We start from the raw sequence: 55,948 nt of genomic DNA on the forward strand, positions 1-55,948 counted from the left end.
GAACGCAACAGCGTCCTTCCTTTGGGCGACTCGCTCGCCCTCGCCGAGCGGATGCTGGCAGACGCGTCCGTATTCGCCGGTGAGGAGTATCGCCCCGTGAGTTGGACGTTGCCGACACCCGAGCACTTCCAGGACGGCTACGCGACGTGATCGCGCGGATGGCCACCGACGTCCCCAGCGGCGACTTGAAATTCGAAGAGGAGCTGTGGGATGCAGCGCGAATCGTGCGCCGGGATCAGCACTTCGCAGATGGCCGGCAGCTCGTGTCCGTCGCGGCCGTTGAGCACGTGCCGTCTGGCCGCATGGTCGCGTTCAACGAGCTGGTCATCGGCGCAGACCGCACGGGCGTGACACATCAGTTCGGCACACTCGTAGTGAAGGAGCATCGAGGCAAGCGGCTCGGCACGATCGTGAAGTGCGCGAACCTGCTGCGCTGGCGGGAACTTGCCCCCGATTCGCCGAAGATCTCGACTTTCAACGCCGAAGAAAACCGGCCGATGCTCGACATCAACGAGGCCATCGGCTTCGTTCCGGCATCCTACGCGGCAGGTTGGCAGAAGAAACTGAGGTGAGCATCATCCGCTGGGATGACAGCATGGCACGGATCTGCACCTGCAGAGGGATGATCCGTGCCATGCCAGCGGGGACGCTGGATACATGAACATTCCCGTCATCGAAGCTCAGGCCCTGACCAAAACATACGGCGCCGCCACGGCGCTCGCCGGCGTCTCTCTGACCGTGCAGCGCGGTGAGTCCGTTGCCATCATGGGCGCCTCCGGATCGGGCAAAACGACGCTGCTGCACGCCCTGGCCGGAATCATCGCGCCGGACAGCGGGCGAGTAGTCTTCACTCCGGCAACGGGAGCCGCAGTCGAGGTCACGGCGACGGGCGAGCGCGAGCGTTCCCGCCTGCGTCGCGAGTCGTTTGGATTTGTCTTTCAGCAGGGACTGCTGATTCCCGAGCTCACTGCCCTCGAGAACATCGCACTCGCCATGATGATCAACGGATCGCCACGCAGCTCTGCCCTCCAGCATTCGGCCGGCTGGATGGCGTCGCTCGGGCTGGCTGGCCTCGAAGAGCGCCGCATCGGCGAGCTCTCCGGTGGCCAAGCCCAGCGTGTCGCGATTGCACGCGCACAGGTTACCGGCGCAGAGCTTGTGTTCGCCGATGAGCCGACCGGAGCGCTCGATTCGCACACCTCCGGTGAAGTGATGGATGCGCTGTTGTGGTCGAGCACGGGCCAGGGGCGCACGCTGCTCGTCGTCACGCACGAGGCTGACGTCGCCGCACGCTGCTCTCGCACCGTGCACGTCCGTGACGGTCGCATCCTCGGCGCAGAGGTGTCAGCATGAACGCCCACGTACTCGCACTGCTGATGCGGCCAGCACCCGGCCAGAGCAGCGTGCTGGCACTGCCTGCCATCGCATTCGCACTGGTGACGACACTCGTGCTCACTGTCGTCGGCGGTGCGCAGGCGTTCTGGAGCTGGAGCGACCCCGATGCGGGGATTTATCAGGCGCTTGCCGCAATCGCGCTCGTACTTCTGATCGTGCCGCTGGCCACTCTCGGAGGCGCGGCGGCACGGCTCTCCGCACGCCGGCGTGACGAACGACTATCGACCCTGCGGCTGCTGGGCGTCTCCCCGGCCGGCGTGATCACTGCCACGGTGCTGGAATCGACCGCGGTCGCAGCGACGGGTGCGATTGTAGGGGTCCTCGGCTATCTCGCTATTACCCCCCTGGTCGGACTCATCCCGTTCCGCGGCGAGGCGCTCGGCATCGCATCGGTCGTTCTCGCACCGCTGGGTATCGTCGCCGCGGTAACTGTCGTCGTTCTCCTCGCGGGTATCAGTGCGGCCGTCGGCCTTCGCCGGGTAATTATCTCACCGCTCGGTGTTCGCACACGCGCAGATGTGCCGAAGGTGCATTGGATCCGCGCTGTCGTCGCCGTGCTCGTCGTCGCGTCCGCCTTCGTTATCGTCCAGGTTTTCCCTGGCACCGCCGGGCTCGTTGTGACGATCGTTGTTCTCGCCGGCATCTTCGCGGCGTCGCTCGCGGTGCTGAATCTGATCGGTCCCTGGGCGCTCAAAGTGCACGCGAAGGCTGCGCTCCGCCGCGCTGAGACGCCAAAGCGTCTGCTCGCCGCGCGCTTCGTCCTCGATTCTCCGAAGGCTGCCTGGCGTCAGGTGAGCGGAATTGCGATGGCAAGTTTCATGGCCGTCTTCGCTGGCACCGGGGTGGCGTTGATCGATACGGCGAGCGGCCCAGAGGCGAGTGCGAACGCCGCACTCGCGAGCGACATCCGCACCGGGTTGATCATCACCCTGGTCGCATCATTCCTGATGGTCGCGGTATCGGTTGGAGTGAATCAGTCTTCCGGCGTCCTGGATCATCGGGAGCTACACCGCAGTTTGCACTTCCTCGGGGTTCCCCTCGAAGTCGTCGATGCGGCGCGCACTCGATCGGTGATGGCACCGTTGCTGTTCACCGCAATCACGTCGGCACTGTGCGCTGGCGTTCTCGTGTTCCCTTTGGTCGGCATCGCCATGGTGATCGCGCCGCTGTCGCTCGTCACGATCGTGGCGGTGGTAGCCGTCGGAATTGGGTTGGTGTGGCTGGGCGTGCGCGTCACACGGCCACTGCTGGCCAGCTCCTTCGCCGCGGCGTAGTCGTCACGACATGACGATGCACAGGGGAGCTACTTGCGTGTCTGACACCGTGGACAGTAATGGCTGGAGCGGTTCATGAATGCCTCGCGATGGATAGCAGTGCCGCAGCGCGGGCACGGCTGTCCGCCACGTCCGTACGCATTCAGCGAGTGCGCGAAGTACCCAGCCTGACCGTTCACGTTCACGTACTGGGCGTCGAAACTCGTGCCGCCCTCAGCGAGGGCCTTGCCTAGAACCAGTCGCACCTCAGCGAGTAGCCGCCGCAGCGCCTGAACTGACAACGACCGGCCGAGGGTCTCGGGATGGATGCGAGCTGCCCACAGCGATTCGTCGGCATAGATATTGCCGACGCCGCTGATCATCGTCTGATCGAGAAGAATTCGTTTGATCGCGCTTGAGCGGCGACGCACATCGGCGATGAACGCGGCGTCGTCGAACGCCGGGTCGAGTGGATCCCTGGCGATATGTGTGACCTGCGACGGAATCAGGTCATCGCCGTCACGAACCAGACTGTCGACAGCAAGAGATCCAAAAGTGCGCTGATCTGCGAACACGATGGCGAGCTCACTATGAAGCGGATGCGTAATGCCGAGCCGGATGCGCTCGTGACGCTCGAGCGGTGCGTCAGGTGCGCGAAGCAGCAACTGCCCGCTCATGCCGAGGTGCGCAGTCAGAGCATGCAGGCCATCTGACAACGGCATCCAAAGAAACTTGCCTCGACGTGCTGCCGTGACGACCACGGCGCCTTCCAGTCGCCCTGCGAAGTCTGCGGCGCCAGCCGGATGCCGTGTGAGAGCGCGATCGTCGAACACAGAGACACTGGTGATGGTGGCACCGATGACAGCGGGAGCGAGGCCGGAACGAACGACTTCGACTTCGGGGAGCTCAGGCACGTTCGCTGAGCTTGCGCCACGCGCTCAACGCTGCGGCCATCTCTGCGGTCTTCTTGCTCGTGCCGTCACCCGTCATACTGACGTCGCCGACAACGACCGTCGCGGTGAACTGACGATCGTGATCGGGGCCACTGGAAGTGATCGAATACTCCGGTGGCGGTGAGGCCAGACGAGCAGCGAGCTCTTGCAGGTTCGTCTTCGGATCCATCGCTGCGCCGTAACGCTCGGGGTCGGCAAGTAGCGGTTCAGTCAAGCGCAGCACGAGTTCGGTCGCCGCTTCTGGTCCTGCCGAAAGATAGGTGGCGCCGAAGACGGCTTCCATCGTGTCAGCGAGGATCGAGTCCTTGTTGCGGCCGCCGGTCTGCTCTTCACCACGACCAAGCAACAAATAGTCGCCTAGGCCAATGCCGCGGGCTACTTCTGCGAGAGCGATGGTGGAAACGACGCTGGCGCGTCGCTTCGCGAGCTGACCCTCATCGATATCAGGTTGCGTGGTGAACAGCATCACTGTCACCGCTTGGCCCAAAATCGAGTCGCCAAGGAACTCGAGCCGTTCATTGTGCGGAATCCCGCCGTGCTCGTACGCGTACGAGCGGTGGGTCAGCGCCAACGCGAGTAGCTCAGGGTCAATATCAACCCTGAGCTTCTCTGCGAGAGGCGCCGTCCCCCCGGAGACTCCTGTCACGATGGTGAAATCGTGATTCAGACGTCGGCGACCTTGCGGCCCTTGTACTCCATGTAGAGCTCCGTGCCCTGCGAGTCAGTGACGACCTTCGCCTGGTGCGGACGGCTGTAAACGACCTTGCCGTTCTCGATGGTCTTGACGAGCGCAACAGGCGCCGCCTTCCACTGCGCGCGACGCGAGCGGGTGTTGGAACGGGAAACCTTGCGCTTCGGGGGGTTACCAGCCATGGCTAACTCTCTTCTGTATTCTCGGGACCGCGACTGTCTGCCGCATTCCCCTGGTCTGTGATCTGTTGGAGCGCACTCCACCGAGGATCGATGGGAGCGACATTCTCCGCTCCGGTGCTTTCGGCCAGCCGCTCACCCGTATTCGGGTCGAGCCCCGGGCAATCCGGCTGACACACCGGCTGAAATGGAAGCGACAATACAGCCGTTTCCCTGACTAGCGTTTCAAGATCCACGTGGTCGTCTTGAACCTCAAAGTCAGTTTCTTCCTCACCAGGATACGCGAAAAGCTCCTGGAACTCGACTTCGACAGGCTCGGCGATGTCGATCAGGCATCTTCCGCACACACCGGTGTACTCAGCATCCACTGTTCCGGTGGCGAGAATGCCCTCGTGAACAGCCTCGAGGCGCACCTCAAGATCGATCTCAGAGCCGACTTCGAACGAGACGATGCCCTCACCCCACTGCTCTTTCAGAGTGACGGAGAACGAGTGTTCGCGCATCTCCCCCGGGTGTCGGGCGATGTCGCGGGCAGGAACCACGAATGGGCCGTTAAGTCGGGTCTTCACACTTCCATGCTACCGGCCGACGCTGAGAGCGGCACCGACAGTCAGAGGCCGCGCGCGCCCGTGTCCAGGAACGCCGCCACCGCGCGCGGCACGTACGGCGTCACATCTCCGCCGAGGGCTGCGACCTGGCGCACCAGCGAGCTCGACACCATCGCGTGAGAGGGATCTGGCAGCAGGAACACGGTCTCGACGTCGGCGAGGTGACGGTTCACGATAGCCATCGGCGACTCGTAGGCAACGTCGATCTGCGAGCGAATGCCCTTGATCAGGACGCTCGCATTGACATCACGGGCGTAGTCAACGAGAAGTCCCATGCTCCACGAGCCGACCACGATATGACCGCCCATTCCATCTTCGGCAATGGACTGCTCCAAAAGCGACAGCCGCTGCGCGATGGGAAGCATCGCCTCTTTGCCAGGGTTGTGCACGACGAGCACATGCAACTCGTCGTACAGCTTTGCTGCTCGACGGATGACATCGAGGTGACCAAGGGTGGGCGGGTCAAAAGAACCCGGGACGACGGCGATCCGGCTGCTCATGGCACCAGCCTAGGGCACTGTTCCTGTGACGCCGCACGCGGGCTAGTTCTTCGCGAGAGCTGCCCGGTCATCCTCGGTGACGCGTCTGGCGATGACTTCGCGCAGGCCCGTGTGGGCTGTGAGAAGCGGATCTGCGTGCAAGATGTCTTCGGCGAGTTCGCGTGCGCGGGCGATGAGCTTCGAGTCTTTCACCACCCGCAGAAGCTTGAGCGATGACCGCACTCCGGATTGTGTTGAACCGAGCACATCGCCCTCACCACGCAGCTCGAGGTCGACCTCGGCGAGGGCGAACCCGTCGAGTGTCGCTGCGACGGCTTCGACCCTCTCGCGCGCCAGTGACCCTTCTTCTGCCTCGGTGACCAGAAGGCACAGTCCCGGCACTTCTCCTCGTCCGACGCGGCCCCGCAGCTGGTGCAGCTGCGACACACCGAAACGATCGGCATCCAGCACGATCATGGTCGACGCATTCGGCACATCGACGCCGACCTCGATCACGGTCGTCGCGATCAGCAGGTCGATCTCGCCGCGTGCGAAAGCTCGCATGACGGCATCCTTCTCGTCCGCTGGCATCTTGCCGTGTAGCACTGCGCGACGCAGCCCGCCGACGGTGGGATGAGTCGCCAGCAGCGCATCCAACTGCACCACTCCCCAGCGTGGTCCAGTAGGCGATTCGTCCGCTGCAGCCGGCGGCTCCTGCTCGTCCTCTGCGGTTTTCTTCGTCGTGTCGATTGCGGCACACACCGCGAATACCTGGCGCCCCTGCGCCACCTCTTCAGCAGCGCGATCCCAGACACGCCGGAACCACTCCGGGCGCTCTGCCAGTGGCGCGACAAACGTTTCGATACCCGCGCGCCCGGCTGGCATCGATCGGATGACAGACGTGTCGAGGTCGCCGAACACTGTCATCGCGACCGTGCGAGGAATCGGGGTTGCGGTGAGAACCAGTGCGTGTGGGCTCGATCCTTTGGCGCGCAGCGCCTCGCGCTGTTCCACACCGAATCGATGCTGTTCGTCGACGACGACCAGCCCCAGGTCAGCGAATGTCGTCTTCTCCCCCAGCAGCGCATGCGTACCGACGACGATGAGCGATTGGCCAGAGGCGACGCGCAGTGCAGCCTTGCGCCGCTCTGGCGCGGAGAGTTGTCCGGTGAGCAGGGTCGGCATCAGTCGCGCTGCGAGGTCTGGCCCCAGCATCCGCGTGATCGAGCGAAGGTGCTGCGAGGCGAGCACTTCGGTGGGGGCGATCAACGCGGCCTGCCCGCCCGACTCAGCAACCTGCAACATCGCACGCAGAGCCACGAGCGTCTTGCCGGAGCCAACCTCGCCCTGCACCAGCCTGTTCATGGGCCAGTCGCCGGTGAGGTCGGTCATGATCCGCTCGCCAACCGTCTTCTGGTCTGCGGTGAGGGTGTACGGGAGCGTGGCGTCGAAGCCTTCGAGGAGGCCACCCGGCAGTGCGGGACGCGGCGTCGCGCTGAGCGCTCGCACCGCGGCGCGCTGCTGGAGAAGCGCCGTCTGCAGCACTAACGCCTCATGCATCCGGAGCGTCCGCACGGCAGGGTCAACCTCTTGGCTCGTCTGCGGACGGTGAATCTGCATCAGTGCTGTGCGCGCGTCGAGAAGCCCTTCACGCCCACGAACCTCTGCCGGGACCGGGTCAGGCACTTCGCCAATGTCGGGCAGGACCTTCTCGATCAGTTCGCGAAATTGCGCGCTGGACACCGCAGATGTGGCGGGATAGATCGGGATCGGTCGATTCGCACGATCGTCCGCTCGACGCTGCGCGCTCTCTTCATCGTCAAACAATTCGTACTGTGGATGCGCGAACTGCGTGACGTCCTGATACATCCCGACTTTGCCGGAGAAGACCCCGCGGCGGCCGCGATACAGCTCTTTCACACGCCATTCTGCCTGCTGAATGTTTTTTGCGAAGAAGGTCAGCGACACCCGACCGTGTTCGTCGCCGATGATGACGTCGGTCATCGCGCCGGAACGATTGCGCATGCTGCGAGCCTTCGACGACAGCACCTCTGCCACAATTGTCACCGTCTCGCCGACCGGCAGGTCACGGATGGGCGTCAACTCAGCGGGGTCTGCGTAGCGTCGCGGGTAGTGCGCCAGCATCTCCCCGACCGTCTGTAGACCGAACGCGCGCTCGACCTTCTTCGCCGCGGCTGGGCCGATGGCACTTGCCAGGCTCGAGTCGAGGGTGAAGACCATGTCAGAAGTCTAGAGAACGCTTCGGACACATAGGCTAATCGGGTGACGAGGATCATTGCCGGAGATGCACGTGGGCTCCGACTGGACGTGCCGGCCAACGGTACGCGCCCGACCAGCGACCGCGTGCGCGAGTCGCTCTTTGGTTCCCTCGAGTCGGCCGACGCCATCGTCGGAGCGCGCGTGCTGGACCTTTACGCCGGCTCTGGGGCGCTCGGGCTCGAGTCGTTGAGCCGCGGGGCGAAGCGTGTTGATCTCGTGGAGCGTTCGCGTCCCGCCGCAGCGGTCGCGCGTCGAAATGCCTCCACCGTCACGAAATCGTTGGGCCATGACGTCGCCCACGTGCACGAGACCGCGGTGCTCACCTTCTTGAAGCGCAGCACCAGCACATACGACCTTGTGTTCACCGACCCGCCGTACGGTCTGGATGACGCGGCCATGACTGCCGACCTGGTCGCGCTGGCACCACTGCTGTCCGAAGATGCCGTCGTGGTGATCGAGCGGGCTCGCCGATCCACGCCACCTGACGTCGCAGCGGCCGGGCTCGAGGTGTTCCGGGAGAAGTCCTACGGCGACACCGCCGTCTGGTGGGCTCAGCCCGCGGCCGAATCCCAATCACGGTAGGGATCCCAGCCCGCTGCATCCACGGGTGCACCATCGCACAGCACGCCCTCAGCCCCGGCCTCACGCACGGTGCCGATGATCCGGAAGCCCGGCGGGAGAACGCCCGGTGGGAATGTCGCGAGCAACCCGTGGTCTTCGCCGCCGGCGAGGGCGCGCTCAGGATTGTCACCCAGCGCTGCGCGCTCGAAGTCGAAAGTGACGCCGGATGCCGAGGCAAGACGCCCCGCGTCAAGGGCGAGACCGTCGGACACATCCATCATCGCCGTCGCCCCGGCCACGGATGCCATGACTCCGAGCCCGATCGGAGGTACCGGTCGCAGTTGTGCGGAAAGCGCCGCCCGCTCCCCTGCCTCAAGAACGGCGGTGTCGATCGGCACAGGGGTATCGCCTTCACGAAACCGACCGAACAGCACCGCCAGGCCGTGCGCGGCGAGGCCCAATTCGCCGGCGATCGCGACGACGTCTCCTGGCTTCGCGCCGGCTCTGGTCACAGCATCTCGACCTTCGAGGTCGCCGAGGGCGGTAACAGCGATCATCAGTACATCAGAGGCAGTAAGGTCTCCGCCGACCACGGAGCAGCCCGGTGCCAGCGCCTCACACGCCGCACGGAGGCCGTCCGAGAGCTGCTCAACGAAGGAAAGCCGCAGGTCACGCGGCACGGCGAGAGCGACGACCAGGGCCGTCGGACGGGCTCCCATCGCGGCGATGTCCGCGAGGTTCACGGCAGCGGCCTTCCACCCGAGGTCATATCCGCTCGACCATGCCAGGCGGAAGTCCGGTCCGTGCACAAGCGTGTCGGTCGTGACGACCACAGAGCCCGACGGAGCGGAAATGACCGCAGCATCATCACCCGGACCGAGGATGGTGTGCGAAGCGGGCGCGGTACGGGCGAGGATCGCACGCAGAATCGTGCCTTCGGAGATGTCTCCCAGGCGCGGGTCGTCGTCGGCTGAACGGGAGGGCATGCTGACAAAGGTAGCCTGGAATCATGCTCCGTCGTTTCGCTGTCGCCGCCGTCGTTCTGCTTGGAACGACCCTGCTTGGCGGATGTGCGAGCACCGTCCACTTGGAGCCGGCGGAGGATGCGAACAACCCCCTGTGCGCCCAGGTGTCCGTCGGATTGCAGAACGCAGGGAGCGTCGCAGGCAAGGACCGCCGTTGGACAGATGCCCAGGCCACCGGCGCATGGGGAGATTCTGGCGGGGCGTCGGCCGTTATCCTCCGCTGCGGAGTGACCGTGCCCGCCCCCACGAGCGAACTGCAGTGCGTGACGCTGGAAGGCATCGACTGGCTCGTCGATGCCACCGAGACACCGTTCCTGCGCCTGACGACCTACGGCCGCGATCCTGCCGTGCAGTTGTACATCGATACGGGCGCTGTGAGCTCCAATGACGTGATCAGCAACCGCGCACTTGTCGGCGCGATCACCTCAGTGCCTGCAACGGGAAAGTGCACTGCACCGGATGCGCTCGACGAAGACACTCAGAAGCTTCTCGGAGGCTGATCAGCTCTCTGGATCAGCGGCGTAGGCCCGCTTCGACCAGCTCAGTGATGAGGTCGCCGTAGCTCAGCCCAGACGCGATCCAACACTTCGGGAACATTGAGATCGGGGTGAAGCCCGGCATCGTGTTGAGCTCGTTGATCACCAGCACACCATCTGACGTCAGGAACATATCGACCCTGGCGAGTCCTCGTCCGTCGACGGCTTCGAATGCCTGGATGCCGACTTCCTGGATTGCCTTGGTCTGCTCTGGGGTGAGTTCGGCTGGGCACACGACATCCACGCCGTCGCCACCGAGGTACTTGCCCTCGAAATCGTAAAATCCACGCTCCGTCAGGACGATCTCTCCCGGGAGCGAGGCGCGGATGCCGTCAACTCCATCGAGGATTGCCACCTCGATCTCACGACCGACGATGCCCGTCTCGACAAGAACCTTCTCGTCCTCGGCGAAGGCCACAGCCAACGCGGCATCCAATTCCGAAAGATCCGAGATCTTGGAGACACCGACGCTTGAGCCGGCCCTGGCGGGCTTCACGAACAGCGGGAGCCCGAGCTCTTCAATCGATGAGCGGAGCGCCGCGGCATCCTGCTTCCACGCGCGCTCACGGAGCGTTACCGACGGCGCGACCGCGATACCCGCAGCCTGCAGGACGACCTTCATGAAGTGCTTATCCATGCAGAGCGCAGAATCGAGCACGCCGCCGCCGACATACGGCACCTCGAGCGTGTCGAAGTATCCCTGAATCGTGCCGTCTTCGCCGTGTGTGCCGTGCAGGATCGGCAGTACCACGTCAATCTCGCCGTACCCAGTAACCGAGCCATCCGTCTGCGTCACACGCAGCGTGCGATCGCCACCGGGTTCCGGCCACAGCACGCGCGTGCCGTTGTCGACGACCTCCGGCAGGTGCGCAGCATCCAGGGCGAACTTTTCAGGACGATCCTCTTCGAGGACGAATGCACCCGCACGGGTGATTCCCACCGGAATCACGTCGTAACGATCCCGATCAATCGCGTGCAGCACCCCGCCCGCCGTTGCGGAACTGATGGAATGTTCGCTGGAACGCCCGCCGAAGAGCACCACCACCGTCTGCTTGTCCATGATTGATTCTCTCCTCCTGGGGAGTGTCGTCGTCTGTCGTCAGGTGGGGTGCGATGTCACGCGGCTGCATCGAGCCATCGAGCACCATCTTCACCTGCTCAACAATGGGCATGTGCACGTCGGACTCGCGAGCCAACTGCAAAATGGGCGCAACGGATGCCAGCCCCTCTGCCGTCTGGTTCATCTGCTTCACGACGTCCTGGAAGCTGTAACCCTGACCGAGCAGTCGACCGGCCGTGTTGTTGCGGCTGAGCGGCGACTGGCATGTGGCGATGAGGTCACCGAGACCGGCCAACCCCTGCAAAGTCTCGGGCTGGGCGCCGTTGGCCACAGCAAAGTCAGTCATCTCGACGAGGCCTCGCGTGATGATTGACGCTTTGGTGTTCTCGCCGTAACCGACGCCATCAACGATGCCGATCGCCACGGCGATGAGGTTCTTGAGCACTCCACCGAACTCGGTGCCGATCACGTCGGTGTTCACGAAAGTGCGAAAGTAGGAGTTTCGGGCAGCGCGAGCGACCGTCTCGGCGGTCTCCAAGCTGAGGGATGCAACGACTGCGGCAGTCGGCTGTTCCCGTGCGATTTCCAGAGCGAGGTTCGGCCCGGATGCCACGGCGATGCGCATCGGATCGCAGCGCATCTCCTGCTCGATGACCTGACTCATTCGCAGGCCGCTGGTGCGCTCGACGCCTTTCATGAGACTCACGATCGGAATATCGCTGTCGTCGAGCAATGGGCGCAGCGCCTTGAGGTTCTCGCGTAGCGACTGGCTGGGCACCGACAGGTACACCTGTTCGGCACCGTCGAGGGCAGTGGAAAGTTCGTGTGTGGCAGTCATTGTGCGCGGCAGGTTGATGCCAGGCAGATACTTGGAGTTGCGCTTGCCCTCCGAAATTTCGAGCGCCTGCTCGGGTCGGCGTGCCCACATCGTGACCTGTGCACCGCCGTCAGCGAGGACCTTGCCGAATGTGGTTCCCCAACTGCCGGCACCGATCACGGTGACGCGGGGACCGCCCGGTGCGATGTTCTTACGAGTCAAGGCGTCCGGTCTCCTTCTGTCCGTGATCGGACGGCTTCCAGCGGACGACGGGTGCCTTCTCGTCGCGCAACTCCTCGAGCAACGCGGTGATCGCATTCATCAGCCGGTTGGTCGCCTCATTGAGCGCGGACTGCTCGCTGGCGCGACCCTTCAGGTCGGAGACGTCGACCGGATCTCCGATGAGCACCTGCACGCGCTTGCGCGGCGGCCAGACGCTCAGACCCTTCTGATACCTGCCCATGATGTTCTGAGTGCCCCACTGCGCCATGGGAATCAGCGGAATATCGCCGCTGAGTGCGAGTCGGACGGCACCGGACTTCCCGCGCATCGGCCACAGCTCAGGATCGCGAGTCAGGGTGCCTTCCGGGTACACGATGACGCCACGACCATGCTCTACAAGAGTTCTCGATTGCTCGATGGTCTGCTTCGCGGCCACCGCGGATGCTCCGCGCGCGACCGGCACCATTCCGGTCTTGCGCAACGCCCATCCCAGCACGGGAACGCGGAACAGACTCGCTTTGGTCATGAACCGCGGTGCGCGACCCAGCCGCCAGACTGCCGCGGCGACGATCAGCGGATCGAACTCGGAGTAGTGGTTCGGTGCCAGCACATAGGCCCCCTCCGCTGGCAATTTCTCTTTGCCACGGATTTCAATCTTGGCCAGAAGTCCGATGGCAGGCACGACAATCGCTGCGAGCGGCCAGAACGCGCTCGGGCGGGACTTCTCGGTTGACCGGGAGCCCATCAATGTCACCGAACAACGTCGAAGTCGGCACCGAGCGCGGCGAGCTTCACGAGGAACTTCTCGTACCCACGGCTGAGAATGTCGACGCCAGAGACCTGGGATTCGCCTTCTGCCGTGAGCGCCGCAATGACGTGGCTGTAACCGCCTCGGAGGTCAGGAACAACGATGTCGGCGGCGTGCAAGGGCGTCGGGCCTGTGATGACCGCGGCCTGCTCGAGCTTGCGACGAGGAACACGGCGGGGACCGTCCTGCAGCCCGTGCGGGTGCACCACAATGTCGGCGCCCATCTTCACCAGGCGTCGGTGAAGCCGAAGCGGTTCTCATACACCGTCTCGTGAACGATCGAGCTCCCCTTGGCCTGTGTCAGAGCGACGATGAGGGGCTGCTGCCAATCGGTCATGAAGCCGGGGTGCACGTCGGTTTCGACGACAACCGGCTTGATCTCGCCCTCACGGCGGAAAAGGATGCCGTCCTCTTTGATGTCGAACCAGCCACCGGCCTTGCGGAACACGTTGAGGAAGGTCAGCATCTCCTGCTGCTTTGCACCGCCGACGAAGATCTCGCCGTCGGTCGCGAGAGCAGCGGATGCCCAAGACGCCGCCTCGTTGCGGTCGAAGATCGATCGGTGGTCGTAGCCGCGGAGCGTCTCTACGCCTTCGATGACGATGACGCGGTTCGGCTCATACGAGATGATCGCGCCCATCTTCTGCAGCACGGCGATGAGATCCATGATCTCGGGCTCGATCGCGGCGTTGTGCAGTTCGGTGACGCCTTCGGCCCGCACGGCTGTCAGCAGCACCTGCTCGGTCGCACCAACACTCGGGTACGGCAGGTGGATGTTCGCGCCGTGCAGACGTCCGCCCGGTGTTGACAGACGGATGCCGCTGGGAAGCTTCTCAACGACAGCACCGAACTTGCGCAGCGCATCGAGGTGGAAATCGATAGGACGATCGCCGATACGGCATCCACCAAGATCAGGGATGAACGCCTGGCCGAGACGGTGCAGCAGCGGGCCGCAGAACAGAATCGGAATGCGCGACGCGCCAGCGTGAGCGTCGATCTCTTCAAAGTGCGCCGACTCGACATCACTCGGATCGAATACGAGTGAGCCAGCTTCATCGCCCTCGGTGACACGCACGCCGTGCACCTCAAGCAGGGACCGCACGACGGCGACATCACTGATCTCTGGCACATCACGGAGGGTGCTGACAGTTTCACCCAGCAACGAGGCCACCATCGCCTTCGTGGCGAGGTTCTTGGCTCCCTTGACATCCACACGTCCGCGCAGCGGTCGCCCGCCTCGAATCGCCAGAACATCCCCAGAAGGTATTGCGTCCTGACGTACGTCGTGCAGGGGTGTCGTCATTCGATGGGCCTCACTTCAATTCTGCGGATCGCGGCAGTTGCCGCCGGGACGAATGCCCCCTGGCCCACTCTCCGACCTCGTTCAAAGAACAGGGAGGGTGCGTGGCCGCCACGACTCGCGACGGGCCTCGAACTGCGCGATCTTGTCTTCGTTGCGCAGCGTGAGCCCGATGTCATCGAGCCCTTCGAGGAGCCGCCATCTAGTGTAATCGTCGATCTCGATGTCGGCCTGGACATCACCGATCACGGCAGTGCGCGCCTCAAGGTCGACAGTGATCGAAGCACCGGGGTTCGCGTCGATCTCCGCCCAGATCCGTTCAAGATCTTCTTCAGTAATAGTCGCGGCCAACAGGCCTTGCTTCCCGGAGTTTCCGCGGAAGATGTCGGCGAAACGAGGACTCAACACGACGTTGAAACCGAAGTCACGAAGTGCCCAGACGGCGTGCTCACGGCTCGAGCCGGTGCCGAAATCCGATCCTGCCACGAGCACGGATGCCCCTTGAAATGCCGCTTGGTTGAGGACGAATTCAGGGTCCTGACGCCAGGCGTAAAAGAGCGCATCCTCGAAGCCGGTCTTGGTGACTCGCTTGAGGAACACCGCGGGAATGATCTGGTCGGTATCGACATTCGAGCGCTTCAGCGGGGCGGCGATCCCGGTGTGGGTGGTGAATTTCTCCATGATCAGGCTCCTACCAGTTCCTCAATCGGCGACAGGTCGCTGGGGCTGGACAGCGTGCCGCGAACAGCGGTCGCAGCAGCGACCAGCGGGGACACGAGATGCGTGCGACCCCCCTTGCCCTGACGGCCCTCGAAGTTTCGGTTCGATGTGGATGCGCAACGCTCACCAGGTGCCAGCTGGTCAGGGTTCATGCCCAGACACATCGAGCACCCAGCAAATCGCCATTCCGCACCGAAGTCGGTGACAATCTTGTCAATGCCTTCGGCTTCGGCCTCGAGGCGCACTCGGGCAGATCCTGGCACGACCATGACGCGAACGCCGTCTGCCTTCTTCCGACCGCTGATAACCGACGCAAACGCGCGGAGGTCTTCGATGCGGCTGTTCGTGCAGGAGCCCATGAACACGGCATCAACGGGCACTTCCTTCAGCGGCGTGCCAGGAATGAGATCCATGTATTCCAAGGCGCGCTCTGCGGCCGCGCGGGCATTCGGATCGGCGATGTCGGCCGGGTTCGGCACAGTCGACGAGAGTGAACTGCCCTGACCGGGGTTTGTACCCCAGGTGACGAACGGCTCGAGCTCGTTCGCATCGACAAGAACCTCAGCGTCGAATGTCGCGCCATCATCGGTGGGGAGCGTACGCCAGTAGGCGACAGCATCCTCCCAGTCTTGACCCTTCGGCGCATGCGGACGACCCTTGAGGTACGCGAAGGTCGTCTCGTCAGGAGCGACCATGCCTGCTCGCGCACCGGCCTCGATCGACATGTTGCAGATCGTCATGCGACCTTCCATCGACAGCGCACGGATCGCGCTGCCGCGGAACTCCAGAACGTACCCCTGACCGCCGCCGGTGCCGATCTTGGCGATGACGGCGAGGATGATGTCTTTCGCTGTCACACCCTCCCGCAGCTCGCCCTCAATCGTGATGGCCATCGTCTTGAACGGCTTCAGCGGAAGCGTCTGCGTCGCCATGACGTGCTCGACCTCGCTGGTGCCGATGCCGAACGCCATCGCGCCGAAAGCACCATGCGTAGAGGTGTGCGAGTCGCCGCAGACGACCGTGATCCCGGGCATCGTCAGCCCGAGCTGCGGACCGACGACGTGAACAATGCCCTGCTCGGCGTCGCCCAGCGAGTGCAGCCGGACGCCGAACTCGGCGGCATTTCGGCGCAGCGTCTCGATCTGGGTGCGGCTGGTAAGGTCGGCGATCGGCTTGTCGATTGCCAGAGTCGGAGTGTTGTGGTCTTCCGTGGCAATCGTCAGATCGACTCGCCGTAGCGGCCGGCCCTCCGAGCGAAGGCCATCGAAGGCCTGCGGGCTCGTCACCTCGTGCACCAGGTGCAGGTCGATGTAGATGAGGTCAGGCTCGTCACCGGTGCCCTTGACGACGAGGTGGTCATCCCAGACCTTCTCGGCGAGCGTGCGCGGACGGCTCGAAACATCGGACGTATCAACTGAGGTCATGTCGGTTTCTCCAAATTCGGCGGTGTGGCCACGCTGAACTCCGCGACGAGAAGGGCCTATTTCGAGGTCTCGTCGCGGCTGATAAGGAGAAGAACCACTCGCCGCATGCCGGTCAGTTTACACCGGCAACGGGAGTGGTTCGTCCCCTCGAGTTATTGGATGACGCGATCACTCAGCGATCGCAGTCGCCTTCTTCTCCCGCGCCGAGGCGATGAGGCTCGCGATGGTTGCAACGGCCATCGAAGCGAAGATCACACCGAGTGAGACCCAGTTGTTGATATCGGGTGCCCACAGGATGTTTTGCCCACCGTTGACGAACGGCAGTTCGTTTTCGTGCATCGCATGCAGGATGAGCTTCACGCCGATGAAGCCGAGGATGAATGCCACACCGTAGTGCAGGTATTTCAGCTTGTCGAGCAAGTCTCCCAGCAGGAAATACAACTGACGCAACCCCATCAGCGCAAACAGGTTCGCGGTGAAGACTATGAAGGTGTCTTGCGTGACGCCGAAGATCGCGGGGATCGAGTCGACGGCAAACATCAGGTCGGTGACGCCAAGCGACACGAACACGATGAGCATCGGCGTCCAGATCTTCTTGCCGTTCACGACGGTGCGGACCTTCGAACCGTCGTAACTGTCGCTGATATCAATGCCGCGGCGCAACAGCCGGATGATGAAGCTTTCCGTCTGCTGATCTTCCTCATGTTTGTCTGGCATCGCCTGGCGAATTGCGGTGAAGACGAGGAACGCGCCAAACAGGTAGAAGATCGGAGTGAGGTGCTCGACAGCGGCGCCGACGATGACGATGAAGATCGCACGAAGCACGAGAGCGATGATGATGCCCACCATCAGAGCTTCCTGCTGATAGCGGCGCGGAACAGCAAACTGCCTCATGATCAGCACGAACACGAACAGGTTGTCGATTGAGAGGCTGTACTCCATGGTCCAGCCGGTGAGGAAGTCCAGCGAAGTCTTGCTGTCGCCGACGAAGAAGAGAATCGCCGCGAAGATCAGCGCGAGAGTCACATAGAACGCGACCCAGAGGCTGGATTCCTTAGTGGAGGGGATGTGCGGTCGCTTCAGGATCAAGAGCAGATCCGCGATGAGAATCACAGTCAGAACCACCAATGAGGTGATCTCGAACCAGACGGGGATGTTCAAGGGTGCACGGCACCTTTCGAGAGGTCGACTACCAGCCGAAAGTCTCTCCCCCGCACTGAGTGCGTCGCGCGCCCGGAGCAACTTTGATGGTGCTCGTGATGACGATGCGCGCGGATTTGGGATACTCCCTCTCGCAGGATCGATTCTAGCGGAGGTTGGTGGGAAGTACCGTACTGCTGCAAACCGATCTGAGACGATGGGGCGTTGCTCGACACTTTTCAGATGAGAGACACCGAACGGAGCAGAATGCCGGATCGATCAGAAGACCAGGAATGGGCGGCACGCGCCGCGGCAGGTGACGAGAGCGCCTTCCGTGCGCTGTACCGCGCGCATGTTCGGCCGGTCTACTGGATCGCACACGGAATCGTCGGGACCGCCGAGGATGCCGAGGACGTGACCCAGGAGACGTTCGTCGTTGCCTGGGGGAAGCTGCCGACGCTCGAGTTGGTCGGCGAATCGATCCTGCCGTGGTTGGCGACGATTTGCCGCTTCCAAGCGGCAAATCGCCTACGTCAGCGGCGGCGCGATCAGGCGCACACAACGGATGCCGCGGATGAGACGCTCGCTGACACGGTCAATGTCGAAGAGCAAGTCATCACCGCGGCATTAGCTGCGAGGATCACCGCCGAAATCGGCACCCTGAGCGATTTGGATCAGGAAATCTTTCGGCTATGCGCTGCCGAGGGATACGCCTACCACGTAGCCGCGACAGAGCTGGGAATCAGCCATGCCGTTGTTCGGAACCGCCTCTCGCGGGTGCGCACGCAGTTGCGCGGCACCGTCCAGGAAGTGAGAGACGCATGAACGACCAGAACCCCATCGAACCCCTCCCCGAGCTTTCGGCGGAGAGCATCACCAGAATCGAGAATGCCGTGTTCGCGAAAATCGCCGGAGAGCCGTCATCCCACACGGCACGGACAACTCACGCACCCACGAAGCGACGCCGTTGGCTGACCGGAATAGGCATCGCCGCCGCGTTCGTGGCCGGCGTGCTCATTACTCCCCCGATCCTCGGCGTTGTCGGCGGTGGCGGCGTCATGAATGATGCGAGCGGCTCCTCAATTCCTATGATCGACGGGGGATATTCCGAATCCGCGCCCGGCATGAGCGCCCAGGACTCGAGCATTCAGGTCAGCGCTGGTGTGCCGGCAATCGCCCCCGAACTCAGCCGCGAGATCATCCAGAACGCGCAGGCAACTCTTCAGGTCACCAACATTCAGGAGGCCGCTGACGCTGTCGCTGCGCTCGCCGACGAGCATGGCGGCTATGTCGAAAGCACCAACATTCAAACGACTCCCGTCGAAGATCAGACCTCTGCCCAGGCACCGCCGGACGCGGGATACGGCTGGGTCAGCATCCGCGTACCCTCGGCAGACCTGCCAGACGTCATCACGGAGCTCGCGTCTTCAGGGAAGGTGCTGGCCTCCTCTGTATCGAAGCAGGATGTGACCTCCACCGCGATCGATCTTCGGGCACGTGTCGACGCGACGCGCGCATCGGTCGACCGACTCACCGAACTCATGTCGAACACGGCAACCGTCTCGGAGCTGATTGAAGCCGAAACGGCGCTCTCCGATCGTCAAGCGCAGCTGGAGTCGTACGAGCAGCAGCTCGCGGCTCTCGACGATCAGGTGGCGATGTCCTCGCTGCAGGTAGAGCTCACTCGGACGGCCAGTGCGACGACCGCTGACCCCGCCGGATTCGGTGACGGTCTGCTCGCCGGCTGGAACGGACTGATCGTCTCGCTCAACGCCTTGGTGATCGCGTTTGGATTCCTGCTCCCCTGGCTTGTTGTCACGGGCGTCGTCGTCCTTATCGTCTGGGCGATCCGCCGCGGGCGTCGCGGTCGGAAGGACTCCTAGCTCGCCGCCTTGCGGATGTGGTCGGCGATCGTCTTCTCGGTCTCAGTAGTCAACGCAACGAGGGCGAATGAGGTCACCCAGAGGTCACCGTCATCCAGATTCGCTGATTCTTCAAAACCGAGCGTCGCGTAACGGGTTGTGAATTTCGAGGCGGCCTTGAAGAACACCACTACCTTGCCGTTTTCATCGGCGTAGGACGGGAAGCCGTACCACGTCTTCGGAATGAGGTGCGGTGCCACCTCGGAGACGATGCGGTCAATCCCCTCGGCGAGAACGCGGTCGTCGTCTGGCAGGGCTGCGATCGCTTCACGGACTGCTTGCTCCCCTGCCGCACGGGTCTTACCCGCCTTCTCTTCTGCGCGCAGTTCGGCGGCGCGCTGCTTGACAGCGTCGCGCTCTTCCTTGGACAGTCCAGCGGTCTTGCCAGCCATGTCATACTCCTCGCCGTTGTGTCGTGGTCGTCTCTGACCTGGGTCTACATTACGACTGACCAACCCGAAGCACTATCGAATCCTGATAGCACTTCTGAGATGCAGAAAACCCCCGGGATTGCCGGGGGGTTTTCGATGTTGTGTGACCCCAACGGGATTCGAACCCGTGTTACCGCCGTGAGAGGGCAGCGTACTAGGCCGCTATACGATGGGGCCGTCTGGCGGACATTTCCGTGCCGCGACAACCGTTCAAGTATGCCATGAGTTTTTGCCCTCCGCAAAATCGTGCCGTGATGAGCTCCCGCCCGGGCGCGTCTTTATAAAACTCGGGTTTGCCGCGCGGCCGCAGACAGAGTTGACTCTCCTCATGCGCGTCACAAAGTTCGAACATGCCACCCTCCGCATCGATGAGAGCGGCGACAGCCTGCTCATCGATCCCGGGTCATTCACCACGCCCCTGATCGATCTTTCGAGCGTCGTAGCCGTCGTGATCACTCACGAGCACCCCGATCATTGGACACCCGAGCACCTCGATCGAATTCTCCGTGATGCACCCGGCATCCCGATCTTCGCCCCGGCAGGCGTCGCGGCGGCCGCTTCGGACTACGAAATTACCGTGGTTGCCCCCGGCGATACGGTTACCGCCGGCCGCTTTACACTGCGCTTCTTCGGCGGTGACCACGCCGTCATTCACTCGTCAGTGCCGAACGTGCAAAACGTTGGAGTACTCGTCAACGACGAGCTCTACTATCCGGGCGACTCATACGCAATCCCCGAAGGCGTTGAGGTCAACACTCTCGCTGCGCCTCTAGGCGGCCCCTGGCTCAAGATCGGTGAGGCGATGGACTTCATGCTCGCCGTGAAGCCGCGTCGCGCGTTCGGCGTTCACGATATGACGCTTTCGGTGGCTGGCCGCAACATGCATCGCTCGCGCCTGAAATGGGCGACCGAGCACAACGGAGGCGAGTTCTTCGAGCTCGACCCGGGCGACCCGCTCGACCTTTGATTCTCCCGGCGGAGGGTCGCCCTCCTCTTAGTCGCTGGGGGACGCTTGCGCGGTACGCACCCGAAGATCACGCGCAAGATGATCACGCTGCTCGATAACGAGGCGGCGTAGCGCCGCTGGCGCGTCCTCGTTCGACGAAAGCCAGTTATCGACAAGCCCGAGATCATCGGATGCCGGAAACAGCCCCAGCACGAGCCGTCGTGCGAGTTCAATGCTGCGGTCATGCCATGCGGGTGCGATCCGTGCGAAGTACTCGTTGTCCAGCTCACTGATGAGGTCGCGTCGGCCGCCTGCCCGTACTCCAGCGATGATGGCGCTGAGATGATCGTTGCTCAATGCGCGGTCTTCCCAGGCCTGATGCCAGGCTGTCAGGCGCACCGCCTCGACGGGACGCGCCGCGAGAGCACACAACGCGGCCGTTCGACCACTCGCAGTGTCGTCACGCTCAAGCTCAGTCTCGACATCGTCAAAAGCCGCATGCCCTGTGGTCGTCAAGGCGGACAGCAGCGTCCAGCGCAGATCAGGATCCACAGTCAGCCCCGCCGGCACATCACCGTCAAGCATCGCCCGCACCTGAACGGCACGAGAGTCGTCATAGGCGGATGCCGCAGCGAAGGCGCGCGCCCAGGAAAGCTGCGCATCGCTGCCAGCCTCCGCATTCGTCAGCGCATTCCAGGTCGTATCGAGCCACGCAGTACGCTGCGCAGACCGGTCTTCATCCGGTGTGAAGTGCCCGACCGCGTACGCTGCATTGGCCAGCACACCGCTGAGTAGCCCGATATTCTCCTCCACCGGCGCATGTGCGGCGACGATCGCCAGGTAGCGCGCAACGGACAGTTCACCGTCGCGGGTGGCATTCCACAGCGACGACCACACCAGGGCGCGCGGCAACGGTTCAAGCGATGACAGTGCTCGTTCGACCGAAGCGAGCGAACGCTCATCTAGCCGCGACTTGGCGTAGGTGAGGTCGTCGTCGTTCAGCAGCGCGAGGTCGGCATCCTGAAGGTTCACGGTAGTGCGGGCATCCCGAATATCGAGTTCAACCTTCTCGCGTTGCGAGAGCCGGCCGTCAACGAGGTCGTACAGCCCGACGCGCAAGCGATGCGGACGCGGATCGCTCTGCACCAGCATCCGCCGGCCATCTCCGCCGTCCTCGAGCCACAGCGTCGATACGCCACTCGTTTCCAGCCACGCCTTCGACCAGGCGCGGACGCTCGCCCAGAGACGTCTTCGAGCTGCACCAGCAGATCTTCCAGCGTCGTGTTGCCGTAGGCATGTGCGGCGAAGTACCGGCGCAGGCCTCGAAGAACTGATCCTCTCCCACGAAAGCGACGAGCTGCTTGAGCACGGAGGCACCCTTGGCATAGGTGATGCCGTCGAAGTTCAGCTTTGCTGCTTCGAGGTCGGTGATGTCCGCGACGATCGGATGCGTCGTCGGAAGCTGATCCTGCTCGTACGCCCAAGCCTTCCGGTTCGCGGCGAAGCGCACCCAGGCGTCAGTGAAACGGGTTGCAGCAACGGAGGCGTGCGCGCCCATATAGTCGGCGAACGACTCCTTAAGCCACAGGTCATCCCACCAGCGCATGGTGACGAGGTCACCGAACCACATGTGCGCCATCTCGTGCAGGATCGTGTTCGCACGGCCGCCACGCTGCGCGTCGGTGGCAGCACCACGTGACAGGTAGGCCTCGGTGAAGGTGACGATGCCAGGGTTTTCCATGGCACCGAGGTTGTACTCCGGAACGAAAATCTGGTCGTACTTACCCCACGGGTAGGCAAAGTCGAAGGAATCCGTGAAGAAGTCGAGTCCCTGACGGGTGATCTCGATGATTTCCTCTTCCTCAAGGAATGCCGAAAGCGACGGCCGACAGAAAACTCCGAGAGCAACCGACTGCTCCCCTCGAGTCCATGCTGCGTCAACGCGGTGGTACGGACCGGCAGCAACCGAGGTGATGTAGCTCGACATCGGCAGCGTCGGCGCGAACTCGACCGTCTGCGCACCATCGCGATCCCGGAGAGTCGCCACACTCTGGTTGGACAACACGTGCCACCCTGCCGGGGCATGCACGACGAATGTGTACGACGCCTTCATATCTGGCTGCTCAAAGCACGCCATCACACGGCGAGAATCAGCCGGTTCATACTGCGTATAGAGGTACGTCTCGCCGTCGACCGGATCGACGAAGCGGTGCAGGCCTTCGCCGGAACGGCTGTAGACACCCTTCCCCTCGATAATGACCGTGTTGGATGCCGCGAGGTCTCTGACCTCTACCCGCGCGCCGTCGTACTCAACGGACCGCTCAACACCGTTGACGGTGAGGCGGCCGACCGACTCGCCGATGAAGTCAATCCAGGTCTCGGATGCCGTGGCATCGAACACCAGCGTCGTGGTGGTGTCGAATACGAGCTGCTGTGAATTTGGCGCGTCGCGGAGGTCGAGTTCCACATGCACCTTACGCACTGTCACGCTCGCAGATCGCGCGGCTGTCTCTTCTCTAGTCAGGTTCGCTGAACTCATGACTCCATCGTTTCATGTAACAAAAGAAGTACTGATAACCACGTTTGGCCGCAAATGGGCTAACATTGAACAACAACCTCACGATGACCTTCGGAATCTCCGACTGTTCATCGGTCCGACTGCCCTACAAGGCACGGTGGCCACTCGATCACATTTCATCCGTCTACCTCACGCACTCAGACATGTTGCGCCGCGAGTTTCGCCGCCACACTGAGAGCCCCACAATCTGCCGAGCCGAACATCGTCGAGGCATTACGGGTCGAAGCTCGGCCCACGAACACAAAGGAAACACAGCATGGCCACTGGTACTGTCAAATGGTTCAACTCCGACAAGGGCTACGGCTTCATTGCTCCCGATGACGGATCTGCAGATGTCTTCGCGCACTTCAGCGCGATCCAGGGCAGCGGACACCGCAACCTCGAGGAAGCACAGAAGGTCGAGTTCGACACGGAGCAGGGCCCCAAGGGTCCCCAGGCGACGAACATCAACGCGCTCTGAACTAACCCAGAACGCCCGAAGGCCCGACCCCGCACTGCGGGGTCGGGCCTCGGCATTTTTACGTGGTGCGTGCGCTCGATTTGACGCCATGGCCATACGTCACGTAAATTACAGATCGGTAACGGTCTCACCCGAAGAGATCGTCGACGAGCAGAACTGCTCCTCCGGAAGGATCCCTCACGACTTCAGTGCCACCCGAGAGCGCGCCCGAATCCGCCTCGGCAGTTCCAGAAAATACCCCGAACGCATCTCGCCCCCAGCTACGGCGAGACCTGCGTAGTCGGGTGACTCCGCCCATCCCGAGCCCCGAGGCCCCTCGCGCCCAGCGGCCGGAGCCCTCGCATGCCGAGCGGCCGGAGACGAAGGACGCGCCGCGGCGAGCACCGTCGCAGGCAGCCCCGCCTCGCCGTCCTGTGCGCGGGAAGCCGCGTCCGTGGGCAAAGTCGAAAGCGCTGGGCGCCACGCTCGCCGTCGGCGTGATGATTGCTGGTGTCGCGCTGCCCGTGCTCAATTCGGGTGGCGATTCTGTTGCAGCTACGGTCAGCGTCACCGCTGCGGTTGCGGACTCCGCGCAGTCTTACAGCGCTACGGATGAGATCCGCGCCGAGATCGCTCCGCGCGGGAGCTACTCAGCGACCACTCCTGCCGAGATCGAGGACACTCGCTCGCAGGCGATCAGTGCCGCACTTTCTGCAGGGATGCCGCTCGCGAGTGCCGTGGACATCCCCATCGCCGATCGAGTCGTGATGCCTATGGCGAGTGGCGCGTACTCGTTCACCGACGGCTTCGGCGCGTCACGACCGGGGCGGTCTCACCTCGGCCAGGACTTCGCCGCACCTGTTGGCGCTCCGATCAACGCGGCGATGACGGGCTGCGTGTCCCGTTCCACCGAAAGCTTCGAAGGCTACGGCGTGACGATTCAGATCGAGAGCATCGTCGACGGCGAGTCCGTGAGCACGGTCTACTCGCACATGAACTACGGATCGCGCGCGGTGCAGGTCGGCGATTGCGTCGAGGCCGGCCAGTACATTGGCGACGTCGGCTCCACCGGGTATGTGTTCGGCTCCTGCCTGCACTTCGAGGTGCACATCAACAGCACGCCGGTGGACCCCATGCCGTGGCTCAAGACGCATGTGAGCTGAAGCAACCTGCCACTCAGTGGCAACAGTGCATAGAAACCAAAAACCCCGCCTGAGCGGGGGTTTTTCTTTGGCTGGGGTACCTGGACTCGAACCAAGAACAACGGTACCAGAAACCGCCGTGTTGCCAATTACACCATACCCCAAGGGCGAAACCAGAGCCTCGCACCGAGAAACTACTCTACCCGACTTCGTGGATCCGGCCAAAACGCGCCACGCTGGCTGAGCCGCCGGGCGCGTCGGCTCTCGCTAACCGCGCAGGTGCTCCACCAGCGCGGCGAGGCGTCGGAGCGACTCATCCTTGCCGAGCAGCTCCATCGACTCGAACAGCGGCGGCGACACGCGACGCCCTGTGATCGCGACGCGCGGCGGGCCGTACGCAACACGAGGCTTCAGTTCAAGCTTCTCGACCAGTGCGGTGGCCAAAGCATCCTGAATCTTCTCGGGCGTGAACTCCGTCACCGGCTCAAGGGCAGCAATGCACGCCTCCAGCACGTCGGCAGCGTTGGCGGGGAGCCCCTTCAGCGCGTCGGCGTCGTACGAGATGTCTTCCTTGAACAGGAAGCCCATCATGCCGGGTACCTCACCGAGCACCTGCACGCGCTCTTGCACCAATGGCGCGGCGCGGAATGCGAGTACGAGCTGTTCATGGGTCGGCTCGTCGAAGAGACCAGCCGCAGCGAGGTACGGGATCGTTCGCTCAGCGAAGTCCTTCTCCCCCAGCATCCTGATGTGATCGCCGTTGATGGATTCGGCCTTCTTCTGATCGAAGCGTGCCGGGTTCGGGTTCACGTTTTCGATGTCGAACGCGGCGATGAATTCTTCCAGCGAGAAGACGTCGCGGTCAGGAGCAATCGACCAGCCAAGCAGCGCCAGGTAGTTCAGCAGCCCCTCGTGGATGAAGCCGCGCTCGCGGTGCAAGAACAGATCTGCCTGCGGGTCACGCTTCGAGAGCTTCTTGTTACCCGTCTCGCCCAGCACCAGCGGCATGTGCGCGAATCGCGGCACGAACGTCGTGACATCGGCGTCAATCAGAGCGGCGTACAGCGCGAGCTGCCGCGCCGTCGACGGCATCAGGTCTTCGCCGCGCAGCACGTGGGTGATACCCATGAGTGCATCATCGACCGGATTGACGAACGTGTACAACGGCACGCCATTCGGGCGCACAACCACGAAGTCGGGGAAGGATCCTGCAGGGAACGTAACCTCGCCGCGGATCAGGTCGACATAAGTGAGGTCCTCGTCCGGCACACGCAAGCGCAATGCGGGCTGGCGGCCTGCTGCGCGGAACTCAGCCTTCTGCTCCTGGGTCAGATCGCGATCGAAGTTGTCGTAGCCGAGCTGCTTCGCACGACCATTTGCCTCGTTGCGGGCGTCGATCTCTGCGGCATCCGAAAAGCTCTCGTAGAGCGCACCGGTCGCGAGAAGCTTGTCGATGACACCGCGATAGATGTCGTGGCGCTCGGACTGGCGGTATGGGGCGTGCGGACCGCCGACCTCGACGCCCTCGTCCCAGTCGATCTTCATCCAGCGCAGCGCGTCGAGCAGCTGCTGGTAGCTCTCTTCGCTGTCGCGCGCGGAATCGGTGTCCTCGATGCGGAACACGAGCTTGCCACCGTTATGGCGCGCGTAGGCCCAGTTGAACAGCGCGGTGCGGATCAGGCCGACGTGCGGCAGACCAGTCGGAGACGGGCAGAAGCGGACGCGAACGTCGGCACCGCTGGCGGTCGTGGTGAGAGCGTGAGGAGTAGCCATATCCCCTCAATCCTACGCGGGAGTCGGGGGCGAGTTCAGTCACGGCGGCGGCGGCGTCTGACTTCTTGGCTGATGAGGAAGACTGCCCCGAGTCCGAAGAACCCGAGAGCCAGTAGCCCGATGACGACGCCCGATACTGGGCCTCGACGCCCCATCGGTTCCGGATCAACGAATGAGAGCACGATCATGAGGGCACCCACGACCGCGAACGCGAGGCAGCTAACGATCGTCAGGACGCGACCCGCTGGCGAGTCGCCGCCGATCGCAATGACAACTCCAGTCAACACGCTCATCACACCGAAAATGATGCCCACGATTCCCAGCAAGGCGCCACCAAAGATGCAGATCATCATGCCCGCCGCGACAAAGAGCGTCCCAAACACGATGAGACGTACAACTTCCCATCGCTGCTTCCGCCGCTGCGCGGCCTCCTCTGCCTGCAAGGAGGGCTGCCGCCGGCGCCGTTTCGCGCTCACCGGAAGTCGACGGGAATATCCGTAAGACGCCACCCAGAGTTATCGCTCGTGAGCAGCTGAAGGCTCGTGGTCGGTCCGAGTGGTACGGCGCCTGCCGGATACACCAGGGTCGCCGTCCATACTTCGCCACCGTCCATGCTCGAGGAAGTAGCGAGGTCAGTGAGCGGAATGATCGCGTCAGTCGTCAGCTCGGATGCCTGGTACAAGAACGGCATGACAGCGTTGCTCTGCTCGAGGGCGGCCACGCCCGCCAACGACCCTGCTGTCACGAGCCAGCGGGGCCGGTAGCAGTTCCACCGAAGATATCGGGGCCGGCAGCGCCAACAAGGCCGTCCAGCGCCTCGATCTTCAATTCGACGACCAGGTGGTTCTTGACGTTGTAGGCGTGTTCGGCGCTGATATGCCAAGGGCGCGTGCCCTCGACATCCACACCCATAGCACCGGTGGCGACCATGCCGTTGGTGTCGGGAAGCTCGCCTGCCTCGAGGTCCGAAATTGCTCCCTCTTCACGCTTCGGGGTGGTGATGAGCAGTTCCACGCGACGGTTCTGCAAACGACCGGCTTCAGTGTCGTTCGGAGCAGCAGGCTCCGACGCGCTGCGCCCGCTCACCACGAGCGGGTACTCCGTAGCGTCGATGAACTCACCGAGCACAGCTGCCACTGCCGCCGCACGACGCTCTGAGAGGTCCTGGTTGGCTGCTTCTTCTCCGTCGGAGTCCGTGTGCCCAATGACCTGAACCGTACCGGCTTCGCGGTCACCGATCTGTTCAGCCGCCGCCTGAATAGCAGCTCGCGCTTCGTCCGTCAGCTCAGCGGAGTCGTATCCGAAAAGGAAATCGGCGCTAAGCGCAATAAGAGCCTTCTCGGCGTCTGCATCGGTGCGCGTCGCGGATGCGAGATCCTGCGAATACGACACCATCGGAACCACCGGCTGCGATACCACCGCGCCGAGGTCGACGAAGTCTGCACCCTCAACGTCTGGGACGTCTGCCTCCATGACGGGGACCTCACCGACGAAGCCGCCGCCAGGAATTGCTAGATCGAAGTCCTGCGCGAAGGAGTCGCCGTAAACGAGCTGCACCCGTTCGGTGGACGCACCAGCGCTTGCCTCCGTACGGCTGATTACGGCTATGCCACTCTCATCGAGAGCAGGTGCGATGACTTCCTCCGAGTAGAGGTCGAACAGGCGAACTCCTACCCAATCCGAAAGGCTAAGGTCGCTGCTGCTACTCCAGAGCGGCATCAGCGCATCAAGCGGACCACTCGTGAGTACATCGGAGGAATCGTCATCGACGACGACATCCAGCGTCAGCACAAGCGATTCGCCTGCGCGGACGATCGGGTGCACCTGCACCGTCATCGCGGCGGAGCCGAACGTGACGGGGACTTCGCCGACGATGCTCTCTGAAGTCAGTTCCTCAGTCGGTGCCGGATCGGCTTCGGGCTTTGGATCTGCTGTAGCCGCGCATCCTGCCAGAAGGACAACGGACGCAAGGATGGCAAGACTTCGAGACAACATATCTCGAACCCTAACAGCGTGCGAAAACCGAAAATCACTGGTACGTTGCACGCCTCGACGGCCTCGAATGCCGCTTCGCCGTGCGGGTGCACCGTGATCCTTGGCTACGTCTTCGTCCGTCCCAGCGGCGCAAGAACAACAATCACGAGCACAAGAACGGATGCCGCGACACCGAGCCCCGCGTACTGGAAATTCGCGAGCACCACGCCAGCGAGAACGGCGCCCGCGGCAGCACACAGGCTCATCAGCGAGTCGCTGCGGCCTTGGCGACGCGTACGCAACTCTGGTGCGCTCGCCTCGGTGAGCAGCGCGGCACCGGCGACCGTGGCGGCACTCCACCCGAGCCCAAGCAGCACGAGAGCGGCCATCACTCCCCCCGCCTGATCATTCGCGAAGATCGCGAACCCGAGTGCGCCAGCAAGCAGCACTTGTCCGAGCAGCACTACCTGCAGCCGCCCCCAACGGTCAGCGAGGATGCCGAAGAGTGGCGAAAGCCCGTACATTCCTGCCACATGCAACGCGATCGTCACACCGACCAGCGACGAGACATCAGCGCTCGACGCGTGACCGGCGTGTGCACTTTGAGCCATGTGCGAGAGATGCACCGGCGTCATCGCCATCACCGAGGCCATCACCACGTGTGAGCCAGCGATCGCGAAAATGGCGTAGCGCGCCACGAGCGGCCGGTCGGCAATGACCAGCGGCGCGGACAGTTTCGCCGCGGCATCCCTCGCGAATCGCTGCGCCGTCAGCAGCGGATCCGGACGCAACGCCGTGATGTAGAGGATCAAAGCAGCCAGCTGCGCGACCAATGAGAACAGATAGGAACCGGTCTGCGGCGGCATCCCGATCGCCTGACCGACAATCTCGCCAGGACCGAGCAGCAGCGGCCCTGATACCCCGCCGATCGTCGTTGCCCAGACGACCATCGACAGGTCGCGTCCGCGATGCTTCGGTGAGGCAAGGTCGGTGGCGGCGAAGCGAGACTGCAGATTTCCGGCGTTACCGGCACCAATCATCAGGATGCCGACGAGCAGCAGCGGGAAGATTCGCAGCGCCGCCGCGAGAATAACGACAGCGATGCCGATCAGCGCGAACAGGTTGCCGAGTGTCAGCGCACGACGACGCCCGACGCGACTCGCCAGTCGTGCGAGCGGGATGGCGCACAGCGCCGCCCCCAGCGTCACCGATGCGGTGGCGAGCCCAGAGAGTGCGTCGTCACCGGACAGATCGGCCGCGAGGAGTGCACCGAGCGAGACGGTCGCACCAAAGGCGATTCCGCCGAGCACCTGCCCGATCGACAACACGAGAACCGTGCGTCGCTGCACGGCCGTCTGATCGACGACCGTGGGTGCGGTCATGGAGCAGGCTGTGCGTCGCGCACAGAGTTGCGCAGGATGCCGAGACCTGAGACCTCTACCTCGACCGTGTCTCCGGCGACGAAGGGCCCCACGCCGGCGGGCGTGCCAGTCAGGATGACATCGCCAGGCAGCAGCGTGAACACTGCCGATGCGTACTCGATGATCTCCTCGACCGAGTGGATCATGTCGCTCAGCGGCGCATGCTGGCGCACTTCACCGTTCACACGGGTCTCAATCGTCGCGTCATCCGCATCGAACTCGGTCTCGATGACCGGGCCGAGAGGGCAGAAGGTGTCGAAGCCCTTCCCGCGGGTCCACTGGCCGTCCTTCTTCTGCAGGTCGCGTGCGGTGACGTCGTTGGCAACGGTGTACCCGAACACGTAATCGAGGGCATTCTCAGCCTTGACGTTCTTCGCGATGCGACCAATGACAACAGCGAGCTCGCCTTCGTGCTCGGTGCGCTCAGAGAGCGTCGGTCGCACAATCGTGTCGCCGGGGCCGATCACCGATGTGTTCGGCTTAAGGAACAGCAGCGGCTCCTCAGGTGCCACACCGCCCATCTCGGCAGCATGGTCGTGGTAGTTCTTGCCTACGCAGACGACCTTCGAGCGCGGGATCACGGGTGCGAGCAGCGCAGCATCCGCAAGCGGCACGCGCTCCCCGGTCGTGTCGAATCCGGCGAACATCGGGTCACCGGCGAGGACGACGAGCTCCCGCTCATCGACGATGCCGTAGCGGATGGCGTCATTGTGGCTGAACCGAGCGATCTTCACCCGACCAGCCTAGCGCTCAGGCGTCGAGGCGCAGGAGCCAGCCGTGCTTGTCTTCGCGGCGACCGTACTGGATGTCGGTAAGTTCCTCGCGCAGCGAGAGGGCAAGCTCGCCAATCGGCTGGGCATCTTCGAATCCTGCACTCACGAGCGCGCCGATCGGTGTAACAACCGCTGCCGTACCGCACGCGAACACCTCGACGATGTCGCCGGAGGCGACGCCGTCGCGCCACTCCTTCAGCGAGAAAGCACGGCGCTCGACCGTGTGTCCGCGATCCTCTGCGAGCTGCAGCAATGAGTCGCGCGTGATGCCCTCGAGGATGCTGTCGGACTGCGGAGTCACGATGTGACCGTCCTTGAAGACGAACACGACGTTCATGCCGCCGAGCTCTTCGACGTTGCCGTCCTGGTCAAGGAACACGACCTGGTCGCAGCCCTTGTCGGAGGCTTCAGCCTGCGGCAGCAGACTAGACGCGTAGTTGCCGCCGGTCTTCGCTGCCCCGGTGCCGCCCTTGCCCGCACGAGCGTGCGTCTCTGACAACCAGATGCGTACCGGCTTCACGCCGCCGGTGAAGTATGAGCCCGCAGGGCTCGCGATCAGGTAGTACGCGACTTTCTGCGCGGGACGCACTCCGAGGAATGCCTCTTTCGCGAACATGAAGGGTCGCAGGTAAAGACTCTGGTCGGCGCCTGACGGCACCCAGTCGCCATCGACGGCGATGATCTCGCGCAAAGACTGAAGGAAGTACTCGGTCGGCAGTTTAGGCAACGCGAGTCGCCGGGCGCTGCGCTGCAGACGTTCGGCGTTCTTCTCAGGACGGAAGGTGTGAACTGAACCATCGGCGTGTCGGTAGGCCTTGATGCCCTCGAAGATCTCCTGGCCGTAGTGGAGGACCGCCGCCGCCGGATCGAGCGAGATCGGACCGTACGGCTGCACGCGCGGACGGTGCCAGCCGCCACGCGCGGACCAGCAGACGTCGACCATGTGGTCGGTGAACGTCGTGCCGAAGCCGGGGCTCTTCAAAACCTCTTCCCGTTGCGCAGCGGGGCGAGCGGCGAGGTTCTTGGTCACGGAGAACTCGAGCGGGGCGAGTTCGGTGTCATTCGAAGTCATGTCACATCCTGCGTTTGATGCGGGTGGCGAGTGCGTGATTCCAGACTACGCCTGGAGCCTCGCGGTGATGTCGTCACCCGTCTGGCTGGTGGTTCGAGCACCGGTCCGTTCGGCAATGTCTGCTTCGACCGCGCGTGTGACGCGGTCAGATTCTTCGCGCAGCCCGAGGTGGTCGAGCAACAGCGCGACGGAGAGAATCGCTGCCGTGGGATCGGCTTTCTGTTGTCCTGCAATGTCCGGCGCCGAACCGTGAACGGGCTCAAACATCGAGGGGAAGTCGCCTGTGGGATTGATGTTGCCCGAAGCTGCGAGGCCGATGCCGCCGGTGACGGCGCCTGCCAGATCCGTAAGAATGTCGCCGAAAAGGTTGTCGGTGACAATAACGTCGAAGCGCGAAGGGTTCGTGACCAGGAAGATCGTTGCCGCATCGACGTGCAGATAGTCTACGGCGACGTCAGGGTGCTCAGCTCCCACCTCGTTGACGATGCGCTGCCACATGCCACCCGCGTGCACCAGCACGTTGGTCTTGTGCACCAGCGTGAGCTTCTGACGTCGGCGCCCGGCAAGCTCGAACGCATAGCGCACGACGCGCTCAATGCCGTAGGCCGTGTTGACGCTGGTCTCGTTCGCCACCTCGTGGGGCGTGCCAACGCGAATGGCGCCGCCGTTGCCGACGTACGGCCCTTCGGTGCCCTCTCGAACGACGACGAAGTCGATCTCGCCGGGGTCAGCGAGCGGCCCTGGCGCGCCCGTGTAGAGCTTTGATGGGCGCAAGTTCACGTAGTGGTCGAGCGTGAACCGGAGCTTGAGCAGCAGTCCGCGTTCGATGTTCGCGTCCTTCAGCCGTGGGTCACCCGGCGTACCGCCCACCGCACCGAGAATGATCGCGTCGTTCGCGCTGATCGCGGCAAGGTCGTCATCGGTGAGCGTGTCACCCGTCTCGAGGAAGCGCGCGGCGCCGAGCGAGAAGCGCGTCTTCTCGAACGTCACTTCGCTGCCTGCGGTGACGGCGTCGAGCACCTTCTCCGCTTCTGCAACGACCTCAGGACCGATACCGTCACCGGGGATGACGGCCAGCTTCACGACACGCGACATGACACTCCTTGCACCGGAATCGCCAGAGCACGACATTGCTCGAGCAGGTTCCCTCCAGCGTACTGGTCAGCGTGGGCGGGGTACGCGCAGTGTGACAGCCGCAATCACGCCGGCGAGGACGACGAGTCCCGCGCCAATCAACGACGTCACCGTCACACCAGATCCGAATGCGGAGGCCGCGGCATCCCACAGCTCTGACTTCAGCGGCTCTGCCAGCTTCTCTGCCGAGGTGTACGCGCCAGCCAAAGTCTCCCGTGCGGCATAGGCCGCGTCCTCAGGAACTCCGGCCGGCACCACAAGCGCACCCCTATAGAACGCCGTGATGATCCCGCCGAGGATCGTCGTTCCCAGCACCGCCCCGAGCTCATAGGCCGTCTCGGAGACCGCGCTGGCAGCTCCTGCCTTCGCGGCAGGCGCGCTCGAGAGGATCAACTCGTTCGAGATGGTCTCGGCGGCGCCGATACCGAGCCCGAGGACGACAAATGCGATGACCAGTGGCGCGATGCCGTGATCCTCAGTCGCAAACGCAACGAGCAAATAACCCACGACGGAAAACGCCAGCGCAGAAGGCACAAGAATATGCGGCGCGACCCGACGCGAGATCGGAACCACGCTGAGCCCCGCGATGATCATCGCGACCATCCCAGGCACCAGAGCGATGCCCGCGATCATCGGTGAAAGTCCAAGCACGAGCTGTAGGTGCTGCGAGACGAAGTACAGGAATCCGACGAGCGCCACCACACTGAGCAAGTTCACCAGAATCGCGCCAGAGAACGCACCGCGCCTGAACAGCGCCATATCGAGCATGGGTGTCTCCGCGCGGAGCTGCCGCCGCACGAACAAGATGCCCAAGGCGATGCCGAGCAACGCCCAGGCAACCGCGACAAGCGATGGGCCGTCGACGGCGAGGGACTTGATCGCGTAGACGATCGGAACCATCGTTCCCATCGACAACAGGATGCTGATCGGGTCGATCTTGCCCGGAGCAGGATCGCGGCTCTCAGGAACCAGCAGAGGCGCCGCGATCAGCAGCGGGATCAGCACCGGGACTGCGACGAGGAAAATCGATCCCCACGCGAAGTGCTCGAGCAGGAATCCGCCGACGATCGGTCCGAGGGCTGCCCCGGCAGAGAACGCAGATGCCCAGACGGCGATTGCCATGCGTCGCTGATCGCGGTTCGGAAAGATTGAGCGCAGAAGTGACAGCGTAGACGGCATCAGCATGGCGCCGAAGAAGCCCAAAAGTGCGCGCGCGGCGATGAGCAGTGCAGCCGTGGGCGCGAAGGCCGCAAGTACCGATACCGCTGCGAATCCGGTCGCTCCGATGAGCAGCATCCGTCGGCGTCCGAAGCGGTCCCCCAGCGTGCCCATCGTGACCAGGAGCCCCGCGAGCACGAGCGGGTACGCATCGATGATCCACAGTTGCTCAACGCCGGACGGCGCAAGGGCGATGGCAATCTCTGGCAGCGCAAAGCTGAGCACCGTGTTGTCGACAGACACCAGAAGTACTGGCAGCATCAACACGACGAGCGCGAACCATGCGCGCACCCCGGCGCGTGGCGCGTTGATGCCACTCGTCTCGATCGACCCGGTATGGGCCATCAGGCACCTCTCTCAGCTCTGGCTGACGATCTCATTACTAAACCGTCCGGATGGTATAGTAACAGGATGTCCCGTCCTCCGGTTGCACGCGAACGCGTCCTCGACTCCTTCGAGGAGATTCTCATCTCTGCGGGCGAGCGCACGGCGACACTGGATGCCACGGCCAAGGCCGCCGGCGTCTCTAAAGGCGGCCTGCTCTACCACTTCGCGTCGAAAGACGAGCTCGCGAACGGTCTCCTCGAACGCCTCGCGAATCTCGCTGAGGAAGACCTCCTGCGGATGGCATCTGCATCAGATGGTCCGGTCGCCTACTTCATCCGCACATCCGTCATGGAAGATCTCGCCCTCGACCGCGCACTCATTGCTGCGACTCGTCTCGCCCAGGGTGGCTCTGCCGCAGCTTCAGCGCGACTGCGACTGATTCGTGAGCAATGGTCGCAGTCGCTGCGCCCGCACGTGCGCGATGAAGCAGCGCTCAACCTGCTCATGCTCGTGAGCGACGGTCTCTACTACAACAACGCGCTGGGTCGCGCCGGACAAGAGCACAGCGGTCTTGAGGGCCCCGTACCTACCGGCGATGACCTCGACGCACTCATCGAGCTGGTTCGACGAGCCACAATCTGACTCCTGTCGTGTGGCGCACCGCTGGCACGCCTCCGCGAATCAGGCCTCGGTGATCTCAATCGAGCGGATCACGGATGCATCGATGGCTTTGCCCACCTCAGCGAGCAGCTCATCCGGCACCCGCGAGTCGACAGTGAGCACGGTAAGCGCCTGGCCACCAGCCTCACGACGGGCAACCTGCATGCCCGCGATGTTGATGCCGGCCTCGCCGAACTTCTGGCCGTAGACCGCGACGATACCCGGACGATCGGTGTAGCTCATGACGACGTGGTGTTCGCCGATCGGCACCTCGATGTCGTGACCATTGATGCCCACGATCTTCTGAACCATCCGGGTACCCGCGAGGGTCCCGCAACCGAGAGCACAGTGCCGTCGGCAAGCGCTCCGCGCAGGGTGGTCAGGTTGCGGTACTCGGGGCTTTCCTTCTCGACAATCAGGCGAGCCTCGATGCCGCGCTGCTCGGCGAAGAGCGGCGCATTCACGTACGACACGTTCTCGCTAACGATGTTGGAGAGAATGCCCTTGAGTGCAGCCAGGCGGTAGACGCTGACGTCGTACTCGGCCAGTTCGCCGCGCACCTCGATGTCAAGGCTGGTGAGGGCAGAGGTGGTCAGGCCGCTGAAGATCTGGCCCAGCTTCTCGACCAGGGCGATGCCGGGGCGAACGAACGGGTCAATGATGCCGCCCGCGACGTTGACCGCGTCGGGTACGAGGTCTCCTTCGAGGGCGAGCTTGACGGAGCGTGCGACCGAAACACCGGCCTTCTCCTGAGCCTCATCGGTGGATGCACCGAGGTGCGGGGTGACGACCACATTAGGAAGCGAGGTCAGGTTGTCGTCCGCTGGCGGCTCGCTGGTGAAGACGTCAAGGCCGGCACCGGCGATCTCGCCCGCGAGGAGCGCCTCGCGGAGCGCGGCCTCGTCGATGAGTCCGCCGCGGGCAACGTTCACGACGTAGGCCGTCTTCTTCATTGCCTTCAGCTGCTCGGCGCCGATCATGCCAGTGGTCTCCGGCGTCTTAGGCATGTGGATCGTGAGAAAATCAGCCTCTGCAACGAGCTCGTCAAGAGTGCGCAGCTCAACTCCGAGCTGCTGCGCACGGGCGCTCGTGACGTAGGGGTCGTACGCGACGATCTTCATCCCGAAGCCCTGCATGCGAGCCGCAACGAGAGCACCGATCCGGCCGAGGCCGATAACGCCGAGGGTCTTCTCGAACAGCTCAGTGCCGGTGTACGCACTGCGCTTCCACTGGCCAGCGGCCAGCGATGCGTGCGCGGCCGGCACATGGCGAGCAAGGCTCAGGATGTGACCGCAGGTGAGCTCTGCGGCGGAAATGATGTTCGAGGTCGGGGCGTTCACAACCATGACGCCGGCCTTGGTGGCGGCCTGGATGTCGACGTTGTCGAGACCGACACCCGCGCGAGCGACGACTTTGAGCTTGGGAGCGTGACTCAGCGCCTCTTCATCGATCTTCGTCGCCGAGCGGACGAGCACGGCATCCGCATCGGACAGCTCTGCGAACAGCGCCTCGCGATCGGTGCCGTCTACTTGGCGCACCTCAAAGTCAGGACCGAGTGCGTCGATCGTGGCGGGCGAGAGAACTTCGGCAATGAGCACGACAGGCTTCGACACAGAGGATCCTTTGGGGTGAGCGGCATAGCGCGGGTGGGGATCGATGCGCCGCACACCGTCGGGGCGCGATCGTCTTTAACCCTACCGGAGCCGAAACACCACTCCGCGCCGTGTAACGCAGCGCGTCAGCTTGTCAGCGAAGTGAGGTTCAACGTGCTCAACGCGACCACGTTCATCCAGAAGACCGCTACCAGCGCGAGCCCAGCAATCATCACCACAGTCAGCTCCCCCGCCCGACGCCCACGACCCAGCGCGTAGCCGATTGCGAACACCAGGATCGGGAAAAGCACTGAGAAGATCATGACGAACCAGCCATAGGCGTTCAAGCCGAGCTGTGCCACCGTGATCAGGTACGCCACGGCATTCCACACCGCATAGGCGTAGAAGAGCCCAGCGAGGCCGACGATCACGGTCTTCCACAGCCCCAATGATTGCTTCGTGGGTGCCACGTTCTCGATCATGCGCCCGTCACCCCCGTCATCACAAACGGCCACGGCACGAGCAGCAGTACGCCGCCAAGAAAGCCCAAAACGCGCATCCAGCCCGCCGATCTGCGCGTCAGCAGCCAGACAGCGCCAAACCAGAGCGCCGGGGCCAGCACCGCTGCCCACAAGGCAATCTGATACATCACCCCTGGGATGAGGAACATCGCACTGCCCTGCAGGTTCAGTCCTCCGATGATCCAGCCGACCGTATAGAGCAGATAGATGCCACCGACGATACCGACGAGCAGTAGCATCGGCGTGCTGAGACCGCGCGGCTCAGCGTGATCAACGACGGACCCATCCGAGGCGATGAGACCTACCGTTTCGCTGTCTTTGCCCACGGCGTTCCAGCCACTCGGCAACGCAGCCTTCTGCGCTGGCAGCTCGTCATCACCCTCCCAGGAGAGCGCGTCATCAGCTTCGGATGTCATTCCCCCAGCGTAGGACACCCGTCCACTAAGATCGGGGCGATCACATTCACGAGGGGAACTCACAGTGGCTGAGCGCAAGAAAAAGGTCGTTGCATCGACCGTCGCCGCGGCGAAGGGCGCCGAGACGGCTTCCGAGCGACCTGGACGCCGACGCCTGAGTCGAAGCAGAAGGCCACGATGTTCCGTTGGATCGCAGCGGTGCTCTGGTTCATTGCGATTGCTGCGGAAGCAGTCGCAATTTTCTGGATTCTGCGTCAGCGTGAGTTTGTGGGTGAAGACGGCACGATCGTGCGTAACGCCGACACCGGCCTCTTGGAGACTCAGAACGCCACAGCGCAGTTCCCGCAGTGGGCATTCATCACACTCATCGTGATGCTCGTCGTGATCGCCGCTCTGTCGATCACTGGCTCAGTCCTGTGGAAGAAGGCGAACCGTCTCGACCCTGCGAAGAAGTCCGATACCGTGCGTTTCTTCGTGCAGAACCAGTTCGGCGCCATCATCGCGATTATTGCGTTCCTCCCTCTGGTCATCCTCATCTTCCTGAACAAGGACATGGACAAGGGGCAAAAGACCACGGCGGGCATCATCGGCATCGTCCTGGCTGTTGCCGCCGTCGCCCTCGGAATCGACTACAACCCCTCGTCCGTTGAGCAGTACACCGCAGATCAGTCGGCTGTGATCCAGTTACTCGGCCACGACGAGGTCGTGTGGGTCGATGGCGGCTCCGTCTACCATGTCTGCGACCAGGTGTCGGATATCCAGACCGGCAGTGAGAAGCGCACCGGTACTACCGGCGAGGCAGTCGCGGCCGGCAAGATCCGCCTGACGCTGAAGTTCGCATCGGAGCTCAATACGTGTGGCCTCGCCGTTCCCGAGAACGCGGATCAAATCACCGAGGCGCTGCGTGCCATTCAGGCAGGTCAGACGGACACGCTGCTGCCTGCCCCGGTATGGGCAAACGAGGCTGACGCGCCGATCCAGGTTGAGGACGCTCCCACCGAGTGACTCGCCGGGCATTAAAAAAGGCGCCCCTCACGGGGCGCCTTTTTTAGTGCGATGGATCAGCGCGCGGCAGAACCGTCGACGTAATCTTCATCCTGCTGCTTCCAAGCGAAGAGCGAACGCAGCTCCTTGCCGGTCACCTCAATCGGGTGCTGCTCCTCCTTGGCGCGCAGCGCCAAGAACTCTTCGCCGCCATTGTCCTGGTCATCGATGAAGCGCTTTGCGAAAGCGCCGTTCTGGATGTCGGCGAGCACAGCCTTCATGCTCTCCTTGACGCGGTCATCGACGATGCGCGGGCCGGAGACATAGTCGCCGAACTCGGCGGTGTCGGAGATCGACCAGCGCTGCTTGGCAATACCGCCCTCCCACATGAGGTCAACGATGAGCTTGAGCTCGTGCAGCACCTCGAAGTACGCGATCTGCGGCTGGTAGCCAGCCTCAGTGAGCGTCTCGAATCCAGCCTGCACGAGGTGGCTCATGCCACCGCACAGCACGGCCTGCTCGCCGAAGAGGTCGGTCTCGGTCTCTTCGGTAAAGGTGGTCTTGATGACACCCGCTCGGGTGCCACCGATTGCCTTCGCGTAGGACAGCGCGGTGTCCCACGCCTTGCCCGAGGCATCCTGCTCGACGGCGATGATGTCGGGGATGCCGCGGCCGGCGACGAACTCGCGACGCACGGTGTGCCCCGGAGCCTTCGGTGCGATCAGGATGATGTCGACGCCAGCAGGCGCGTCGATGTAGCCGAAGCGGATGTTGAAGCCGTGGGCAAAGGCCAGAGTCTTGCCCTCGCCCAGGTTGTCCTTGATGGACTCGCTGTAGATCGTGCGCTGGTGCTGGTCGGGCGCGAGGATCATGATCAGGTCGGCCCAGGTGGTGGCATCCGCGACGGTCATGACCGGGAAGCCGGCCTCTTCTGCCTTCGCAGCAGACTTCGAGCCCTCCTTGAGGGCAATCGTGACCTCAACACCAGAATCACGCAGGTTCTGCGCGTGGGCGTGGCCCTGCGAGCCGTAACCAACGATGGCAACCTTCTTGCTCTGGATGAGCGACAGGTCGGCGTCGGCGTCGTAGAAGATCTCAGTACTCACGTTGTGTTTCTCCTTGCTAGTGGTTGGTTTGACCGGCCCTTCGACAGGCTCAGGGACCGGCAGATTCGTGTGGTCAGCCGCGCAGAACGCGCTCGGAAATACTCTTGCCGCCGCGACCGATCGCGAGCAGGCCTGACTGAGCGAGCTCCTTGATACCGAACGGTTCGAGCGCCCGCAACAGTGCGTCGACCTTGCCCTTGTCTCCGGTGGCCTCGATCACCAGCGCATCAGCGGCATAATCGACCACCGAGGCGCGGAAGAGGTTCACCACCTCGAGCACGTTCGAACGGCTCGAGTTGTCGGTGCGCACCTTGACAAGCACGTGATGGCGCTGCACAGACGAGGAATACTCGAGCTCGACGATCTTGATGACGTTGATGAGCTTGTTCAGCTGCTTCGTCACCTGCTCGAGAGGCAGGCCCTCGACGTCGACGACGACCGTGATGCGAGAAATACCTGGCACCTCGGTAACGCCCACTGCCAACGACTCGATGTTGAAGCCGCGGCGGGCGAAGAGACCTGTAGCGCGGGTGAGCAGACCTGGACGGTCTTCCACCAGAAGGCTCAGAACGTGGCTCGACATGTCTTAGTCCTCCTCATCGAACGCAGGCGCGTGGTCACGCGCGTACTGGACGTAGTTGTTGCTGACGCCCTGAGGCACCATCGGCCAGACCATCGCATCAGCAGAGACGACGAAGTCGATCACGACCGGGCGGTCGTTGGTGTCCAGAGCGAGCTGGATCGCCGCATCCACTTCTTCTTCTTTCTCCACTCGAATCGCGAGGCAGCCATAGGCCTCGGCGAGCTTGACGAAGTCGGGAATGCGGACCGTGCCATGGCCTGTGTTGAGGTCGGTGTTCGAGTGGCGGCCGTCGTAGAACAGGGTCTGCCATTGGCGGACCATACCCAAGGACGAGTTGTTGATGATCGCGACCTTGATCGGGATGTTGTTTATCGTGCAGGTCGCGAGCTCCTGATTTGTCATCTGGAAGCATCCGTCGCCGTCGATCGACCAGACCACACGGTCGGGTTCGGCGACCTTGGCGCCCATGGCTGCCGGCACGGAGTAGCCCATCGTGCCCGCACCACCGGAGTTCAACCAGGCATTGGGGCGCTCGTACTTGATGAACTGCGCAGACCACATCTGGTGCTGGCCAACGCCGGAGGCATAGATACCTTCCGGGCCCGTCATTTCGCCGATCCGCTTGATCACGTACTGCGGTGAGAGCAGGCCATCGCTGGGGTCGGTGTAGCCGAGCGGGAACTCGTCGCGGAGACCGTCGAGGTAGGACCACCACTCCTCCGTGTCGGGCTTCTCACCGTTGATTGCACCGCGGAATGCGGCATCCAGATCGATCAGCACGTCACGGACGTCGCCGACGATCGGCACATCAGCCAACCTAATCTTGGAGATCTCGGCCGGGTCGATGTCGACGTGCACGACCTTGGCGTGCGGGGCGAACAGCTTCGCCTTGCCCGTGACACGGTCGTCGAAACGCGCACCGAGCGACACAATCAGGTCGGCCTCCTGCAGCGCGAGCACCGCGGGAACGGTGCCGTGCATGCCAGGCATGCCCAACTGCTGCGGGTGCGAGTCCGGGAAGGCGCCTCGCGCCATCAGGGTCGTCACGACCGGTGCGCCGGTTGTCTCGGCCAGCGCGAGCAATTCAGCGGACGCTCGCCCGCGGATCACGCCACCGCCGACGTACAGCACCGGCTTCTTGGCTGCGGCCAGCATGTTCGCTGCCGCCTGGATCTGCTTGCCATGCGCCTTCGTCACGGGACGGTAGCCGGGCAGGTCGACCTTGGGAGGCCAGATGAACGGCGCCATCGCCTGCTGTGCATCCTTCGTGATGTCGACCAGCACAGGACCTGGACGCCCGGTCGAGGCGATCTCGTAGGCCGCAGCGAGCGCGCCGGGGATCTCGGAGGCGTCCTTCACGAGGAACGAGTGCTTCGTCACCGGCATGGTGATACCGACGATGTCTGCCTCTTGGAAGGCATCCGTTCCCATCAGGGTGGAGAACACCTGACCGGTGATCGCGAGCAACGGAACCGAGTCCATGTAGCGTCGGCGATTGCGGTGACGAGGTTGGTGGCTCCAGGCCCGGAGGTGGCGATGCACACGCCGACCTTGCCGGATGCCGATGCATAGCCCTCTGCCGCGTGACCTGCACCCTGTTCATGGCGAACGAGGATGTGCCGAAGCTTGTCAGTGTCCATCAGCGGGTCGTAGACCGGCAGGATCGCTCCGCCAGGGATCCCGAACACGTCGGTAACGCCGAGAAGCTCGAGTGAGCGCACAACGGCCTCAGCTCCCGAGATCTCGGGAGCGGCGGACTTCTGGGATGGCGGCCGCGGAACGGCCGAAACAGAATCAGCAGTCATGTCTTTCCTTGGTGATCGGAGAGTTCAACAGCACTCGGTTGTGATGTTCGGGTCCTGACCTTGTCGAAGGATCAGCCCGTCGTTGCGCCCTCTGCAGCGGAGCGCACGAGTTTCGAGTACTTGGCAAGAACGCCACGGGTATAGCGCGGGGGAAGTGGCTCCCAGCCAGAACGGCGGGAGGCGAGCTCTGCCTCATCAACGAGTAAGTCAAGAGAGCGAGCTGCGATATCGACCCGTATCAGATCACCATCGCGCACGAAGGCAATAGGACCTGCGTCCACCGCTTCGGGTGCTATGTGGCCGATGCACAGGCCGGTTGTGCCGCCTGAGAATCGCCCGTCCGTCAAGAGTAGTACATCTTTTCCGAGCCCAGCTCCCTTGATGGCCGCGGTGATCGCGAGCATCTCGCGCATTCCGGGTCCGCCCTTGGGACCCTCGTAGCGGATCACGATGACCTCGCCGGCGTTGATCTCACCGTTGGCGACAGCATCCATCGCCGCGCGCTCACGCTCGAAGACGCGAGCGGGACCCTCGAAGACGTCGGCGTCGAATCCGGCGGACTTCACGACGGCACCCTCAGGAGCAAACGATCCGTGCAGAATCGTCAGGCCGCCTGTTGCGTGGATCGGGTTGTCGAACGTGTGGATTACCTCGCCGTCGATCGGACCGGGGTTGAGGTCGGCAAGGTTCTCTGCGAGCGTTTTGCCGGTGACCGTGAGTGCGTCGCCATGCAGCAGGCCTTCGTCGAGCATCGCCTTCATGATCACGGGGATGCCGCCCTGGCGGTCGACATCGTTCATCACGTACTGACCGAAAGGCTTCATATCTGCGACGTGCGGAACCTTGTCGCCGATGCGGTTGAAATCATGCAACGTCAGGTCGACATCAGCTTCACGAGCGATCGCCAGCAGGTGCAGCACGACGTTGGTGGAACCGCCGAGAGCCATCGCGAGAGCGATTGCATTCTCGAAAGCTTCCTTCGTGAGAATGTCGCGCGTGGTGATTCCCAGACGCAGCAGGTTAACCACGGCTTCGCCAGAACGGTGCGCGAAGTAGTCACGGCGACGGTCGGCTGCGGGCGGGGCCGCGGAGCCCGGAAGGCTAAGACCCAGCGCTTCGGCGACGGATGCCATCGTGTTGGCCGTGTACATGCCGCCGCAGGCACCCTCGCCGGGAGCAATCGCGCACTCGATGCGCTTGAGGTCTTCTTCGCTCATGAGGCCAGCGCGGCACGCGCCAACAGCCTCGAACGAGTCGATGATCGTGACGTCTTTCTCGGTGCCGTCTGAGAGCTTCACCCAGCCAGGTGCAATCGATCCCGCGTACAGGAAGACGCTGGACAGATCCAAGCGTGCGCTGGCCATGAGCATGCCGGGGATGGACTTGTCACACCCGGCGAGCAGAACACTGCCGTCAAGACGCTCAGCCATCATGACGGTCTCGACCGAGTCAGCGATGACCTCACGGGAGACCAACGAGAAGTGCATGCCCTCGTGGCCCATCGAGATGCCGTCAGAGACGGAGATTGTGCCGAACTGCAGCGGGTAGCCGCCGCCGGAGTGCACGCCCTCTTTCGCACCCTGCGCGAGACGATCGAGGCTCAGGTTGCAGGGCGTGATCTCGTTCCAACTGGAGGCGATGCCGATCTGGGGCTTACCCCAGTCTGCGTCCCCCATACCCACGGCACGAAGCATGCCTCGGGAGGTAGTGGCCTCAATGCCGTCAGTGACGACGCGGCTGCGGGGCTTGATGTCGATGGGCGCGTTCAAAGCAGGATCTTGCGAGGACATGACGGCAGTCTATTCCCGTCCGGCGGCTCGCTCGGTCGCGAGTGCCTCCAGAAGAGTCGCGATCTCTTGTGGGTTCGCCACACGCAGCGTCGCGGCAGACTCCCCCGCACCGACCCGGACCCCCAGATCGCCAGGCTGCAGCACGCGAATGGCATCTTCATCGGTGACGTCATCGCCAGCGAACAGGATGCCGGTCGCCTCGAAGTGACCCCGAAGTGCGTCCATCGCGGCGTCCTTGCCTTCACTGCGTGAGGAGAACTCAAGCACCCGGTGTCCTACGCGCCGGCGCCAGTGCGGAAAGCGTCCTGCGACGAGCGCATCGATCTCGGCGAATACCGCGGTCTCAACCTCAGCCGTGGCAGCGCGTGTGTGGATTCCCATTCCGAAGCTCTTGGGCTCAAGACTCGCGCCTTCATAACGATCGACGATCGGCCGTGCCGCTGCCCAGAGATCTTCCTTGCTGCCCTCCGCGGCAGAAGTTTCGGCCGGATCAGCATCGCCGAGGCCTGGGAACCAATACTGCGCACCATGCGAACCGGCAAGCGCGATCAGCGAATCGGCGGAGTGCTCGGTGATCTCCTTCAGATCGTGCATGCTGCGTCCGGAGACGTACGCAACGAAGGTGTCTGGCATCGAGGCGAGGCGGTCGACCTGGGTCTTCACCTCGGGCAGCGCTCGTGCCGCCATCGGCTCAGCGACCAGCGGAGAGGCAGTGCCGTCGAAGTCGAGTGCGACGACCAGCCGTTGTGTGGTCGCTATCGCCGTGAGGGCGTCGTCTGAGGTTCCAGGGGTCCACGTGCGGGTCATAGAGCTTATCCTCGTCGGGTCGGTCGGCACCGCGGTGTCACGGCGCGCGACGGTGTCACATGCGCGCCGCGCGGGCTGCAGCCAGTGCTTCCAAGAACGATGACGACCAGGCGTTGACGTCATGCTCCAGAACACGCCGTCGCAGCGATCGCATGCGTTTGCTTTGTTCGGCCGCCGGCATCTCGACCGCTGTCATGATCGCCTCTTTAAGGTCTTCGATGTCGTGCGGGTTCACGCGGATGGCCTGTCGGAGTTCATCGGCTGCTCCGGCGAATTCGCTGAGTACCAGTGCGCCACGGTTGTCGGCACGGGTGGCGATGTACTCCTTCGCGACGAGGTTCATGCCGTCACGGAGCGCCGTCACCAGCATCACATCGGCGGCGAGGTACAGCGCCACCATCTCTTCTCGAGGGAACGCCTGATGCAGATAGCGGATCGCCGAGTGGCCCATCGTGTCGGTGTCACCGTTGATGCGTCCGACGGCGAGTTCGATTTCGTCGCGAAGGTTCACATACGCGTCGACTCGCTCGCGGCTCGGACTCGCCACCTGGACGAGGGTCACGTCCTCGACCTTGAGCCGGCCCTCTGCGAGCAGCTCGCCGTAGGCCTTGATCCGGTGGCCGATGCCCTTGGTGTAGTCAAGGCGATCCACGCCCAGCACGATCGTCTTCGGGTTGCCGAGGCTCTCGCGGATCTCTGCGGCTCTGGCCTTGACTTCGGGCTTTGCGATGAGCTCGAGATAAGGAGCGGTATCGATAGAAATCGGGAACGCCTTCGCGATGACCGTGCGTTCGCCGTTCGCTTCGGGAACGACGACGGTCGTGGCCTTGCGTGGTACCCCAGTCGACGACGGACTGCGGCGAGGAAGTAGCTCGCATCCTGTGCACGTTGAAAGCCGACAACATCAGCACCCAGCAGCCCGCGCAGAACCTGATCACGCCACGGCAACTGCGCGTACAGCCCGTGCATGGGGAACGGAATGTGGTGGAAGTACCCGATCGTCACATCTGGGCGCAGTGCCCGCACCATTTCCGGAACAAGCTGCAGCTGGTAGTCGTGCACCCAGACGGTCCCGTTCTCTGCCACTGCCGCTGCGGCGGCCTCTGCGAATCGTCGATTGACGACGACGTAGGCATCCCACCACTCCCGGTGATACTGCGGCGGAGCGATCACGTCGTGATACAGCGGCCAGATCGTGTCGTTCGCAAAGCCTTCGTAGTACTCAGCGACTTCCCGAGCGCTGAGCGGAACCGGAATCAGCCGAAGACCGTTCGTGGTGAATGGTTCGAACTCAAGATCGGCCTGGCCCGGCCAACCGACCCACGCGCCATCAACGTTGCGCATGACGGGTTCGAGCGCCGCCACCAGACCACCAGGCGACGTACGCCATGTTTCTGTACTGTCTTCGCCCACAACTCGATCGACCGGAAGCCGATTGGCGACAACGACGAACTCTGCGTTAGTCATGGGACTCCTCACACCGGTGTTCAGTATCCCCAGGCTATCGAGTTCGGGGGTGGGTGCGACTGAGGAACCAGTTCACGACGCCGGCACCGACAGCGATAGCCGCCGCGATCATGGGCAGCAGCAGCGCGGCGGACGTGCCCCAGCTCTCGGCGATTCCCCCTGTGACAGCGGCGCCGAGGGACTGACCGACGATCACCGCTGAGCCCAGCATGGTCATGACGGTGGCGGAGCGACCGAGAGGACTGCGGGCTGCACCGAAACTGTATTGCGTGACAAGCGTCGGTCCGATGCCGATGCCCATGATGCCCAGCGCCCACGCCATCGCCGCTGGAGTGTCGACAAAAAGCAGTAAAAGTGAACCGAGCAGAAGGATGCCGGAAAACACCAGCCAGCGACTGCGCAGCGAGAATCGCGGCGGTAGCCAAGCGACGCCGAGCGCGAGAATCGCCGATCCAACGCCCATGACGCCGTACAGGAGCCCCGCCTGTTCTGGCGCCCCACGGTCTTCCATGAAAGATGTCAACGCGGTCAGCATCGTGCCGAAGAAGACACCCACACCGAGGATTCCGACGACAACGACGAGCAACTGCGGGCGCAGTAGCTCTGTCACCTTCGACGGAGCGCGCCCGTCCGCGTCGCGTTCTTCGGACACGTGTCGACCGCTCGGATGCAGCGCGAAGGCACCGACGAAAAAGCACGGTGAGGGCGGCTGCTCCGACTAGCGGCGCCCATGGCGCAATCAACGAGGCGAGCACGCCGACGATAAAAAGGCCCGAACACGAAAACGGTCTCATCCGCCGCGGATTCGTAGGCCATGGTTCCCGAGATGGTACGTGCGCGCACGGATTCTGGCATCCGGTCCCGGATGATCGTCACCAGCCGTGATCGCGACATCGGCGCCACCTGGGGTGCAGTCGCCCCGATGCCGAAGGCAGCGAGAAGCACGAGGCCGTCTGCTGCCGCGCTGTAGACGACGAAGGCAAACACGAGCAGCATTGTGCCGTTAGCGATGGCGAGAAGCACGAGGACTGCGCGTTGGCCGAAGCGGTCAGCGGCCGCACCGAGCAACGGCCCGAAGAGCGCTGTGCCGATGCCGACAGCAGCCGAGGTGAGCCCGCCGAGCGATAACGATCCGCGCACTGAGACGACGATGGTGAGGACACCGACGACCATCATCGCGAATGGCAGTCGCGCCACGAAGGCGATGAAGAAGTACGGGAGGCCTGCTTCGCGAAGCAGGCTCGTCTGCGCGGGGTGTGTCTGGGTCATGGCTCTCGCGCGTCTATCCTATCCGCGCGTCGAGCGTATTAGGTTTGAGGCATGCGCTATCTCTTCAGCACAGGTCTTATCGGGGCGGTCACCGCCGGTATCTCACTACTGCGCGGCACGCGCGAAACACCGATCACCTGGCGTGCGGTGCTCGCCTGGGTGAGCTGGGGCATCACCATTGCCCTCGCGATCGGCGCCGCGATCGACATGCGGCGCGAGGCAAAGGGCGTGCCCGTCGCAGCAGATTCACCACTCGCTGCTCAGCAGTCCAAGCGCGCGCAGAAAGATATCAAGCGCGTTGAGAAGCAGCTGAAGGCTGCGCAGAAGCGCTGATCAGCAGGTGAGAATCAGCGCTTCGCCCTGACCGCCTCCGCCGCATAGTCCCACTGCCACGGTGCCGCTCCCCCGACGCGCGAGCTCGTGAGCCATGTGCACGACGAGTCGGTTGCCGGACACCCCGATCGGATGGCCGAAAGCGATACCGCCACCGTGGATGTTCACTATGTCGCTCGAGACGCCCAGCTCGACCTGCGAGCGGGCAACGACTGCACCGAAGGCCTCATTGATCTCGACAAGGTCAAGGTCCGCAGCGCTGATGCCCTGCTTCTCGAGCGCACGGTAAATCGCCTGGGCAGGCTGTGCCTGCAGCGAGTTGTCTGGGCCAGCGGTCTGACCGCTCGCCCCGATCGTGGCGAGCACCGGCCAGCCCTGAGCTTCGGCGTTCTCGCGGGTGGTCACCACGACGGCTGACGCGCCATCGGAGATCTGCGAGGAGTTGCCGGCGGTGATAGAACCTCCCTCGGCGAATGCCGCACGCAGCTTTGCGAGGCTCTCCGTCGTCGTCTCTGGACGAATTCCTTCGTCCTTGGTCACGACGAGCGCGTCACCGCGGCGCTGTGGCACCTCGACCGACACGAGCTCGGCGTCGAACACACCAGCGTCCTGCGCCGCAGCAGCACGCTGGTGCGAGAGTGCGGCAACGGTGTCCTGCGCTTCACGGGTGAGTTCGAATCGCGAATTGTGGCGCTCGGTCGAAGCTCCCATGCTCTCTTGGTCATAGGCGTCGGTGAGTCCGTCGTAGGCCATGTGGTCAAGCACCTCGACGCTGCCGTACGTCCAACCATCACGCGAGCCCATCAGCATGTGCGGTGCGCGCGTCATCGACTCCATTCCGCCAGCCACCACAGTCGTGGCATCCCCCGTGCGGATCATGCGCGCAGCGTCAATGATCGCCGTCAAACCCGACAGGCATACCTTGTTGACCGAGTGGGCGGGAACGTCCCAACCGATGCCAGCCCCAATGGATGCTTGGCGTGCCGCATTCTGTCCTGAACCCGCAGCGAGCACCTGTCCAACGATCACGGCATCGACTGCCGTGGGGTCGATGGACGCCTGCTCGAGCGCACCCTTGATCGCGAACGAGCCGAGCTGAGGCGCGCTGAACGACGCAAGCTGCCCCTTCAACCGGCCCTGCGGCGTGCGCGCGGCGGCGACGATGACGATGTCACTCATGAGAGCTCCTTCAGGTCTTCCGAAATGATCAGTGGCGGCTCGGTGGCGGCGATGACCTCCTGCACACTCACACCCGGTGCGGTCTCGACCAACACGAGTCCGTCGTCTGTGACGTCTATGACCGCGAGGTCGGTAATGATCCGATGCGCTACTCCCCTGCCGGTAAGCGGCAGAGAGCACTCATTGACGATCTTGGCGGAGCCGTCTTTGGCGACATGCTCCATGAGGATGATGAGACGACCGGCACCATGAACCAGGTCCATCGCACCGCCAGGCCCCTTGACCATCTTGCCGGGGATCATCCAGTTCGCCAGATCGCCGGTCCGAGAGACCTGCATGGCGCCCAGGATGGCGGCGTCGATCTTGCCGCCGCGGATCATCCCGAAACTCATTGCAGAGTCGAAGAAGGAAGTGCCGGGAAGAGTCGTCACCGTCTCCTTTCCTGCGTTGATCAAGTCTGGATCGACCGCGTCTTCGGTCGGATACGGCCCCACACCGAGGATGCCGTTCTCGGACTGCAGCACGACCGTGACGCCGTCGGGAACATAGTTGGGGACGAGGGTCGGCAGGCCGATACCCAGGTTGACGTACGAGCCATCGGTGAGTTCGGCAGCGGCACGGGCGGCCATCTGCTCGCGGGTGAGTGCCATCTCAGGCTCCTTCGCTCTTGGTGACGGTACGACGCTCGATGCGCTTCTCGATATCGGTACCGACCTCGACGATGCGGTGGACGAACACACCAGGCAGATGCACGCGGTCGGGGTCGATCTCGCCTGGCTCGACGAGCTGTTCGACCTGCGCGATGCAGATTCGACCGGCCATCGCCGCAAGCGGGTTGAAGTTGCGGGCCGCCTTGTTGAACACGAGGTTGCCGTGACGATCACCGGCGACGGCGTGGACGAGTGCGAAGTCTGTGGCGATCGCCTCTTCCAGCACGAACTCCTTCGCAACACCGTTGACGTCGAAAGTGCGAACGTCCTTCGCCGGAGATGCGATATCAATCGATCCGTCTGGGTTGTAGCGCCGCGGCAAGCCGCCCTCGGCGACCTGTGTGCCGACGCCGGTCTGTGTGAAGAATGCCGCGATGCCAGAGCCACCGGCACGGAGCTTCTCGGCGAGGGTACCTTGCGGCGTGAGCTCAAGCTCGAGTTCGCCAGAAAGGAACTGCCGCTCGAACTCCTTGTTCTCGCCGACGTATGACGAGGTCATCTTGCGGATGCGCTGCGCATTCAGAAGCACACCGAGTCCCCAATCGTCGACACCGCAATTGTTGCTGACCACGCTGAGGTCTTTCGTGCCCTGCGCGAGCAGAGCTTCGATGAGGGCGATCGGGTTTCCGGAGAGTCCGAACCCTCCGACCGCCAGCGATGCACCATTCGGGATGTCGGCGACGGCTTCCGCAGCCGATGCCCATTGTTTGTCGATCACGCATCACTCCTTCGTGTGAGGTCTCCCTCCAGCATCCGCCTTTCGAGCCTCGTCTCTAAACCGGGTCTTGCCATGTGGACTAATCTCCCGATAGTGTCCACATTATGGACACACCCTCGCGATCTATCCCCGGCACGCAGGCTGTGGCACGCGCCGCGCGGCTGCTGCGACTGGTCACTGCGAGCGGCGAAGAGGGCGCCGGTCTGCAAGAGCTCGCACACTCGGCAGACCTCTCTCGCTCGACCGCGCATCGCCTGCTCAGCGCGCTCCGCGTAGAGGGACTGGTCGACCGCGACGAAGAGAGCGGGAAATGGATGCCGGGACCTGAGCTCTTCCTCATGGGATCAGTGGCCGCAGCGCGCTACGACATCACCGCGCTCGCACGCGACATCGTGCGCTCTTTGGCGGTGAAGACCGAAGAGAGCGCGTTCCTCTCGGTACGACGTGCCGACGAGACAGTCTGCCTTCTCCGCGAAGAAGGGTCGTTCCCGATCCGCTCATTCGTGCTCAGCGAAGGCGTGCGATTTCCCCTCGGTGTCGCCAGCGCTGGCCTCGCCATCCTGTCGTTCTTGCCTGACCACGATGTGGATGCGTACCTAGAACGACACCCAGAGCTCAGTGAGCGGTGGGGTCGTACCCACCGGAGTGACCCTCTACGAACGAGACTGGCCGAAACGAAAGAACGCGGCTACGCCATCAACCCCGGACTCATCGTCGAGGGCAGCTGGGGCATGGGTGCCGCGGTCTTCGATCGCTCCGGCGCCCGGAGTGGGCGCTAAGCGTGACCGGGGTTGAATTCAGGTTCGGGCCTGATCGCATCGCTCAGCTCGGACGCACCCTTCTCGCGCACGCGCACCAGCTCTCCTCGCGGATCGCCAGCTCGCGGCGTTGATGATCAGTCGCGCGTCGATCAGACCAGTTCGGCGCGCACCAGTTCGGCGCGCACGAGCGGCCCCAGCGCGGACGCACCGCGTGTACTCATCACGACGGTGTAGTGGTTCAAGTCGTCCAGATGCTGATGACGGATCGACGGGTATGCAGTCAGGAGCCGATCAAGATGTGCGGGTGGATAGAGTCCAGGGGTCTCGTTCTGCAGTCCGCGCGGCACGGTGATGAACAGGGTCGGGTGCTGAAGCGCCGCACGTGCCGCTGGCAGCGCAGAGCCAGTATTCAGATCGATCGTGTCGTCGACGGTGGTCTGGTAGCTCGTTGCCGGGCGATAGCGGTCACCCTCCGGAAGCAGGTCGTAGGCGATGTAGCGCTCGAGCTCCTCGCTCCAGTCCGAGACGAACGCGGGATGTTCGCGCCAGAATACGTTCGTGTACTCCTCGACGTCCTTCCAGCGGCGCGACAGTCGCTCGGCCGTCGGGCCAAGAATGAAAGCGACCAATTGCTCGGGGCTCAGGCCGGGTGGCACATCCAGCGGAAGCCCACCATCGACGAGGACCAGTCGCTGCACGCGCTCGGGATGCAGGTGCGCAAGCACGACGGCGACGAAACCACCCATGGAATGCCCAACGACGGGCAACGAGGCGACCTCGAGCGCATCCAGCACCGCAACCAGGTCGGCCGCATGCGATGCCATCCCGGCGGGCCCTGAGACTGTACAGCTGACGCCGCGACCGCGGAGATCCGGGGCGATCACCCGCACACCCGGTAACTCTGCGACCAGGAATGGCCATGCCAGGTGTGAGGAGGTCACGCCGTGGATCGCCAGCACAGTCGGCGTCTCGTCGCTCGCATTGATCGGATCCCAGATGCCGACTCGAAGGTCACCACCGGCGACGGGAACATCGATCGTGCGATAAGTGTGAGCGCTCATCGAGAGGTCCATCCGCCATCCATCGTGTACGACGCCCCGGTCACCATTGATGAGTGCGGTGAGGCCAGCCAGCCTGCGAGGGATGCCACTTCTTCCGCTTCAACGAGACGCTTGATCGCGCTCTCGGTCAGCATGACTTTTTCAATGACCTCGCTCTCCGGGATGCCGTGCATCTTCGCCTGGTCTGCGATCTGCTTCTCGACCAGCGGCGTGCGCACGTAACCCGGATTGATGCAGTTGCTCGTGACGCCGTGCGGGCCGCCTTCAAGCGCGGTGACTTTCGAGAGGCCTTCGAGCCCGTGCTTGGCTGCGACATAGGCAGATTTGAACGGGCTTGCGCGCAGTCCGTGCACGCTGGAGATGTTGATGATACGGCCCCAGCCACGCTCGTACATACCCGGCAGCGCGGCACGAATCAGTAGAAACGGCGCCTCAAGCATGATGCGTTGGATCGCGCGAAAGGCCTCTGGATCGAAATCTTGGATCGGGCTCACCCGCTGAATTCCGGCGTTGTTCACGAGAATGTCCGCGTTGAGCGCGAGATCATCGAGCGCGACGGTGTCTGAGAGATCGACGGCCCATGCCTCGCCACCCAGAGCGGTCGCGTGCTGTTCGGCGGCTTCGGCGTTGAGATCAGCGATGATGACGTGCGCGCCGCGCGCCGCGAACTCCTCGGCGCATGCCAGTCCGATGCCGCTCGCTCCGCCGGTGATGACGGCACGACGTCCGGCGAGATCCTGCTCAGTCATTTCGATTCTCCTTCTCGGCGGGCTCCGGTCGCAGTGCGTTGCCGATAAACCGTGTCATGGCGTCGACCACGCCGGGATCAATCGCGGCTGGCGGGCGACCATCGGCGTCACGCTCCCAGAGCAGGTAGCGCATGCCAATCAGCTCTCCGGCCCCCATCAGCGCCCAAGCGGCAACCTCAGGATCGAGGTGTTCGTCAACGTCGCCCTCGGCCTGGGCGGCGCGGAGACCAGCCTGGTAGCCCTCGACGATCCGTTCATAGTGCAGTCGCAATGTCGCAGGAGAGACGAACTCCGCTTCTCGCACGACACGGTAAAGCGCGGGGTGCGCGGCGGTGAAACGAAAGAATCCTTCGAATCCCAGCCGCTCAGCTTCGATCCGGTCCTTCGCCGCTGCCATCGACTCCGACATCGCATGACGCACACGGCGGTTCAGATCGATGACGAGCGCCTCGAAAATCGTCTGTTTGCTGTCGAAGTACAGATAGAACGTGCCGAGTGCGACGCCCGCGCTCTCGGTGATCTTGACGATGGATGCTTCGTGGTAACCGAGATCGGCGAACACCGTCTCTGCTGCTTCGAGCAGCCGATGCCTGGTCGCCTCCCCGCGCTTGGTCAGGGGTCGCCCCGTCGCGGGTGACACGAATCCATCGGGGGCAATGGTCTCAACGGACTCGGTCATCAGCTTCTTCCTTCTGCGATGCTGCGACGAGTTGCGAAGCGTGTGCTCGCAGCGTGGCGCGATCGAACTTTTCGAGTGTGGAACGCGGCAAATCGTCGAGGAATACGATTCGTGCCGGGAGTTTGAAGGCTGCGAGGCGTTCACGCGCGAACGCAAGAAGTTCGTCCGCAGAGAACGAGCTATGCGCAACGACGAATGCGACACCGCGCTCGCCCCACACCTGGTCAGGAGCAGCGACCACGGCGACTGCCTTGACCAGCGGATGCGCGCTGAGGGCACGCTCGACCTCTGCTGGTGCGACATTCTCGCCGCCCGACACATAAATCTCTTTGAGTCGATCTACGATCCGAAAGACGCCAGAGGCGTTGCGGTGTGCCAGATCTCCCGTGCGCAGCCATGGTCCGGAGCGCGCCTTGGCGGTGGCATCCGGATCATCGAGGTACTCCGCGAAAGTACTGGGTCCGCGCACCCACAGCTCCCCCGTCGCTTCTCCCTCGAGCACGAGCGCTGTGGCGACATCGACCAGCCGGACATCGACAGAGGGATACGGCCGTCCGACCGCACCCGGGTGCGCAGCAAAATCGGCCGGCGGCAACGCAAGGACGTTGGGGCCAGCCTCAGTGAGCCCGTAGCCCTGCGTGAACGCGATGCCACGCTCCGCCCACACCCGCGCAAGTTCGACCGGCATCGTCGCACCGCCGACGAGCATGTGACGCAACGAAGACAGGTCAGCGCGGTCCCAACCTGCGGAGTCCTGAAGCATCCGATACTGCGTCGGCACACCCATCATGGTCGTGACCTTGCGCTCGCTGATCAACTGCAGGACGCGCCCTGGCTGGAACGACCGTTCCAGCACGACAGTCGCTCCGGCCCACCAGGCGAGCAGGGGCTGCACGTTCCACGCTGCCACGTGGTACTGCGGCAGCATCGCCAGCACTACGTCTGTCGACAACATCGGCATGGTCTGTGAGAGCGCCATGTTGGTCCAGAAGCAGTTCTCATGCGTCAGGACAACACCCTTTGGTGCCGCTTCGCTGCCGGAGGTGAAGATCACCAGCAGCGGGTCCGCATCGCGCACGGCGCGCGGCTCGCACGGCGTCGAGGAGAAAGGCACCTGTGCTTCTACCCCTGATACTCCGAGGAAAACGTACGCAGGTGCCTCGGCATCCAGCATCCGAAGCGCCGTGCTGGCCAGGGCGACGTGCTCATCCTCGACGAGCACGAGTGCTGCGCCGCTGCGGCGGATAAGGGCGGCGAGTTCGGTCGGAGTCAGCCGCCACGAGAGCGGAATGAATGTGATCCCGAGGAACGCGCAGGCGAAGAAGGCGACCACGTGATCGGCAGAGTTTCCCGACACCGTGGCGATGCGCGCTCCAGCGCCGTAACCCGCATCCGTCAGGCGGGTTGCCAGTTGCTCGGCACGATGGGCGAGAGTTCCGTAGTCGAGGGCGACGCCACGATCGTCAATCGCGATCTTGGTCGGGTTGGAGGCCGCGCGGTCACGCAGCCACCGCCCGACGGTGTGCGGTCCGTCGACGTCGAGGCTCATCGCCCGGCCGCCGGGGTGGTGATCGCGTCACTATCATCGAGCGCACCCAGCGATCCCGCGGCGGTTCGCGCTGCTCCCCGGCGCTGGCGACGACGCAGAGTGTCGACGGTGCCGGCGATGCCGCCGGGCAGGAACATGACAACCAGGATGAACAGCACTCCGAGGATGAAGAGCGGCTCGGATAGCGGGATGCGCAGGAAGTCAGGCAGCCCCTGGATTCCTTCGGCGCGCGCCAGCACCGTCAGACGCTGATCGAGGATCGTGTAAATCACACCACCTACAATCGCACCCCAGCGGAATCCGACACCACCGAGCACGACCATCACGAGCACGGTGATCGTCAGATCGGCACCCACGGCGCTCGGTTGCGTCCCCGATTGCAGCAGCAGATATGCGACACCAGCGAGGCTTGCGCACAAGGCAGCGATTACGAAGACGATGAGCTTTGCGCGGGTGGGGCGAAGTCCCAGCACCTGCACGCGCAGCTCGTTTTCGCGGCTCGCGGCGGCGAGATGACCGAGTCTGGACGTGTCGACCCACAGCACCACCAGATACACGATCACGAGCACGATCAGCGCGAACCAGTAGAGGTTGCGGGTGTTGATAAC

Annotated in this window: 55 protein-coding genes, 2 tRNA genes and 5 pseudogenes (2 of these 62 cut by a window edge); 15 read left to right on the forward strand and 47 right to left on the reverse strand. The window is 63.4% G+C overall.

Features of this window, described 5'->3' with window-relative positions; translation table 11 throughout:
* The 4 genes from DC31_RS19435 to DC31_RS10110 form a co-directional block, all read left to right on the forward strand.
* Positions 1-150: the 3' portion of a GNAT family N-acetyltransferase gene (locus tag DC31_RS19435; protein WP_235201428.1), read on the forward strand. The gene continues 507 nt to the left of window position 1, outside the view; 150 of the gene's 657 nt are visible here — the last part of the coding sequence; the start codon falls outside the window, past its left edge; its stop codon occupies positions 148-150.
* A gap of 8 nt (positions 151-158) precedes the next feature.
* Positions 159-572: a hypothetical protein gene (locus tag DC31_RS19440; protein ID WP_235201429.1), complete on the forward strand. Its 414-nt coding sequence runs from the start codon at positions 159-161 to the stop codon at positions 570-572.
* 85 nt (positions 573-657) lie between these two features.
* Complete coding sequence (locus tag DC31_RS10105; protein ID WP_036279491.1) at positions 658-1,353, forward strand: ABC transporter ATP-binding protein; 696 nt, start codon at positions 658-660, stop codon at positions 1,351-1,353.
* A complete protein-coding gene (locus tag DC31_RS10110; RefSeq protein ID WP_036279494.1) occupies positions 1,350-2,669 on the forward strand; it encodes a hypothetical protein in 1,320 nt (439 codons plus the stop codon). The genes DC31_RS10105 and DC31_RS10110 overlap by 4 nt, the downstream gene beginning before the upstream one ends.
* Before the next feature lie 29 nt (positions 2,670-2,698).
* Here the strand turns inward: DC31_RS10110 and mutM are convergent, their stop codons facing one another.
* The 6 genes from mutM to DC31_RS10140 all read right to left on the reverse strand — a co-directional run bounded on the left by mutM (position 2,699) and on the right by DC31_RS10140 (position 7,799).
* Entirely contained in the window at positions 2,699-3,562 is an 864-nt protein-coding gene (mutM, locus tag DC31_RS10115; RefSeq protein ID WP_036279496.1) for a bifunctional DNA-formamidopyrimidine glycosylase/DNA-(apurinic or apyrimidinic site) lyase, read from the reverse strand.
* The gene (gene rnc, locus DC31_RS10120) at positions 3,555-4,247 is read right to left on the reverse strand and encodes a ribonuclease III (RefSeq protein WP_036279498.1); all 693 of its coding nucleotides are present in this window, start codon (positions 4,245-4,247) and stop codon (positions 3,555-3,557) included. The genes mutM and rnc overlap by 8 nt, the downstream gene beginning before the upstream one ends.
* 17 nt (positions 4,248-4,264) lie before the next feature.
* Positions 4,265-4,474 (reverse strand): 50S ribosomal protein L32, encoded by a 210-nt coding sequence (gene rpmF, locus DC31_RS10125; RefSeq protein ID WP_036279500.1) that lies wholly within the window; start codon positions 4,472-4,474, stop codon positions 4,265-4,267.
* A gap of 2 nt (positions 4,475-4,476) precedes the next feature.
* The gene (locus tag DC31_RS10130) at positions 4,477-4,974 is read right to left on the reverse strand and encodes a YceD family protein (RefSeq protein WP_051606776.1); all 498 of its coding nucleotides are present in this window, start codon (positions 4,972-4,974) and stop codon (positions 4,477-4,479) included.
* A 107-nt stretch (positions 4,975-5,081) separates the two neighbouring features.
* Positions 5,082-5,579, reverse strand: a complete 498-nt coding sequence (gene coaD / locus DC31_RS10135; RefSeq protein WP_036279506.1) for a pantetheine-phosphate adenylyltransferase — start codon at positions 5,577-5,579, stop codon at positions 5,082-5,084.
* A gap of 42 nt (positions 5,580-5,621) precedes the next feature.
* The gene (locus DC31_RS10140; protein WP_036279509.1) at positions 5,622-7,799 is read right to left on the reverse strand and encodes an ATP-dependent DNA helicase RecG; all 2,178 of its coding nucleotides are present in this window, start codon (positions 7,797-7,799) and stop codon (positions 5,622-5,624) included.
* Positions 7,800-7,841: 42 nt separating this feature from the next.
* Here DC31_RS10140 and rsmD point away from each other — a divergent pair, with 42 nt between their 5' ends.
* Complete coding sequence (gene rsmD / locus DC31_RS10145; RefSeq protein ID WP_036279512.1) at positions 7,842-8,420, forward strand: 16S rRNA (guanine(966)-N(2))-methyltransferase RsmD; 579 nt, start codon at positions 7,842-7,844, stop codon at positions 8,418-8,420.
* On the opposite strand, the gene thiL is transcribed toward rsmD, so the two are convergent.
* Entirely contained in the window at positions 8,390-9,385 is a 996-nt protein-coding gene (thiL, locus tag DC31_RS10150) for a thiamine-phosphate kinase (protein WP_036279515.1), read from the reverse strand. The genes rsmD and thiL overlap by 31 nt on opposite strands.
* Positions 9,386-9,408: 23 nt before the next feature.
* Between thiL and DC31_RS10155 the strand changes: the two genes are divergently transcribed.
* Positions 9,409-9,924 carry a DUF3515 family protein gene (locus DC31_RS10155; RefSeq protein WP_036279518.1) on the forward strand — a complete coding sequence of 172 codons (516 nt, stop codon included), beginning with the start codon at positions 9,409-9,411 and terminating at the stop codon, positions 9,922-9,924.
* A gap of 13 nt (positions 9,925-9,937) precedes the next feature.
* Here DC31_RS10155 and DC31_RS10160 read toward each other — a convergent pair whose 3' ends face one another.
* From DC31_RS10160 to DC31_RS10190, 7 genes and pseudogenes are all read right to left on the reverse strand, one after another.
* On the reverse strand, positions 9,938-11,020 hold the full coding sequence (locus DC31_RS10160; RefSeq protein ID WP_036279521.1) for a D-alanine--D-alanine ligase family protein: 1,083 nt from the start codon (positions 11,018-11,020) through the stop codon (positions 9,938-9,940).
* On the reverse strand, positions 10,926-12,059 hold the full coding sequence (locus tag DC31_RS10165) for an NAD(P)H-dependent glycerol-3-phosphate dehydrogenase (RefSeq protein ID WP_036279524.1): 1,134 nt from the start codon (positions 12,057-12,059) through the stop codon (positions 10,926-10,928). Before DC31_RS10165 ends, DC31_RS10160 begins: the two co-directional genes overlap by 95 nt.
* Positions 12,049-12,804 carry a lysophospholipid acyltransferase family protein gene (locus tag DC31_RS10170; RefSeq protein WP_036279879.1) on the reverse strand — a complete coding sequence of 252 codons (756 nt, stop codon included), beginning with the start codon at positions 12,802-12,804 and terminating at the stop codon, positions 12,049-12,051. The genes DC31_RS10165 and DC31_RS10170 overlap by 11 nt, the downstream gene beginning before the upstream one ends.
* Before the next feature lie 5 nt (positions 12,805-12,809).
* A pseudogene (gene murA / locus DC31_RS10175) lies at positions 12,810-14,170 on the reverse strand (UDP-N-acetylglucosamine 1-carboxyvinyltransferase).
* Positions 14,171-14,251: 81 nt separating this feature from the next.
* Complete coding sequence (leuD, locus tag DC31_RS10180) at positions 14,252-14,848, reverse strand: 3-isopropylmalate dehydratase small subunit (protein ID WP_036279527.1); 597 nt, start codon at positions 14,846-14,848, stop codon at positions 14,252-14,254.
* A 2-nt stretch (positions 14,849-14,850) separates the two neighbouring features.
* Complete coding sequence (leuC, locus tag DC31_RS10185; RefSeq protein WP_036279530.1) at positions 14,851-16,311, reverse strand: 3-isopropylmalate dehydratase large subunit; 1,461 nt, start codon at positions 16,309-16,311, stop codon at positions 14,851-14,853.
* 168 nt (positions 16,312-16,479) lie between these two features.
* Positions 16,480-17,472 (reverse strand): TerC/Alx family metal homeostasis membrane protein, encoded by a 993-nt coding sequence (locus tag DC31_RS10190; protein WP_036279533.1) that lies wholly within the window; start codon positions 17,470-17,472, stop codon positions 16,480-16,482.
* A 246-nt stretch (positions 17,473-17,718) separates the two neighbouring features.
* Here DC31_RS10190 and DC31_RS10195 point away from each other — a divergent pair, with 246 nt between their 5' ends.
* Both DC31_RS10195 and DC31_RS10200 read left to right on the forward strand, forming a co-directional pair.
* Complete coding sequence (locus DC31_RS10195; RefSeq protein WP_036279535.1) at positions 17,719-18,276, forward strand: RNA polymerase sigma factor; 558 nt, start codon at positions 17,719-17,721, stop codon at positions 18,274-18,276.
* Positions 18,273-19,334 (forward strand): DUF4349 domain-containing protein, encoded by a 1,062-nt coding sequence (locus tag DC31_RS10200; RefSeq protein WP_051606708.1) that lies wholly within the window; start codon positions 18,273-18,275, stop codon positions 19,332-19,334. Before DC31_RS10195 ends, DC31_RS10200 begins: the two co-directional genes overlap by 4 nt.
* Here DC31_RS10200 and DC31_RS10205 read toward each other — a convergent pair.
* Complete coding sequence (locus tag DC31_RS10205; protein WP_036279538.1) at positions 19,331-19,765, reverse strand: hypothetical protein; 435 nt, start codon at positions 19,763-19,765, stop codon at positions 19,331-19,333. The genes DC31_RS10200 and DC31_RS10205 overlap by 4 nt on opposite strands.
* 143 nt (positions 19,766-19,908) lie before the next feature.
* Positions 19,909-19,981 (reverse strand) — tRNA-Glu (locus DC31_RS10210).
* A gap of 151 nt (positions 19,982-20,132) precedes the next feature.
* On the opposite strand from DC31_RS10210, the gene DC31_RS10215 reads away from it, so the two are divergent.
* A complete protein-coding gene (locus DC31_RS10215) occupies positions 20,133-20,771 on the forward strand; it encodes an MBL fold metallo-hydrolase (protein WP_036279542.1) in 639 nt (212 codons plus the stop codon).
* A 27-nt stretch (positions 20,772-20,798) separates the two neighbouring features.
* On the opposite strand, the gene DC31_RS20540 is transcribed toward DC31_RS10215, so the two are convergent.
* Both DC31_RS20540 and pepN read right to left on the reverse strand, forming a co-directional pair.
* Positions 20,799-21,902, reverse strand: a complete 1,104-nt coding sequence (locus DC31_RS20540; RefSeq protein WP_442921883.1) for an ERAP1-like C-terminal domain-containing protein — start codon at positions 21,900-21,902, stop codon at positions 20,799-20,801.
* Positions 21,841-23,289 carry an aminopeptidase N gene (gene pepN / locus DC31_RS20545; RefSeq protein ID WP_442921884.1) on the reverse strand — a complete coding sequence of 483 codons (1,449 nt, stop codon included), beginning with the start codon at positions 23,287-23,289 and terminating at the stop codon, positions 21,841-21,843. Before pepN ends, DC31_RS20540 begins: the two co-directional genes overlap by 62 nt.
* A gap of 295 nt (positions 23,290-23,584) precedes the next feature.
* Here pepN and DC31_RS10225 point away from each other — a divergent pair, with 295 nt between their 5' ends.
* Positions 23,585-23,788, forward strand: a complete 204-nt coding sequence (locus DC31_RS10225; RefSeq protein WP_036279545.1) for a cold-shock protein — start codon at positions 23,585-23,587, stop codon at positions 23,786-23,788.
* Between the two features lie 284 nt (positions 23,789-24,072).
* Positions 24,073-24,930, forward strand: coding sequence for a M23 family metallopeptidase (locus DC31_RS10230; RefSeq protein WP_235201430.1), 858 nt, complete (start codon positions 24,073-24,075; stop codon positions 24,928-24,930).
* Positions 24,931-24,998: 68 nt separating this feature from the next.
* On the opposite strand, the gene DC31_RS10235 is transcribed toward DC31_RS10230, so the two are convergent.
* From DC31_RS10235 to DC31_RS10280, 10 genes are all read right to left on the reverse strand, one after another.
* Positions 24,999-25,073: transfer RNA gene (locus tag DC31_RS10235), tRNA-Gln, on the reverse strand.
* A gap of 103 nt (positions 25,074-25,176) precedes the next feature.
* Positions 25,177-26,682, reverse strand: coding sequence for a glutamate--tRNA ligase (gene gltX, locus DC31_RS10240; RefSeq protein ID WP_036279551.1), 1,506 nt, complete (start codon positions 26,680-26,682; stop codon positions 25,177-25,179).
* 35 nt (positions 26,683-26,717) lie between these two features.
* Positions 26,718-27,158 carry a hypothetical protein gene (locus DC31_RS10245; protein WP_036279554.1) on the reverse strand — a complete coding sequence of 147 codons (441 nt, stop codon included), beginning with the start codon at positions 27,156-27,158 and terminating at the stop codon, positions 26,718-26,720.
* Positions 27,155-27,403: a hypothetical protein gene (locus DC31_RS10250; RefSeq protein ID WP_160173220.1), complete on the reverse strand. Its 249-nt coding sequence runs from the start codon at positions 27,401-27,403 to the stop codon at positions 27,155-27,157. The genes DC31_RS10245 and DC31_RS10250 overlap by 4 nt, the downstream gene beginning before the upstream one ends.
* A 20-nt stretch (positions 27,404-27,423) precedes the next feature.
* Complete coding sequence (locus DC31_RS10255; protein ID WP_036279558.1) at positions 27,424-28,677, reverse strand: OmpA family protein; 1,254 nt, start codon at positions 28,675-28,677, stop codon at positions 27,424-27,426.
* A gap of 104 nt (positions 28,678-28,781) precedes the next feature.
* Complete coding sequence (locus DC31_RS10260) at positions 28,782-30,038, reverse strand: MFS transporter (RefSeq protein WP_036279561.1); 1,257 nt, start codon at positions 30,036-30,038, stop codon at positions 28,782-28,784.
* On the reverse strand, positions 30,035-30,811 hold the full coding sequence (locus tag DC31_RS10265) for a fumarylacetoacetate hydrolase family protein (protein WP_036279564.1): 777 nt from the start codon (positions 30,809-30,811) through the stop codon (positions 30,035-30,037). Before DC31_RS10265 ends, DC31_RS10260 begins: the two co-directional genes overlap by 4 nt.
* A 16-nt stretch (positions 30,812-30,827) precedes the next feature.
* Positions 30,828-31,922 carry a branched-chain amino acid aminotransferase gene (locus DC31_RS10270; protein WP_036279567.1) on the reverse strand — a complete coding sequence of 365 codons (1,095 nt, stop codon included), beginning with the start codon at positions 31,920-31,922 and terminating at the stop codon, positions 30,828-30,830.
* Positions 31,923-31,967: 45 nt separating this feature from the next.
* Positions 31,968-33,017 (reverse strand): 3-isopropylmalate dehydrogenase, encoded by a 1,050-nt coding sequence (locus DC31_RS10275; protein WP_036279570.1) that lies wholly within the window; start codon positions 33,015-33,017, stop codon positions 31,968-31,970.
* Positions 33,018-33,083: 66 nt separating this feature from the next.
* On the reverse strand, positions 33,084-34,619 hold the full coding sequence (locus DC31_RS10280) for an MFS transporter (protein WP_051606710.1): 1,536 nt from the start codon (positions 34,617-34,619) through the stop codon (positions 33,084-33,086).
* Positions 34,620-34,685: 66 nt separating this feature from the next.
* Between DC31_RS10280 and DC31_RS10285 the strand changes: the two genes are divergently transcribed.
* Positions 34,686-35,243 carry a TetR/AcrR family transcriptional regulator gene (locus tag DC31_RS10285; RefSeq protein ID WP_036279572.1) on the forward strand — a complete coding sequence of 186 codons (558 nt, stop codon included), beginning with the start codon at positions 34,686-34,688 and terminating at the stop codon, positions 35,241-35,243.
* Between the two features lie 39 nt (positions 35,244-35,282).
* Here DC31_RS10285 and serA read toward each other — a convergent pair.
* The 3 genes and pseudogenes from serA to DC31_RS10300 form a co-directional block, all read right to left on the reverse strand.
* Positions 35,283-36,874: pseudogene (serA, locus tag DC31_RS10290) on the reverse strand (phosphoglycerate dehydrogenase).
* A gap of 125 nt (positions 36,875-36,999) precedes the next feature.
* Positions 37,000-37,335 (reverse strand): hypothetical protein, encoded by a 336-nt coding sequence (locus DC31_RS10295; protein WP_036279575.1) that lies wholly within the window; start codon positions 37,333-37,335, stop codon positions 37,000-37,002.
* Positions 37,332-37,790, reverse strand: a complete 459-nt coding sequence (locus DC31_RS10300; RefSeq protein ID WP_036279577.1) for a hypothetical protein — start codon at positions 37,788-37,790, stop codon at positions 37,332-37,334. Before DC31_RS10300 ends, DC31_RS10295 begins: the two co-directional genes overlap by 4 nt.
* A 177-nt stretch (positions 37,791-37,967) precedes the next feature.
* Here DC31_RS10300 and DC31_RS10305 point away from each other — a divergent pair, with 177 nt between their 5' ends.
* Entirely contained in the window at positions 37,968-38,795 is an 828-nt protein-coding gene (locus tag DC31_RS10305) for a hypothetical protein (RefSeq protein ID WP_235201431.1), read from the forward strand.
* Positions 38,796-38,851: 56 nt separating this feature from the next.
* Here the strand turns inward: DC31_RS10305 and ilvC are convergent, their stop codons facing one another.
* The 8 genes and pseudogenes from ilvC to DC31_RS20280 all read right to left on the reverse strand — a co-directional run bounded on the left by ilvC (position 38,852) and on the right by DC31_RS20280 (position 47,601).
* Positions 38,852-39,880: a ketol-acid reductoisomerase gene (gene ilvC, locus DC31_RS10310; RefSeq protein WP_036279582.1), complete on the reverse strand. Its 1,029-nt coding sequence runs from the start codon at positions 39,878-39,880 to the stop codon at positions 38,852-38,854.
* 73 nt (positions 39,881-39,953) lie between these two features.
* Positions 39,954-40,463 carry an acetolactate synthase small subunit gene (gene ilvN / locus DC31_RS10315; protein ID WP_036279584.1) on the reverse strand — a complete coding sequence of 170 codons (510 nt, stop codon included), beginning with the start codon at positions 40,461-40,463 and terminating at the stop codon, positions 39,954-39,956.
* A gap of 3 nt (positions 40,464-40,466) precedes the next feature.
* Positions 40,467-42,268, reverse strand: a pseudogene (locus DC31_RS10320) (acetolactate synthase large subunit).
* Positions 42,269-42,339: 71 nt separating this feature from the next.
* On the reverse strand, positions 42,340-44,058 hold the full coding sequence (gene ilvD / locus DC31_RS10325) for a dihydroxy-acid dehydratase (RefSeq protein WP_036279586.1): 1,719 nt from the start codon (positions 44,056-44,058) through the stop codon (positions 42,340-42,342).
* 9 nt (positions 44,059-44,067) lie between these two features.
* Positions 44,068-44,865 carry a trehalose-phosphatase gene (otsB, locus tag DC31_RS10330; RefSeq protein WP_051606713.1) on the reverse strand — a complete coding sequence of 266 codons (798 nt, stop codon included), beginning with the start codon at positions 44,863-44,865 and terminating at the stop codon, positions 44,068-44,070.
* 55 nt (positions 44,866-44,920) lie between these two features.
* Positions 44,921-46,332, reverse strand: a pseudogene (locus tag DC31_RS10335) (alpha,alpha-trehalose-phosphate synthase (UDP-forming)).
* Positions 46,333-46,366: 34 nt separating this feature from the next.
* Positions 46,367-46,984 (reverse strand): MFS transporter, encoded by a 618-nt coding sequence (locus DC31_RS20275; RefSeq protein WP_327036849.1) that lies wholly within the window; start codon positions 46,982-46,984, stop codon positions 46,367-46,369.
* Positions 46,939-47,601 carry a hypothetical protein gene (locus DC31_RS20280; RefSeq protein ID WP_327036850.1) on the reverse strand — a complete coding sequence of 221 codons (663 nt, stop codon included), beginning with the start codon at positions 47,599-47,601 and terminating at the stop codon, positions 46,939-46,941. The genes DC31_RS20275 and DC31_RS20280 overlap by 46 nt, the downstream gene beginning before the upstream one ends.
* 51 nt (positions 47,602-47,652) lie before the next feature.
* Between DC31_RS20280 and DC31_RS10345 the strand changes: the two genes are divergently transcribed.
* Positions 47,653-47,934, forward strand: a complete 282-nt coding sequence (locus DC31_RS10345; RefSeq protein WP_036279588.1) for a hypothetical protein — start codon at positions 47,653-47,655, stop codon at positions 47,932-47,934.
* Here DC31_RS10345 and DC31_RS10350 read toward each other — a convergent pair whose 3' ends face one another.
* Genes DC31_RS10350 through DC31_RS10360 form a run of 3 tightly spaced genes read right to left on the reverse strand, consistent with a single transcriptional unit; the run spans position 47,935 to position 50,541 of the window.
* Entirely contained in the window at positions 47,935-49,113 is a 1,179-nt protein-coding gene (locus DC31_RS10350) for an acetyl-CoA C-acetyltransferase (RefSeq protein WP_036279589.1), read from the reverse strand.
* Complete coding sequence (locus DC31_RS10355) at positions 49,110-49,763, reverse strand: CoA transferase subunit B (protein ID WP_200872898.1); 654 nt, start codon at positions 49,761-49,763, stop codon at positions 49,110-49,112. The genes DC31_RS10350 and DC31_RS10355 overlap by 4 nt, the downstream gene beginning before the upstream one ends.
* 1 nt (position 49,764) lies before the next feature.
* Positions 49,765-50,541 carry a CoA transferase subunit A gene (locus DC31_RS10360; protein ID WP_036279591.1) on the reverse strand — a complete coding sequence of 259 codons (777 nt, stop codon included), beginning with the start codon at positions 50,539-50,541 and terminating at the stop codon, positions 49,765-49,767.
* A gap of 104 nt (positions 50,542-50,645) precedes the next feature.
* Here DC31_RS10360 and DC31_RS10365 point away from each other — a divergent pair.
* Positions 50,646-51,433: pseudogene (locus tag DC31_RS10365) on the forward strand (IclR family transcriptional regulator).
* Positions 51,434-51,451: 18 nt separating this feature from the next.
* Here DC31_RS10365 and DC31_RS10370 read toward each other — a convergent pair.
* The 5 genes in view from DC31_RS10370 to DC31_RS10390 are tightly spaced (each overlapping or abutting the next) and all read right to left on the reverse strand, a layout consistent with a single transcriptional unit that may run on beyond the window.
* Positions 51,452-52,363 (reverse strand): alpha/beta fold hydrolase, encoded by a 912-nt coding sequence (locus DC31_RS10370; protein ID WP_036279897.1) that lies wholly within the window; start codon positions 52,361-52,363, stop codon positions 51,452-51,454.
* Positions 52,360-53,112, reverse strand: a complete 753-nt coding sequence (locus DC31_RS10375; RefSeq protein WP_036279594.1) for a 3-hydroxybutyrate dehydrogenase — start codon at positions 53,110-53,112, stop codon at positions 52,360-52,362. Before DC31_RS10375 ends, DC31_RS10370 begins: the two co-directional genes overlap by 4 nt.
* Positions 53,105-53,791, reverse strand: a complete 687-nt coding sequence (locus DC31_RS10380) for a TetR/AcrR family transcriptional regulator (protein ID WP_051606715.1) — start codon at positions 53,789-53,791, stop codon at positions 53,105-53,107. The genes DC31_RS10375 and DC31_RS10380 overlap by 8 nt, the downstream gene beginning before the upstream one ends.
* Positions 53,775-55,340, reverse strand: a complete 1,566-nt coding sequence (locus DC31_RS10385) for a class I adenylate-forming enzyme family protein (protein WP_036279596.1) — start codon at positions 55,338-55,340, stop codon at positions 53,775-53,777. Before DC31_RS10385 ends, DC31_RS10380 begins: the two co-directional genes overlap by 17 nt.
* Positions 55,337-55,948: the 3' portion of a branched-chain amino acid ABC transporter permease gene (locus DC31_RS10390; RefSeq protein ID WP_051606717.1), read on the reverse strand. It continues 525 nt past the right edge of the window; only the last 612 of its 1,137 coding nucleotides appear in the window; its start codon lies off the right edge, out of view; its stop codon occupies positions 55,337-55,339. Before DC31_RS10390 ends, DC31_RS10385 begins: the two co-directional genes overlap by 4 nt.

The organism is Microbacterium sp. CH12i, from assembly GCF_000685355.1.
GTDB lineage: Bacteria > Actinomycetota > Actinomycetes > Actinomycetales > Microbacteriaceae > Microbacterium.

What these genes read in the sequence shown, in the direction of transcription:
- DC31_RS19440 (WP_235201429.1), top strand. Translation starts at nt 159, where the DNA reads ATGGCCACCGACGTCCCCAGCGGCGACTTGAAATTCGAAGAGGAGCTG.
- DC31_RS10105 (WP_036279491.1), top strand. Translation starts at nt 658, where the DNA reads ATGAACATTCCCGTCATCGAAGCTCAGGCCCTGACCAAAACATACGGC.
- DC31_RS10110 (WP_036279494.1), top strand. Translation starts at nt 1,350, where the DNA reads ATGAACGCCCACGTACTCGCACTGCTGATGCGGCCAGCACCCGGCCAG.
- rpmF (WP_036279500.1), bottom strand. Translation starts at nt 4,474, where the DNA reads ATGGCTGGTAACCCCCCGAAGCGCAAGGTTTCCCGTTCCAACACCCGC.
- DC31_RS10130 (WP_051606776.1), bottom strand. Translation starts at nt 4,974, where the DNA reads ATGCGCGAACACTCGTTCTCCGTCACTCTGAAAGAGCAGTGGGGTGAG.
- coaD (WP_036279506.1), bottom strand. Translation starts at nt 5,579, where the DNA reads ATGAGCAGCCGGATCGCCGTCGTCCCGGGTTCTTTTGACCCGCCCACC.
- DC31_RS10140 (WP_036279509.1), bottom strand. Translation starts at nt 7,799, where the DNA reads ATGGTCTTCACCCTCGACTCGAGCCTGGCAAGTGCCATCGGCCCAGCC.
- thiL (WP_036279515.1), bottom strand. Translation starts at nt 9,385, where the DNA reads ATGCCCTCCCGTTCAGCCGACGACGACCCGCGCCTGGGAGACATCTCC.
- DC31_RS10155 (WP_036279518.1), top strand. Translation starts at nt 9,409, where the DNA reads ATGCTCCGTCGTTTCGCTGTCGCCGCCGTCGTTCTGCTTGGAACGACC.
- DC31_RS10160 (WP_036279521.1), bottom strand. Translation starts at nt 11,020, where the DNA reads ATGGACAAGCAGACGGTGGTGGTGCTCTTCGGCGGGCGTTCCAGCGAA.
- DC31_RS10170 (WP_036279879.1), bottom strand. Translation starts at nt 12,804, where the DNA reads ATGGGCTCCCGGTCAACCGAGAAGTCCCGCCCGAGCGCGTTCTGGCCG.
- leuD (WP_036279527.1), bottom strand. Translation starts at nt 14,848, where the DNA reads ATGGAGAAATTCACCACCCACACCGGGATCGCCGCCCCGCTGAAGCGC.
- leuC (WP_036279530.1), bottom strand. Translation starts at nt 16,311, where the DNA reads ATGACCTCAGTTGATACGTCCGATGTTTCGAGCCGTCCGCGCACGCTC.
- DC31_RS10195 (WP_036279535.1), top strand. Translation starts at nt 17,719, where the DNA reads ATGCCGGATCGATCAGAAGACCAGGAATGGGCGGCACGCGCCGCGGCA.
- DC31_RS10200 (WP_051606708.1), top strand. Translation starts at nt 18,273, where the DNA reads ATGAACGACCAGAACCCCATCGAACCCCTCCCCGAGCTTTCGGCGGAG.
- DC31_RS10205 (WP_036279538.1), bottom strand. Translation starts at nt 19,765, where the DNA reads ATGGCTGGCAAGACCGCTGGACTGTCCAAGGAAGAGCGCGACGCTGTC.
- DC31_RS10215 (WP_036279542.1), top strand. Translation starts at nt 20,133, where the DNA reads ATGCGCGTCACAAAGTTCGAACATGCCACCCTCCGCATCGATGAGAGC.
- DC31_RS20540 (WP_442921883.1), bottom strand. Translation starts at nt 21,902, where the DNA reads ATGCTGGTGCAGAGCGATCCGCGTCCGCATCGCTTGCGCGTCGGGCTG.
- pepN (WP_442921884.1), bottom strand. Translation starts at nt 23,289, where the DNA reads ATGAGTTCAGCGAACCTGACTAGAGAAGAGACAGCCGCGCGATCTGCG.
- DC31_RS10225 (WP_036279545.1), top strand. Translation starts at nt 23,585, where the DNA reads ATGGCCACTGGTACTGTCAAATGGTTCAACTCCGACAAGGGCTACGGC.
- gltX (WP_036279551.1), bottom strand. Translation starts at nt 26,682, where the DNA reads ATGGCTACTCCTCACGCTCTCACCACGACCGCCAGCGGTGCCGACGTT.
- DC31_RS10255 (WP_036279558.1), bottom strand. Translation starts at nt 28,677, where the DNA reads ATGTTGTCTCGAAGTCTTGCCATCCTTGCGTCCGTTGTCCTTCTGGCA.
- DC31_RS10260 (WP_036279561.1), bottom strand. Translation starts at nt 30,038, where the DNA reads ATGACCGCACCCACGGTCGTCGATCAGACGGCCGTGCAGCGACGCACG.
- DC31_RS10270 (WP_036279567.1), bottom strand. Translation starts at nt 31,922, where the DNA reads ATGACTTCGAATGACACCGAACTCGCCCCGCTCGAGTTCTCCGTGACC.
- DC31_RS10275 (WP_036279570.1), bottom strand. Translation starts at nt 33,017, where the DNA reads ATGTCGCGTGTCGTGAAGCTGGCCGTCATCCCCGGTGACGGTATCGGT.
- DC31_RS10280 (WP_051606710.1), bottom strand. Translation starts at nt 34,619, where the DNA reads ATGGCCCATACCGGGTCGATCGAGACGAGTGGCATCAACGCGCCACGC.
- DC31_RS10285 (WP_036279572.1), top strand. Translation starts at nt 34,686, where the DNA reads ATGTCCCGTCCTCCGGTTGCACGCGAACGCGTCCTCGACTCCTTCGAG.
- DC31_RS10295 (WP_036279575.1), bottom strand. Translation starts at nt 37,335, where the DNA reads ATGATCGAGAACGTGGCACCCACGAAGCAATCATTGGGGCTGTGGAAG.
- DC31_RS10300 (WP_036279577.1), bottom strand. Translation starts at nt 37,790, where the DNA reads ATGACATCCGAAGCTGATGACGCGCTCTCCTGGGAGGGTGATGACGAG.
- DC31_RS10305 (WP_235201431.1), top strand. Translation starts at nt 37,968, where the DNA reads ATGTTCCGTTGGATCGCAGCGGTGCTCTGGTTCATTGCGATTGCTGCG.
- ilvN (WP_036279584.1), bottom strand. Translation starts at nt 40,463, where the DNA reads ATGTCGAGCCACGTTCTGAGCCTTCTGGTGGAAGACCGTCCAGGTCTG.
- ilvD (WP_036279586.1), bottom strand. Translation starts at nt 44,058, where the DNA reads ATGTCCTCGCAAGATCCTGCTTTGAACGCGCCCATCGACATCAAGCCC.
- otsB (WP_051606713.1), bottom strand. Translation starts at nt 44,865, where the DNA reads ATGACCCGCACGTGGACCCCTGGAACCTCAGACGACGCCCTCACGGCG.
- DC31_RS20280 (WP_327036850.1), bottom strand. Translation starts at nt 47,601, where the DNA reads ATGACCCAGACACACCCCGCGCAGACGAGCCTGCTTCGCGAAGCAGGC.
- DC31_RS10345 (WP_036279588.1), top strand. Translation starts at nt 47,653, where the DNA reads ATGCGCTATCTCTTCAGCACAGGTCTTATCGGGGCGGTCACCGCCGGT.
- DC31_RS10350 (WP_036279589.1), bottom strand. Translation starts at nt 49,113, where the DNA reads ATGAGTGACATCGTCATCGTCGCCGCCGCGCGCACGCCGCAGGGCCGG.
- DC31_RS10355 (WP_200872898.1), bottom strand. Translation starts at nt 49,763, where the DNA reads ATGGCACTCACCCGCGAGCAGATGGCCGCCCGTGCCGCTGCCGAACTC.
- DC31_RS10370 (WP_036279897.1), bottom strand. Translation starts at nt 52,363, where the DNA reads ATGAGCGCTCACACTTATCGCACGATCGATGTTCCCGTCGCCGGTGGT.
- DC31_RS10375 (WP_036279594.1), bottom strand. Translation starts at nt 53,112, where the DNA reads ATGACTGAGCAGGATCTCGCCGGACGTCGTGCCGTCATCACCGGCGGA.
- DC31_RS10380 (WP_051606715.1), bottom strand. Translation starts at nt 53,791, where the DNA reads ATGACCGAGTCCGTTGAGACCATTGCCCCCGATGGATTCGTGTCACCC.
- DC31_RS10385 (WP_036279596.1), bottom strand. Translation starts at nt 55,340, where the DNA reads ATGAGCCTCGACGTCGACGGACCGCACACCGTCGGGCGGTGGCTGCGT.